48 protein-coding genes, 1 tRNA gene and 2 pseudogenes (1 of these 51 running past the window's edge) are annotated in these 57,671 nt (G+C 61.2%); 21 read left to right on the top strand and 30 right to left on the bottom strand.

The window, feature by feature from the left end:
- The 3 genes from atpD to WN73_RS20320 form a co-directional block, all read left to right on the top strand.
- Positions 1–50: the 3' portion of a F0F1 ATP synthase subunit beta gene (gene atpD / locus WN73_RS20330; RefSeq protein WP_011083272.1), read on the top strand. It extends 1,384 nt beyond the left edge of the window; 50 of the gene's 1,434 nt are visible here — the last part of the coding sequence; its start codon lies off the left edge, out of view; its stop codon occupies positions 48–50.
- 86 nt (positions 51–136) lie between these two features.
- On the top strand, positions 137–544 hold the full coding sequence (locus WN73_RS20325) for a F0F1 ATP synthase subunit epsilon (protein ID WP_271554577.1): 408 nt from the start codon (positions 137–139) through the stop codon (positions 542–544).
- Between the two features lie 162 nt (positions 545–706).
- Positions 707–2,353: an adenylate/guanylate cyclase domain-containing protein gene (locus WN73_RS20320; protein ID WP_271554575.1), complete on the top strand. Its 1,647-nt coding sequence runs from the start codon at positions 707–709 to the stop codon at positions 2,351–2,353.
- Between the two features lie 166 nt (positions 2,354–2,519).
- Here the strand turns inward: WN73_RS20320 and WN73_RS20315 are convergent, their stop codons facing one another.
- The 10 genes from WN73_RS20315 to proB form a co-directional block, all read right to left on the bottom strand.
- Positions 2,520–3,023 (bottom strand): RNA pyrophosphohydrolase, encoded by a 504-nt coding sequence (locus WN73_RS20315; RefSeq protein ID WP_011083269.1) that lies wholly within the window; start codon positions 3,021–3,023, stop codon positions 2,520–2,522.
- 104 nt (positions 3,024–3,127) lie between these two features.
- The gene (locus WN73_RS20310) at positions 3,128–3,631 is read right to left on the bottom strand and encodes an RNA pyrophosphohydrolase (protein ID WP_011083268.1); all 504 of its coding nucleotides are present in this window, start codon (positions 3,629–3,631) and stop codon (positions 3,128–3,130) included.
- A 74-nt stretch (positions 3,632–3,705) separates the two neighbouring features.
- The gene (locus WN73_RS20305) at positions 3,706–4,929 is read right to left on the bottom strand and encodes a divergent polysaccharide deacetylase family protein (protein WP_271554573.1); all 1,224 of its coding nucleotides are present in this window, start codon (positions 4,927–4,929) and stop codon (positions 3,706–3,708) included.
- A gap of 147 nt (positions 4,930–5,076) precedes the next feature.
- Positions 5,077–6,432 (bottom strand): S41 family peptidase, encoded by a 1,356-nt coding sequence (locus tag WN73_RS20300; RefSeq protein WP_011083266.1) that lies wholly within the window; start codon positions 6,430–6,432, stop codon positions 5,077–5,079.
- Positions 6,429–7,778 (bottom strand): murein hydrolase activator EnvC family protein, encoded by a 1,350-nt coding sequence (locus tag WN73_RS20295; RefSeq protein WP_028174859.1) that lies wholly within the window; start codon positions 7,776–7,778, stop codon positions 6,429–6,431. Before WN73_RS20295 ends, WN73_RS20300 begins: the two co-directional genes overlap by 4 nt.
- 33 nt (positions 7,779–7,811) lie before the next feature.
- On the bottom strand, positions 7,812–8,294 hold the full coding sequence (gene rlmH / locus WN73_RS20290) for a 23S rRNA (pseudouridine(1915)-N(3))-methyltransferase RlmH (RefSeq protein WP_028174858.1): 483 nt from the start codon (positions 8,292–8,294) through the stop codon (positions 7,812–7,814).
- A gap of 94 nt (positions 8,295–8,388) precedes the next feature.
- Positions 8,389–8,745 carry a ribosome silencing factor gene (gene rsfS, locus WN73_RS20285; protein ID WP_027523570.1) on the bottom strand — a complete coding sequence of 119 codons (357 nt, stop codon included), beginning with the start codon at positions 8,743–8,745 and terminating at the stop codon, positions 8,389–8,391.
- Positions 8,746–8,941: 196 nt separating this feature from the next.
- Positions 8,942–9,586, bottom strand: a complete 645-nt coding sequence (locus WN73_RS20280) for a nicotinate-nucleotide adenylyltransferase (RefSeq protein WP_038965055.1) — start codon at positions 9,584–9,586, stop codon at positions 8,942–8,944.
- Between the two features lie 23 nt (positions 9,587–9,609).
- Positions 9,610–10,905, bottom strand: a complete 1,296-nt coding sequence (locus tag WN73_RS20275; RefSeq protein ID WP_271554570.1) for a glutamate-5-semialdehyde dehydrogenase — start codon at positions 10,903–10,905, stop codon at positions 9,610–9,612.
- 268 nt (positions 10,906–11,173) lie between these two features.
- Positions 11,174–12,295, bottom strand: coding sequence for a glutamate 5-kinase (gene proB, locus WN73_RS20270; protein ID WP_028174855.1), 1,122 nt, complete (start codon positions 12,293–12,295; stop codon positions 11,174–11,176).
- Between the two features lie 216 nt (positions 12,296–12,511).
- On the opposite strand from proB, the gene WN73_RS20265 reads away from it, so the two are divergent.
- Complete coding sequence (locus WN73_RS20265) at positions 12,512–13,489, top strand: Bug family tripartite tricarboxylate transporter substrate binding protein (RefSeq protein ID WP_271554569.1); 978 nt, start codon at positions 12,512–12,514, stop codon at positions 13,487–13,489.
- Positions 13,490–13,649: 160 nt separating this feature from the next.
- Here the strand turns inward: WN73_RS20265 and WN73_RS20260 are convergent, their stop codons facing one another.
- From WN73_RS20260 to WN73_RS20250, 3 genes are all read right to left on the bottom strand, one after another.
- Positions 13,650–15,281: an alkaline phosphatase family protein gene (locus WN73_RS20260; protein WP_271554567.1), complete on the bottom strand. Its 1,632-nt coding sequence runs from the start codon at positions 15,279–15,281 to the stop codon at positions 13,650–13,652.
- 233 nt (positions 15,282–15,514) lie between these two features.
- Positions 15,515–16,555, bottom strand: a complete 1,041-nt coding sequence (gene obgE, locus WN73_RS20255) for a GTPase ObgE (RefSeq protein ID WP_011083257.1) — start codon at positions 16,553–16,555, stop codon at positions 15,515–15,517.
- Between the two features lie 101 nt (positions 16,556–16,656).
- Positions 16,657–17,136, bottom strand: a complete 480-nt coding sequence (locus tag WN73_RS20250) for a MaoC family dehydratase (protein ID WP_028174852.1) — start codon at positions 17,134–17,136, stop codon at positions 16,657–16,659.
- A 269-nt stretch (positions 17,137–17,405) separates the two neighbouring features.
- Here WN73_RS20250 and WN73_RS20245 point away from each other — a divergent pair, with 269 nt between their 5' ends.
- On the top strand, positions 17,406–18,320 hold the full coding sequence (locus tag WN73_RS20245; RefSeq protein WP_271554564.1) for a DMT family transporter: 915 nt from the start codon (positions 17,406–17,408) through the stop codon (positions 18,318–18,320).
- 175 nt (positions 18,321–18,495) lie between these two features.
- Here WN73_RS20245 and WN73_RS20240 read toward each other — a convergent pair whose 3' ends face one another.
- The 3 genes from WN73_RS20240 to rplU form a co-directional block, all read right to left on the bottom strand.
- Positions 18,496–19,089, bottom strand: coding sequence for a GNAT family N-acetyltransferase (locus WN73_RS20240; protein ID WP_271554562.1), 594 nt, complete (start codon positions 19,087–19,089; stop codon positions 18,496–18,498).
- Positions 19,090–19,216: 127 nt separating this feature from the next.
- Positions 19,217–19,486 (bottom strand): 50S ribosomal protein L27, encoded by a 270-nt coding sequence (gene rpmA, locus WN73_RS20235; RefSeq protein ID WP_011083253.1) that lies wholly within the window; start codon positions 19,484–19,486, stop codon positions 19,217–19,219.
- Between the two features lie 97 nt (positions 19,487–19,583).
- A complete protein-coding gene (gene rplU, locus WN73_RS20230) occupies positions 19,584–19,973 on the bottom strand; it encodes a 50S ribosomal protein L21 (protein WP_060909734.1) in 390 nt (129 codons plus the stop codon).
- A 324-nt stretch (positions 19,974–20,297) separates the two neighbouring features.
- Here rplU and WN73_RS20225 point away from each other — a divergent pair, with 324 nt between their 5' ends.
- Positions 20,298–21,422, top strand: coding sequence for an ROK family protein (locus WN73_RS20225; protein WP_011083251.1), 1,125 nt, complete (start codon positions 20,298–20,300; stop codon positions 21,420–21,422).
- A 174-nt stretch (positions 21,423–21,596) separates the two neighbouring features.
- On the opposite strand, the gene WN73_RS20220 is transcribed toward WN73_RS20225, so the two are convergent.
- Positions 21,597–22,460 (bottom strand): alpha/beta fold hydrolase, encoded by an 864-nt coding sequence (locus WN73_RS20220; protein WP_028174849.1) that lies wholly within the window; start codon positions 22,458–22,460, stop codon positions 21,597–21,599.
- Positions 22,461–22,595: 135 nt separating this feature from the next.
- Here WN73_RS20220 and WN73_RS20215 point away from each other — a divergent pair.
- From WN73_RS20215 to WN73_RS20205, 3 genes are all read left to right on the top strand, one after another.
- Positions 22,596–22,685, top strand: a tRNA-Ser gene (locus WN73_RS20215).
- Positions 22,686–23,054: 369 nt separating this feature from the next.
- Positions 23,055–24,659 (top strand): hypothetical protein, encoded by a 1,605-nt coding sequence (locus WN73_RS20210; protein ID WP_271554558.1) that lies wholly within the window; start codon positions 23,055–23,057, stop codon positions 24,657–24,659.
- 341 nt (positions 24,660–25,000) lie between these two features.
- Positions 25,001–26,599, top strand: a complete 1,599-nt coding sequence (locus WN73_RS20205; protein ID WP_271554557.1) for a trypsin-like peptidase domain-containing protein — start codon at positions 25,001–25,003, stop codon at positions 26,597–26,599.
- Between the two features lie 101 nt (positions 26,600–26,700).
- Here WN73_RS20205 and WN73_RS20200 read toward each other — a convergent pair whose 3' ends face one another.
- Together WN73_RS20200 and WN73_RS20195 are read right to left on the bottom strand one after the other, a co-directional pair.
- Positions 26,701–27,924 carry an argonaute/piwi family protein gene (locus WN73_RS20200; RefSeq protein WP_271554555.1) on the bottom strand — a complete coding sequence of 408 codons (1,224 nt, stop codon included), beginning with the start codon at positions 27,922–27,924 and terminating at the stop codon, positions 26,701–26,703.
- A 194-nt stretch (positions 27,925–28,118) separates the two neighbouring features.
- A complete protein-coding gene (locus tag WN73_RS20195) occupies positions 28,119–29,861 on the bottom strand; it encodes an SIR2 family protein (RefSeq protein WP_271554554.1) in 1,743 nt (580 codons plus the stop codon).
- Between the two features lie 602 nt (positions 29,862–30,463).
- On the opposite strand from WN73_RS20195, the gene WN73_RS20190 reads away from it, so the two are divergent.
- Positions 30,464–32,302, top strand: a complete 1,839-nt coding sequence (locus tag WN73_RS20190) for a type IV secretory system conjugative DNA transfer family protein (protein ID WP_271554552.1) — start codon at positions 30,464–30,466, stop codon at positions 32,300–32,302.
- A gap of 6 nt (positions 32,303–32,308) precedes the next feature.
- On the opposite strand, the gene WN73_RS20185 is transcribed toward WN73_RS20190, so the two are convergent.
- Genes WN73_RS20185 through WN73_RS20175 form a run of 3 tightly spaced genes read right to left on the bottom strand, consistent with a single transcriptional unit; the run spans position 32,309 to position 34,042 of the window.
- Positions 32,309–32,863 carry a hypothetical protein gene (locus WN73_RS20185; RefSeq protein WP_271554550.1) on the bottom strand — a complete coding sequence of 185 codons (555 nt, stop codon included), beginning with the start codon at positions 32,861–32,863 and terminating at the stop codon, positions 32,309–32,311.
- A complete protein-coding gene (locus WN73_RS20180; protein ID WP_271554548.1) occupies positions 32,860–33,579 on the bottom strand; it encodes a hypothetical protein in 720 nt (239 codons plus the stop codon). Before WN73_RS20180 ends, WN73_RS20185 begins: the two co-directional genes overlap by 4 nt.
- Positions 33,580–33,583: 4 nt before the next feature.
- Positions 33,584–34,042 (bottom strand): hypothetical protein, encoded by a 459-nt coding sequence (locus WN73_RS20175; protein ID WP_271554546.1) that lies wholly within the window; start codon positions 34,040–34,042, stop codon positions 33,584–33,586.
- A gap of 242 nt (positions 34,043–34,284) precedes the next feature.
- Between WN73_RS20175 and WN73_RS20170 the strand changes: the two genes are divergently transcribed.
- Together WN73_RS20170 and mobF are read left to right on the top strand one after the other, a co-directional pair.
- Positions 34,285–34,551 (top strand): hypothetical protein, encoded by a 267-nt coding sequence (locus tag WN73_RS20170; protein WP_271554544.1) that lies wholly within the window; start codon positions 34,285–34,287, stop codon positions 34,549–34,551.
- Entirely contained in the window at positions 34,548–37,391 is a 2,844-nt protein-coding gene (mobF, locus tag WN73_RS20165) for a MobF family relaxase (RefSeq protein WP_271554542.1), read from the top strand. The genes WN73_RS20170 and mobF overlap by 4 nt, the downstream gene beginning before the upstream one ends.
- A 328-nt stretch (positions 37,392–37,719) precedes the next feature.
- Here the strand turns inward: mobF and WN73_RS20160 are convergent, their stop codons facing one another.
- From WN73_RS20160 to WN73_RS20155, 3 genes and pseudogenes are all read right to left on the bottom strand, one after another.
- Entirely contained in the window at positions 37,720–38,247 is a 528-nt protein-coding gene (locus WN73_RS20160; protein WP_271554541.1) for a serine hydrolase, read from the bottom strand.
- Complete coding sequence (locus WN73_RS44725; RefSeq protein WP_442870119.1) at positions 38,174–38,584, bottom strand: serine hydrolase domain-containing protein; 411 nt, start codon at positions 38,582–38,584, stop codon at positions 38,174–38,176. The genes WN73_RS20160 and WN73_RS44725 overlap by 74 nt, the downstream gene beginning before the upstream one ends.
- A gap of 338 nt (positions 38,585–38,922) precedes the next feature.
- Positions 38,923–39,807, bottom strand: a pseudogene (locus WN73_RS20155) (IS110 family transposase).
- 196 nt (positions 39,808–40,003) lie between these two features.
- Here WN73_RS20155 and WN73_RS20150 point away from each other — a divergent pair.
- The 3 genes and pseudogenes from WN73_RS20150 (at position 40,004) to WN73_RS20140 (ending at position 43,570) form a co-directional block, all read left to right on the top strand.
- Positions 40,004–41,561: pseudogene (locus WN73_RS20150) on the top strand (ISL3 family transposase).
- A 237-nt stretch (positions 41,562–41,798) separates the two neighbouring features.
- Positions 41,799–41,924: a hypothetical protein gene (locus tag WN73_RS20145; protein ID WP_271554540.1), complete on the top strand. Its 126-nt coding sequence runs from the start codon at positions 41,799–41,801 to the stop codon at positions 41,922–41,924.
- Positions 41,925–42,595: 671 nt separating this feature from the next.
- Entirely contained in the window at positions 42,596–43,570 is a 975-nt protein-coding gene (locus WN73_RS20140) for an ArdC family protein (RefSeq protein WP_271554539.1), read from the top strand.
- 164 nt (positions 43,571–43,734) lie between these two features.
- Here the strand turns inward: WN73_RS20140 and WN73_RS20135 are convergent, their stop codons facing one another.
- The gene (locus WN73_RS20135; protein WP_246776518.1) at positions 43,735–43,905 is read right to left on the bottom strand and encodes a DUF1127 domain-containing protein; all 171 of its coding nucleotides are present in this window, start codon (positions 43,903–43,905) and stop codon (positions 43,735–43,737) included.
- A gap of 232 nt (positions 43,906–44,137) precedes the next feature.
- Here WN73_RS20135 and WN73_RS20130 point away from each other — a divergent pair, with 232 nt between their 5' ends.
- Together WN73_RS20130 and WN73_RS20125 are read left to right on the top strand one after the other, a co-directional pair.
- Positions 44,138–44,665, top strand: coding sequence for a winged helix-turn-helix domain-containing protein (locus WN73_RS20130; protein ID WP_271554537.1), 528 nt, complete (start codon positions 44,138–44,140; stop codon positions 44,663–44,665).
- Positions 44,666–44,723: 58 nt separating this feature from the next.
- Positions 44,724–45,740 carry a tetratricopeptide repeat protein gene (locus WN73_RS20125; RefSeq protein ID WP_271554536.1) on the top strand — a complete coding sequence of 339 codons (1,017 nt, stop codon included), beginning with the start codon at positions 44,724–44,726 and terminating at the stop codon, positions 45,738–45,740.
- Between the two features lie 108 nt (positions 45,741–45,848).
- Here the strand turns inward: WN73_RS20125 and WN73_RS20120 are convergent, their stop codons facing one another.
- The gene (locus WN73_RS20120; RefSeq protein WP_246776337.1) at positions 45,849–46,172 is read right to left on the bottom strand and encodes a hypothetical protein; all 324 of its coding nucleotides are present in this window, start codon (positions 46,170–46,172) and stop codon (positions 45,849–45,851) included.
- Positions 46,173–46,302: 130 nt separating this feature from the next.
- Positions 46,303–47,025: a hypothetical protein gene (locus WN73_RS20115; RefSeq protein WP_271554534.1), complete on the bottom strand. Its 723-nt coding sequence runs from the start codon at positions 47,023–47,025 to the stop codon at positions 46,303–46,305.
- A gap of 157 nt (positions 47,026–47,182) precedes the next feature.
- Here WN73_RS20115 and WN73_RS20110 point away from each other — a divergent pair, with 157 nt between their 5' ends.
- From WN73_RS20110 to WN73_RS20100, 3 genes are all read left to right on the top strand, one after another.
- Positions 47,183–48,742 (top strand): winged helix-turn-helix domain-containing tetratricopeptide repeat protein, encoded by a 1,560-nt coding sequence (locus WN73_RS20110; protein ID WP_271554533.1) that lies wholly within the window; start codon positions 47,183–47,185, stop codon positions 48,740–48,742.
- Between the two features lie 140 nt (positions 48,743–48,882).
- Positions 48,883–50,253, top strand: a complete 1,371-nt coding sequence (locus WN73_RS20105) for an IS1182 family transposase (protein WP_271554532.1) — start codon at positions 48,883–48,885, stop codon at positions 50,251–50,253.
- 280 nt (positions 50,254–50,533) lie between these two features.
- Positions 50,534–52,273 (top strand): adenylate/guanylate cyclase domain-containing protein, encoded by a 1,740-nt coding sequence (locus WN73_RS20100; protein ID WP_271554531.1) that lies wholly within the window; start codon positions 50,534–50,536, stop codon positions 52,271–52,273.
- A gap of 435 nt (positions 52,274–52,708) precedes the next feature.
- On the opposite strand, the gene WN73_RS20095 is transcribed toward WN73_RS20100, so the two are convergent.
- Entirely contained in the window at positions 52,709–54,982 is a 2,274-nt protein-coding gene (locus tag WN73_RS20095) for an alkaline phosphatase D family protein (RefSeq protein ID WP_271554530.1), read from the bottom strand.
- 516 nt (positions 54,983–55,498) lie between these two features.
- A complete protein-coding gene (locus WN73_RS20090; RefSeq protein ID WP_271554595.1) occupies positions 55,499–55,624 on the bottom strand; it encodes a DUF1127 domain-containing protein in 126 nt (41 codons plus the stop codon).
- A 275-nt stretch (positions 55,625–55,899) separates the two neighbouring features.
- Between WN73_RS20090 and WN73_RS20085 the strand changes: the two genes are divergently transcribed.
- The gene (locus tag WN73_RS20085) at positions 55,900–57,450 is read left to right on the top strand and encodes a winged helix-turn-helix domain-containing protein (RefSeq protein WP_271554529.1); all 1,551 of its coding nucleotides are present in this window, start codon (positions 55,900–55,902) and stop codon (positions 57,448–57,450) included.
- The last annotated feature ends 221 nt before the right edge of the window (positions 57,451–57,671 follow it).

Here is a 57,671-nt window from a genome sequence, read left to right as displayed (position 1 = left end):
TCGAAGAGGCGGTCGAGAAGGGCAAGAAGCTCGCCGCTGAAGCGGCCTAAGAAGCGAATGGCGAATGGGGAGTAGCGAATAGTCGCCGCTCCCACTCGCCGCTCGCCATTCGCCACTCGCTATTCGCAGGTTCTCCATGGCCACCTTCCACTTCGATCTCGTCTCGCCGGAAAAGCTCGCATTCTCGGGTGAGGTCGACCAGGTCGACATCCCCGGCGTCGAGGGCGACTTCGGCGTGCTGGCGGGACATGCGCCGGTCGTGGCTGCAATCCGGCCGGGCATCCTCACCGTCACCGCCGCCGGCAAGCACGAGAAGATCATCGTGCTCGGCGGCCTCGCCGAAGTCTCCGAAAAGGGCCTCACCGTGCTCGCCGACGTCGCGACCTCTCTGGACGAGCTCGATCGTGCCCAGTTCGCCGAGACCATCGCGGAGATGGAGGAGGGCCTGAAGGAGCACGAAGGCGGCGAGCTCGATCTGGCCATCGAGCGGCTGGACCACTACAAGAGCATCCAGCAGCAGCTCAGCTCGACGGCTATGCATTAAGCCCCGAGGCATCGCTTCGGGGCTCGAACGCGAAATTCCTGCAAGAAATTCCTGAATAAGTTCAGCGCTCGTCACGGAAGTGGCGGGCGCTGAAACTTTGTTGCACTGCGCAGCCGATAGCGGCATTCTTCGCCCGCGAATTTGTTCCGGGGCGGGTCACAGATGAAACGCAAGATCGCAGCGATTTTCGCAGCCGATATTGCCGGGTATTCGAGGCTGGTCGCGGAAGACGAGGAGGAGACGCTGCGGCGCCTGGCCTCCTACCGCGAAGTCATCGACGATTTCATCGCAAAGGCGAACGGTCGCATCTTCAACACCGCCGGCGATGCCGTGCTCGCGGAATTTCCGAGCGCGGTGGACGCGGTGCGCTGCGCGATCGACATCCAGGAGTCCTTGCGGACCCGCAACATGGCCTATCCGCCGAGCCGGCAGATGTCGTTCCGCATCGGCATCACCATCGGCGACGTGGTCGAGCGCAACGGCGATCTGCTCGGCGACGGCGTCAACATCGCCGCGCGGCTGGAAGGCCTCGCCGAGGTCGGCGGCATCTGCGTTTCCCGTGCCGTGCACGAGCAGGTCGCCAACAAGCTGTCGGTGCAGTTCGCCGATATCGGCGCGCAGGAGGTGAAGAACATCCCGACGCCGGTGCATGCCTACATGGTGGCGATGCGGCGCGAGGACGGCAGCTATTCGAAGCCGCAGTTGAAGAAGCCCGCCTCCAGGCTCGCCGCCGCACCCGTGTGGATGTGGCCGCTGGTGGTGGCAGTCGTCTCGGTCGTTGCCATCGTTGTCACCGGCTTCCTCTACAACACCAAGCTCAAGCAGACGGCGACCGCCGTGGCGACGCCGGCCGCGACACCCAGTGCCGCGCCGAGCGCGACGCCGACCCAGCTCGCAAAGGCGCAGGTAGCGCCGACGGCGCCGCCGAATGCCGGCGCTGCGATGGCTCCGATGCCCGCACCGTCGCTATCCGCCTCGCCGATGACGGGCAAGTTTGCTGCCGACAGCGTGCCCTTCATCAACGAGCGCATCCGCAACTACCTGGCCGGGGACTATTCCGCCGCCGGCGACTACAAGGCCTTCGCGCTCAATATCGGCGGCTTCACCGGTTCAGCGTTGAACCAGCCGAACGAGGAGGCCGCGCGCAACGCCGCGCTCGATCAGTGCCAGAAGCGCGCCGATGCCGCGCAATCGCCGCGGCGCTGCGAGCTCTATGCGGTCGGCAACAATGTCGTCTACACGCATGGCAAGCCGCCGATGCCGCCGTCTCCCTATTTTCGGCATGACGCGATGACCGAGCGAACCTTTGCGTCGAAGGACTTTCCGATGGTGCGCGATCCGCAAAAGGTCCGGCTCGAGAACATGTTCGTGCCGGCGGCGAAATCCCGGTCGGTCGCGCTCGGCCCGGGCGGACAATATTTCATGGTGCTGGGCTCATCATCGCCCGAGGAATCGGCGCGGCGTGCGCTGGAATCGTGCGGCGCGATCGCGGGCGTCGCCTGCATGATCGTCGCGGTGGACGATAATTTCGTCGTGCCGATTCCGACCCTGCTCAGGATCACCGGCTTCTTCCATGCTGCGAGCAATGCCTCGATCGTGGCCGACGCCCGCGACGAGGTCGTGCGCAAGCTCGCGGATGGCATGGGCTGGAATGCCGTCGCCGTCGGCACCGCAGGACGCCCCGGCCTTGGCCTGAAGGCCGCCGACGAGCAGACCGCGGTCAATTCCGCGCTAGCTGATTGCGCCAGGCGCGACAGCGACTGCCACGTCATCGCGATCGGCCCGTTCACGGTCGGGCCGATCAACTAGCGCTTGCTCTGATTGGCCCGACGAACGCACCAACAAAGGTGCGTTCCCTCCCTCCTTGTGGGGGAGGGAACGAGAGAATCGTGCGGCCCGCACGCGCAAATTTCCGTCGAGAATGTCCCAATGATTTCAACCACCATTCTACTGTGCATGGGGTTGTTTTCGCAGTTTAGCTTGCGAAGGGCGCGAACTGCTGCGCCACGGCCCGATAGACCTCGCGGCGGAACGGCACCACGAGATCGGCGACGCGATCGAGCTGCTCCCAGCGCCACGCGTCGAATTCCGCGGGCTGCCCGTTCTGCGGCGTCAGCGGATCGATCTCGTCGTCCTTGCCGGTGAAGCGCAGCGCGAACCATTTCTGGCGCTGGCCGCGAAACTTCGCCAGTCGATGCGTCTGCGGTCCGTCATAGGGCGGGAATTCGTAGGTGAGCCAGTCGGTCTCGCCGAGATAGCTCGCGCTGACGACGTTGGTCTCCTCCCAGAGCTCGCGCATCGCCGCATCGCGCAGGTCCTCGCCCTCGTCGACGCCGCCCTGCGGCATCTGCCAGTCGAGACCCGGCAGGATGATCTCGGGGCCGTCGCCCTTGAAGCGGTGGCCGATCAGCACGCGGCCTTCGGCATTGAACAGCGCGATCCCGACATTGGGACGGTAGGGTTTGTTGTCGTTCGACATGCGGTCACTTCTCTGATCGTCATTCCGGGATGGTCCGAAAGACCATCCCCGGAATTCCGAGATCCCGGGTTCGTGCTTCGCACGCCCCGGAGTGACGGTGCAAACTATTCCTCCGCCAGCGCGGAAAACTCCTTCACCACGCGCTCATAGACCGGGCGCTTGAAGGGGATGATCAGCCCGGGAAGATTCTTCATCGGCTCCCAGCGCCAGCTGACGAACTCGGCCTTGTGGCCGCCGCCGGGGTTTTCGACATTGATCTCGCTGTCCTTGCCGGTGAAGCGCACCGCGAACCATTTCTGGCGCTGGCCGCGGTAGCGGCCCTTCCAGGCGCGGCCTGCGACGGTGCGCGGGATGTCGTAGATCAGCCAGTCCGGAACCTCGCCGAGCCGCTCGACCGAGCGCACGCTGGTCTCCTCATAGAGCTCGCGCTTGGCGGCCGCCCAGGTGTCCTCGCCGGGATCGACGCCGCCTTGCGGCATCTGCCAGACATGGGTGTCGTCGATATGTTCGATGCCACCGGCGCGGCGGCCGATGAACACCAGTCCCTTCGCGTTAATCAGCATCACTCCGACGCAAGTCCGGTAGGGCAGATCCTCGTAACGCGCCATTCCGCCAAACCTCTCGCGTGCTTCCGGCAGGGCATCTCGGCCCCGCGGGACCCGTACCGTACCAATTCGTTGATTTAGCTGGATTTTGATTTCAGCATCGCGGTTGTCAATGGCACCAAAAGGATACCCCGGTCGCCCAATGTCTTGGTCCAGGCGCCGATGCGCTCGATCGAGACGGGGAGGGCGGAGGCGGTGCCGATGGCCGTGCCGCGCTCGCGCGCCGCCGATTCGAGTTTGTTCAGGGCACGGTCGATCTCGGCCGGGGTCGGCACCACGTCGATCGCGATGTCGCCCTTGCCGAACGGCATCGCCTGGCTCGCTGCGGCCTGGGGCGCGACGCTGCGGGGCGAGGAACCGTCGTCGAAGAAGCCGAGGCCGCGCTTGGCCGCCTCGCGGGTGATCGGCTGCATCGCCGCGTCCGTCGCCACGAAGCGGGCGCCCATGAAATTAGTGATGCCGGCATAGCCCTGCATCCGGCTCAGGTGCCAGTACAGGCGGTCCATGTTCTGGTCGGCGCTGAGCGAGGTCAGCAGCGTCTGCGGGCCCGGATCGTTGTCAGGGAAGTCGTAGGGCTCCATCGGGATCTGGAGGAAAATCTCGTGGCGCTGGGCGCGGGCCCGCTCGGCGAGTTTTCCTGGATCGGAGCCATAGGGCGTGAAGGCCAGCGTCACCGCGGCCGGCAGCTTCATGATCGCGTCGGTGGTCTTGGCGGCGCCGACGCCGAGCCCGCCGATCACGATCGCGACGACCGGCATCTTGGCGGCCTTGGCGCGGTCGGCATCGGCCGCGTAGACGTTGAACGGCTTCGATCCGTCGGCGACCACCGGGATCATGCCGTAGCGCGACTTCTCCAGCAGCTTCGGGTCGATTCCGGCCATGACCGGCGGCGGTGCGGACGCCGCCTCGCCCTTGTCGGCGGCCTCGCCGGCGCCGATCACCACGTCGTGGCGCGCGCCGGTGGAGCCGTCGATCATGGTGACGGTCTTCTGCTCGCCGGGAGCGGCCTGCTTCGGCGCCTCCCTGGTCTCGTGCTTGCTCCCTTGCTTGCTGTCCTGGCCGTGGCCGGAGGCGGCCGGCTTCTCGTCCGTGGCTTTGGGCTCGCGGATCGCGATCCGGGTCATCGGCTCGCCGCCGAGCGGATCCTTGTTGAAGATGGCGAAGCCGGCAAAGGCGACGAGGAACAGGCCGAGCAGCATGGCGAGCGCCTGCATGGCCGTGAACGGCAGCCGCAGCCGGCGTTTTCGGCGCGGCTTGTCCTGTCCGAGCGGGGCGCTCAGATCATCGGCCGTTTCAGTCATGCGCGATCCCGAATCACTGCTGCCGACGATACCACGCTAAGGTCAAGCGGCGGCAGGCCGGGATAGGCCGGGGATGCCAGGAGATCCAAGCAAAAAGGGCGGCTCCGGGAGCCGCCCTTTGCGTTGGATCGCGCGGGTCGCGCCGACTCAGTTCGCCGCTTTGGGCTTGTCGGTCGCGGCCTTGTCGGTACCCGGCGTGGGCGCCGCGGAGGCGCTGTTCTTGATGCCGTGGAGCAGGTCGTCGGCGAGCTTCAGCGCCTTGTCGTCCTTGGCGTCCGGCGGGACGTAGGACTGCGAGCCGGTCTTCTCGTCGCCGTCGTTCTTCAGATGGCCGCGCAGCGAAGCCTCGCCCTTGGTGTCGGTGCGCGACTTCAGCTCGTCCGGCACGTCCTGCAGCACTTCGATGTCGGGCACGATGCCCTTGGCCTGGATCGACTTGCCCGACGGCGTGTAGTAGCGCGCCGTGGTCAGGCGCAGCGCGCCGTTGCCCGAGCCGAGCGGGATGATGGTCTGCACCGAGCCCTTGCCGAACGAGCGCGTGCCGACGATGGTCGCGCGCTTGTGGTCCTGCAGCGCGCCGGCGACGATTTCGGACGCCGAGGCCGAGCCGCCATTGACCAGAACGATGACCGGCTTGCCCTTGGTGAGGTCGCCGGCATGCGCGGTGCGGCGCTGGGTCTCCTCGGCATTGCGGCCGCGGGTCGACACGATCTCGCCCTTCTCCAGGAACGAGTCGGAGACGGTGACCGCTTCCTCGAGCAGGCCGCCCGGATTGTTGCGCAGGTCGATGATGTAGCCCTTCAGCTTGTCGCCGATCTGATTCGAGAGGTTGGCGACCTCGCGCTTCAGGCCTTCGGTGGTCTGCTCGTTGAAGGTGGTGATGCGGATATAGGCGATGTCGTCGGCCTCGATGCGGGCGCGCACCGAGCGGACGCGGATGTTGTCGCGCACCAAGGTGACGTCGAGCGGATTGTCCTGGCCCTTGCGGATGATCTTGAGCTTGATCTTGGTGTTGACCGGACCGCGCATCTTCTCGACCGCCTGGTTCAGGGTCAGGCCCTGCACCGCTTCGTCGTCGAGATTGGTGATGATGTCGTTGGCCATGATGCCGGCGCGCGAGGCCGGTGTGTCGTCGATCGGCGAGACGACCTTGATCAGGCCGTCTTCCATCGTGACCTCGATGCCGAGGCCTCCGAACTCACCGCGGGTCTGCACCTGCATGTCGCGGAAGCTCTTGGCGTCCATGTAGCTCGAATGCGGATCGAGGCCGGTGAGCATGCCGCTGATGGCGGATTCGATCAGCTTGGTGTCGTCGGGCTTCTCGACATAGTCGGAGCGCACGCGCTCGAAGACGTCGCCGAACAGATTGAGCTGGCGATAGGTGTCCGCGGTGGCGGCCCGCGCGCTGGAGCCCATGAAGACCGCGCGCGGCTGGGTCACGAACAGCGTCAGCGCCGCACCGGTGGCCGCGCTGAGGAGGATAACTGAAGTCTTGCGCATCATCCGCGAACCTTCTCGCCTTCATTTGCGGCCCACCATGGGCCTGGATCGATTGGAGTGCCGTCTTTGCGGAACTCGACATACAGCACAGGTTGACTCGCGTTCGTGGCGAGAATGGAGGCGACTTGAGAGGTCGACCCCATGGTCGCGACCGGCTCCCCCGTGAGCACAAACTGTCCGATGTTGACCGAAATGCGCTCCATCCCGGCGATCAGGACATGATACCCGCCCCCGGCGTTGAGGATCAAGAGTTGTCCATAACTGCGGAACGGGCCGGCATAGACCACCCAGCCATCACACGGCGTCGTGACCTGGGAGCCCGGCTTGGTGGCCAGCGAAATGCCCTTCTGGACCCCGCCGACCCCATCGGAACCGCCAAAGTCCCTGATCTTGTTACCGTTAACCGGAAGCGGCAGCAGGCCCTTGGCCGAAGCGAAGGCGATCGCGGGGCTGGTCCGGGACCGGTCCTTGAAAGCGCCAGGGCCGGACTTGGCGCCGGCGGCCGCTTTTGCCTCCGCCTGCCTGGCGGCCTCGGCTGCCTTCTCCGCCGCCTTGGCGGCGCTTTGCAGGTCCTGCTCCATCTTGGCGATCAGGCCCTGGAGATCGCCGACCTGCCTTGAAAGCATGATGGCGCGCGAGTTCTCGGCATCGAGGTCCTTTTCGCGCGCGGCCTGCTGGCGCTGCCGTTCGTCGACCAATGCGGCGAGCCGGCTCTGGTCGTTGCGGACCCTGTCGCGATCGGAGGCGAGCTGGTCGCGTTCGGTGGCGATGTTCTTGCGCAGAGCCACGAGCTCGCCGAGCTCGCTCGCGATCTTTTCGGCGCGGCCGCGCAGTTCCGGCACGACGGCGCCGAGCAGCATCGCCGTGCGCAGCGATTGCAGCGCGTCCTCCGGCCGCACCAGCAGCGCGGGCGGCGTACGCCGGCCGGCGCGCTGCAAGGCCGCCAGTACCTCGACGATGTCGGCGCGGCGCGAATCAAGCGAGGTGCGCATCGCCTGCTCGCGGCCGTTGAGCGTCTTCAGCCGCGCTTCGGCTTCGTCGATCTTGGTCTCGACGGAGCGCACATTGGCGGCGGTGTCGATCAGCTGCTGGTTGAGCTGGGTGCGGTCCTGGCCGAGCGAGGTGATCTCGGCCTTGAGCTTGGCCTGCGCCTCCTCCGCGCTCTTCTGCCTGGCGCGCGCGGCCTCCAGCTCCTGCTCGCGCTGCTTGATCGCATCGGGCGAGACGGCTGCGGTCTGCGGTGCCGGCGTCTGAGCTTGCGCGAGGCTTGCGCCCAAGACACTTGCGTCCAAGACACTTGCGCCTGAGACGCTCGCGATCAGCAGCAGGTTGAGGACAGGCGCTCGCATCGCTTTAGGCAAAGGTGCTCGTTGTGGCGCGGATCACGCGCGGTGATAGGGGTGGCCGGCCAGGATGGTGGCGGCCCGATAAAGCTGTTCCAGAAGCATGACGCGGACCATTTGGTGCGGCCAGGTCGCAGAGCCGAACGCGATCGCGAGCTTGGCCTTACGGCGCAATTCGGGCGAAAGTCCGTCCGCCCCTCCGATCACGAAGATAGTATGACCGGCACCCTCGTCGCGCCAGCGCCCGAGATGCCGTGCGAATACGGTGGAATCGAGATTCTGGCCGCGTTCGTCCAGCGCCACCAGGATCGACTTGTCCGGGATATGCGCGCCGATCGCCGCAGCCTCTTCGGCCATCCGCGTCGCGGCGTCGCGCGCGCGGCTCTCGGGAATTTCGTGGATCGACAACTCGCGGAATCCGAGCTTGCGGCCGGCCTCGTCGAACCGCTCGAAATAGCGGTCGGCAAGCTCCCGTTCGGGGCCCTGCTTCAGCCGGCCCACCGCAATGACAGCAACACGCATGTGTTCAGAGTCGTGTTTTCGAGGCCGCGCGCATCTCGCGCGCACACGACGCTAGCATGCGCGTCAGCCGATTCGAAATCGGCTCTTTGAGCCTCTAGATCGCCTTCGCCGCCCCTGGGCCTTGCGTGTACAATCTCTCGAGATTGTAGAACTCGCGGACCTCGGGTCTGAACACGTGCACGATCACATCGCCGGAATCGATCAGCACCCAGTCGCAATTGGGCAAGCCCTCGACGTGGATGTTCTTGATGCCGGTTTCCTTGAGGCTCTTCGTGACGTTTTCCGCGATCGCGCCGACGTGCCGGTTGGCCCGGCCCGTGGTGACGATCATGTAGTCGGAGTACGCCGATTTGCCGCGAAGGTCGATGGTGACCGTCTCTTCCGCCTTCATGTCCTCGAGGCGGGAGAGGATCAGGCTCAGCGTCTTGTCGGCGTCGGGTTGCGCCTTCAAGGCCGCAGCTTTGGTCGATGTTTTACGCGTAGGCTTAGCAACCTTGGGTAAAACAGACTTGGACAATACAGATGTGGCCAGGGACCATTCCTTTCACTGTATCGCGAGAGCCGAATCCGACCCTCGCGGGTTACACTACATCATGTGGGGTTAAGGGTTTCAATATGCCAGAGAGCCCCGATCCGCACAGTCTGTCTCACTTCGTACCTTTCCAGCTCCCGTCCGGGTTCCGCAGGCCCGTCGAGGACAGGTTCAGCTTCAGTCCGGTGAGGAAGACCCAGGCCGGCGCCGGCCGATCCGCCAGCAACGCCGCCTCGTTCTCGGGGAGGCGGTAGCGCGATAGTGCCTTGGCGGCAGGAGAGGCGAGGGCACGAAAACTCTGCGGCGGGCGATCGATGACCGCGATCGGCACCTGGCCGGCGATGCGCCGCCAGTCCTGCCAACGGTGGAATTGAGCGAGGTTGTCGGCGCCCATGATCCAGACAAAGCGCAGGCCGCGGAGACGGCGGCGCAAGGTGTTGATCGTGTCGATAGTGTAGCGCGTGCGAATGACGGATTCGAGACAGCTCACCTCGATCCTGGGATCGTTGGCGACGTCGCGCGCGGCCTGCATGCGCGCGCCGAGTTCATGCAGCGTGCCGTTCTCCTTCAGCGGGTTGCCGGGCGTGACCAGCCACCAGACGCGATCGAGTTGCAATCGCTTGAGCGCGAACTGACTGATCGCGCGATGGGCCTGATGCGGCGGATTGAAGGAGCCGCCGAGCAGGCCGACGCGCATGCCCGGGGTCGAGGGCGGGATCGCTTGCGCCACGAAACGCGGCACGACGAAATTGTTGCTCAATTGCCCGCGCCTCGCGACGTTATCTACGGCCGCGTCTGCCCGGTGCCGTGAACGCGATATTTGAAGCTCGTCAACTGCTCGGCGCCGACAGGTCCCCGGGCGTGAAAGCGGCCGGTGGCGATGCCGATCTCGGCACCGAAGCCGAACTCGCCGCCATCGGCAAACTGCGTCGAGGCGTTGTGCAGCACGATGGCGGAATCGACCTCGCTCAGGAATTTCTTCGCAGCGGCCTCGTTCTCGCTCACGATCGCATCGGTGTGATGCGAGCCGTGGTTCTGGATATGCGCGATCGCGCCGTCGACGCCGTCCACCACCTTCGCCGCGATGATCGCGTCGAGATATTCGGTGTCCCAATCGTCGTCGTTCGCAGGCTTTACGCGCGCGTCTGTCTTCTGCACGACGTCGTCGCCGCGCACTTCGCAGCCGGCCTCGATCAGCATCTCGATCAGCGGCTTCAGGCTCGTCGCAGCAGCCGCGCGATCGACCAGCAGCGTCTCGGCTGCGCCGCAGACGCCGGTGCGCCGCATCTTGGCGTTGAGCACGATCGACTTCGCCATGGCGAGGTCGGCGCTGGCATCGACATAGACGTGGTTGACGCCTTCGAGATGCGCGAACACCGGCACGCGCGCCTCCTGCTCGACGCGCGCGACGAGGCTCTTGCCTCCGCGCGGCACGATGACGTCGATCGCGCCGTTCAACCCCGACAGCATCATGCCGACCGCCGCACGGTCGCGCGTCGGCACCAGCGTGATCGCAGCCTCGGGGAGGCCCGCTTCGCGCAGGCCCTGCACCAGGCATTCGTGGATGGCGCGGCAGGAGCGGAAACTGTCGGAGCCGCCGCGCAGGATCACGGCATTGCCGGACTTCAGGCACAGCACGCCGGCATCCGCTGCGACGTTCGGCCGGCTTTCGAAGATCACGCCGACGACGCCGAGCGGCACGCGCACGCGCTCGATGGTCATGCCGTTCGGCCGCTGCCAGCTCTCGGTGACGATTCCGACCGGATCGGCGATGCCGCGCACGATGCCGATACCCTCGGCCATGCTCTCCACACGCGCCGGTGTCAGCGTCAGGCGGTCGATGAAGGACGCGGTCATGTTGCTGGAGGCGCGAGCCTCAGCGACGTCCTCGGCATTGGCGGCGAGAATCGGAGCCGCGTTCGCGCGGATCGCCCGCTCCATGGCCTCCAGCGCCCGGTTCTTCTGCTCCGGCGGCGCCAGCGCCAGCACGCGCGCGGCAGCGCGGGCTTGGGCGGCGAGATCGGACATCAGCGCCTGGAGATCGGCATTGCCGTCAACGGCTTTGAGGGGGGCGGCCATGGGGTTTCAACCTTCTGCTAAGACGGTGTCCTAGCACGGAAATCCCGCTTTTGCGAAGGGCGGGGAGGGTATGGCAGGTCTCCCCGGCCGCGCGACGGCTGGGTCATTGGCCCAGCCCCGACGTTGTGGCGGGCTTGTCCATGTTTTCCTTGGGCGTCATTCCGGGGCGATGCGGAGCATTGAACTATGGTGCGCGGTTGCGCACCTGAGAATCTCGAGATTCCGGGTCTGGTCCTTCGGACCATCCCGGAATGACGGAGCAACGGGTTTACCCGCCCACCACCAGATCGTCACGGTGGATCATCTCCGCGCGGCCGCTGATGCCGAGGATGGTCATCACATCAGGGGAGGAGCGGCCCTTGATGCGTTCGGCGTCGTCGGCGTCATAGGCGATCAGGCCGCGGCCGATCTCGCTCGTATCGGGGCCGCGCACGATCACGGCATCGCCGCGGGCGAACTGGCCCTCGACCTTGATCACGCCGGCCGGCAGCAGGCTGGCGCCGGCACGCAGCGCCGTCACCGCGCCGGCGTCGATCGTCAGCGTGCCCTTCGGCTCCAGCGTGCCCGCGATCCAGCGCTTGCGCGAGGTAATGGGATTGGCCGGCGTCAGGAACCAGGTGCAGCGGCCGCCATCGGCGATCGCCCGGAGCGGATGCTCGATCTTGCCGGAGGCGATCAGCATATGCGTGCCGCCGGTGGTCGCGATCTTGGCCGCCTCGACCTTGGTGCGCATGCCGCCGCGCGAGAGCTCGGACTCGGCGTCGCCCGCCACCGCCTCGATCTCCGAGGAGATGCTGTCGACGACGGGAATGAGCTTTGCGTTCGGGTTGTTCTTCGGCGGCGCGTCGTAGAGCCCGTCGATATCGGAGAGCAGCACCAGGAGATCGGCGCTCGCCATGGTCGCGACGCGCGCGGCGAGGCGGTCGTTGTCGCCGTAGCGGATCTCGGTGGTGGCGACCGTGTCGTTCTCGTTGATCACGGGGATGGCGCGCCACTCCAGGAGCTTGCCGATGGTGGAGCGGGCATTGAGATAGCGGCGGCGCTCCTCGGTATCCTGGAGCGTCACGAGAATCTGCCCGGCGTCGATGCCGTGGGCCCCTAGCACCTCCGACCAGATCCGCGCCAGCGCGATCTGTCCGACGGCCGCGGCGGCCTGGCTCTCCTCCAGCTTCAGCGGGCCGCGCGGCAGCTTGAGCCGGCTGCGGCCGAGCGCGATCGAGCCCGAGGAGACGACGAGGACGTCGCGTCCCTCCTTGTGCAGCTTGGCCATGTCGTCGGCGAGCGCGGCGAGCCAGGACGTCCGCACCTCGCCCTTGTCGGAATCGACCAGCAGCGCGGAGCCGACCTTGACGACGATGCGGCGGAATTGACTGAGTTCGGGGCTGGCCATGTGTGTATGTGTTGGCGCGTGTGACGAATTGCTCGGGTCCGGGAACGGCGGAGCAAACAAGCGGCTCCGATAAGGCCTGCTTTTGCAGCAGGACGATGGCCGGCGCAAGGCGGCTGGCCCGGTAAACGGCGCAACGTGGCTTGGTCTTCGGCCTTGTCTTGAGCGCGGGGGCGGTTCTAATGCCGGCAACCAATGACGGGCTGGAAGGGGAAACGTATGGATCGCCGCAAATTCATGGCCGGATGTCTTGGAGGAGGTCTTGGGCTGCCGCTGCTGGCACAGGCGGGCGGGGCGCAAGCGCAGGCGGGGCTTTCAAAAATCATCTTTCCGTTCGCGGCGGGCGCCGGCGGCGACACGCTGTGCCGGCTGATCGCGCAGGAGATGGCGCCGGTGCTGCAAAGGACCATCGTGGTCGAGAACCGCACTGGCGGCGACGGCCTGATCGGCATCAAGGCGGTGAAGGGTGCGAACTCCGATGGCAGCATGGTGCTGGTGACGACGGGCCCCACCATGTATCTGCTGCCGATGGTGGAGACGACGCCGAGCTTCGACACGGCCAAGGATTTCATGCCGGTGTCGCTGCTGGCGCGGTTCGAATTCGCCGTCGTGATCGGCCCGGCGATCGATGCTGCCGATTTCAAGTCATTCGTGGCCTGGCTGAAGGCGCATCCGGACAAGACGTCGTTCGGGGTGCCGAGCAACGGCACCATTCCGCATTTCATGGGCTCCAAGCTCGAGAAGGATCTCGGCATTCCCCTGACCCGCGTGCCCTATCGCGGCAGCGCGCCGATCCTCAACGATCTCATCGGCGGCCATCTGTCGTTCGGCATCGTGACATTGGCCGATGCGCTGCCGCAGCACCGCGCCAAGGGCGTGAAGGTCATCGCGGTCTCGAGCGCGGAACGGTCGCCCTTCGCGCCGGAGGTGCCGACGCTGAAGGAGAGCGGCATCGCTCTCGTTGCGGATGCCTGGTACGGCATGTGGCTTCCCGCCGGCAGCCCGCCGGAATTCGCCAGCAAGCTCGGCGCCGCCGCGAGCGCCGCCCTCGCCAAGCCCGAGGTGAAGGAGAAGCTCACTGCGATCGGCCTGATCCCGGTCGGCAGCAGCCCGGATGAGCTGACCAAGGAGCTCGCCGCCAACACGGCGTTCTGGCAGCCGATCGTGAAGGCGACGGGATACAAGATCGAGAATTGAATTCTTCTCCCTCTCCCCGCTTGCGGGGAGAGGGTCGGGGTGAGGGGGAGTCTCCGCGGGGACGGTGGCAGTTGGACTCGCGGAGAGTCCCCCTCACCCGGATCGCATCTGACGATGCGATCCGGCCTCTCCCCGCAAGCGGGGAGAGGCGAAGACAGACTCAAAGCTTCGCGCGCTGCGCGATGCCGTCCTTGATCGCTGCAAGCTCGGCCTCGTCCCAGATGCCGATCAAAACACCGCCCTTCACCTGGAGCTGGTTGTCGGCATAAGCCGCGATCTTCTCGCGCGGCGTGGTGATGTGGTCGTTGGGATGCAGCGCCCAGTCGAACAGCTCGGCCTGCAACCGCGCGATGATGCCGGCGCAATCAGGATCATCGCCGCGATCCAAAAACTCTTCCGGATCGGTCTCGAGATCGTACAGCATCGGACGGAAGCCCGAGGCGTGGATGTATTTCCAGCGGCCGTCGAACACCATGAACAGGCGGCAGCGTTCGATCGGCTGGTTCAGCTTCAGCCGCACGTCCTGCATGGCGTAGTCGTATTCGGAGAACGCGACCTTGCGCCATTCCGGCTTTTCGCCGCGCAGCAGCGGCAGCAACGAGCGTCCTTCGAGAATGTGGCCCGGCACCTTGCCGCCGAAATAATCGACGAAGGTCGGCGCAAGATCGATGCCCTCCACCAGCGCGTCGCTGCGCGTGCCGCGCGTGGCGTCGGCTTCCCGGGAGGGATCGATGATGATCAGCGGAATCTTTGCCGACTGCTCGTGGAACAGATCCTTCTCGCCCATCCAGTGATCGCCGAGATAGTCGCCATGATCGGAGGTGAACACGATCATGGTGGTGTCCAGCAGGCCGCGCTCTTCCAGGAATTTCATCAGCGCGCCCATCTGGTCGTCGATCTGCGTGATCAGGCCCATATAGGTCGGGATCACCTTCTCGCGAGCGTCGTCGCGCGCCATGTTGTGGGAGTAGCGCATGTCCATATAGGCGCCGAACACCGGATGCGGGTTCTGCCGCTCGCGCTCGGAGCGGATCACCGGGATCATGTCGTCCGTCGAATACATGCTGGCGTAAGGCTCGGGCGCGATGTAGGGCCAGTGCGGCTTGATGTAGGACAGATGCAGGCACCACGGCTTGCCGTCGGTCTCGGCCTCGCTGATGAAATCCATCGCGCGCCGCGTCATGTAGGGCGTCTCGGAATGCTCCTCCGGCACGCGCGCAGCCTTGTCGGCATGCACCAGCAGCCAGCCGTTCTGCAACGAGCCGTCCTCCGCCGCGCCTGAATTGGCCCAATGCTCCCAGGGATTTGTAGCCTCGAATCCCTGCTGGCGCAGATACTCGTCGTATTTCGGGCGCGGCCTTCCGGTCGGATGCAGGCCGTCGTCGCGTTCATAGGGCTCGAACCCGCATTCGGCGACGTGCACGCCGATCATCGATTCCGGCGGGATGCCGAGCGCCTTCATGCCTTCGAGGTCGGGCGCCATGTGGGTCTTGCCGACCAGCACATTGCGCACGCCGATTTTCTTGAGGTGATCGCCGAGCGTGGGCTCGCCGACGCGCAGCGGCCAGCCGTTCCAGTGCGAGCCGTGCGAGCGCATGTAGCGGCCGGTGTAGAACGACATCCGCGAGGGCCCGCAGATCGGCGACTGCACGTAGGCCTTGCTGAAGAGCACGCCGCGCTTCGCCATGGCGTCGATGTTGGGCGTCTTCAGCGTGGGATGGCCGGTGCAGCCGAGATAGTCATAGCGAAGCTGGTCGCACATGATCCAGAGAACGTTCTTCGCGCGCGCCATGCGTCATCCCTGCCGTTTCTTGCTTGTTTAATGCTGCGATATTAGAGCGCCGGTGACAACCTGCCAGTGATGCGGGTGCCCGCAGCCTACACTCCAATGTCGTCCCGGCGAAGGCCGGGACCCATACTCCTCAGAAGATGTTATGGCGCGAGATGGCAATGACCAATCTTCGCCAAATCGCATTCGGTGGTTATGGGTCCCGGCTTTCGCCGGGACAACCCAGGGGAGATAGTTTAAGCCGACCAGGGCTCGGCTTCGGCGGCGCTCTTCGCCTTGGCGGACACCGGGGCCTCGCCGATCACTGCGACAAGCGCGCGCAACGCTTCCTTGACGCCCTCTCCGGTCGCGGCGGAGAGCAGCAGCGGCGTCTTCTTGGCGGCGCGCTTCAGCCGGTCCTTCTGCTTCTTGAGCTCGTCCGGCTCGACCGCGTCGATCTTGTTCAGCGCGACGATCTCGATCTTGTCGGTGAGCAGGCCGCCATATGCATCGAGCTCTGTGCGCACGGTCTTGTAGGCCTTGCCGGCGTGCTCGCAGGTCGCATCAACGAGATGCAGCAGCACGCGGCAGCGCTCGACATGGCCGAGGAAGCGGTCGCCGAGGCCCGCGCCTTCATGCGCGCCCTCGATCAGACCGGGAATGTCGGCCAGCACGAATTCGCGGCCGTCGGCATTCACGACGCCGAGCTGCGGATGCAGCGTGGTGAAGGGATAGTCGGCGATCTTCGGCTTGGCCGCGCTGACCTTGGAGAGGAAGGTCGACTTGCCAGCATTGGGGAGGCCGACGAGGCCCGCATCCGCGATCAGTTTCAGCCGCAGCCAGATCCAGCGCTCCTCGCCGGGCTGGCCGGGATTGGCGTTGCGCGGCGCGCGGTTGGTCGAGGATTTGAAATGCGCGTTGCCGAAGCCGCCATTGCCGCCCTCGGCGAGCACGAATTTCTCGCCGACATTGGTGAAGTCGTGGATTAGCGTCTCGCGGTCTTCATCGAAGATCTGCGTGCCCATCGGCACCTTCAGCACGATGTTCTTGCCGTTGGCGCCGTGACGGTCCGAGCCTGCGCCATTCTCGCCCTTCTGGGCCTTGAAATGCTGCTGGTAGCGGTAGTCGATCAGCGTGTTGAGCCCGTCCGCGACCTCGATGATGACGTTGCCGCCGCGGCCGCCATTGCCGCCGGAGGGGCCGCCGAATTCGATGAACTTCTCGCGGCGGAACGCCACGCAGCCGTTCCCACCGTCACCGGAGCGGATATAGACCTTTGCTTCGTCGAGGAATTTCATGGGCCATAGGTAGGCCAGCCGGTCCCCCGCGGCAACCCGGACTTACCCGCAAACCGGCCGAAATTCCGCGAATTTCGCCCCTTGCTTAACCCAAGACGACTTCAGTGGGGCCGTCGCCGGATCAGGAATTTCTGAATGCCCTCCAGCACCAGCTCCGTGCGCTGGTTGAACACGGTGCTTTTGAGCGTCACCACGCCGGTCGAGCGTCCCGGCGCGAGTTCGGTGACCTCGAGCGCGGGATAGATGGTGTCGTCGGCGAACACGGGTTTGAGGAACCGGCTCGATTGCTCGAGGAAGCCGACGAGGGAGTCCTCGACCATGAACGGAAACAGGCCCGCGCCGGGCGCGGTGTGGATCAAGGTCTGGAAGCCGTGGGCGAGCAGATGCGGCATGCCGCGGCTGCGGCAATATTCCACGTCGTAATGCACGGGGTGGGTGTCGCCGCTCGCGGTCTGGAACGCCGCGAACACCGCCGAGGTCTGGGTCCGGCTCGGCAGCACGAAGCGTTCGCCGACGACGAAATCCTCAAACCAGCGTTGCGTGGGGATCATGCGGTGCCGGGCCGGATCGAAGTCGGTCATGTCAAAGCTCTCTTTGTCGATGAGGCGCCTATCGCTACCGCGACGCGAAGAGTGCGACAATCCGTTCAATTCGGCGGTGGCGGGCTTGTCCCAGTCGCTCACGTCATTAAAACGACCGCAAGCGACGCTAATCGCGGGTTTTCCGTGCTCTCTCCGCCCGTCATTGCGAGGAGCGAAGCGACGAAGCAATCCAGACTGCCGCGGTGGAGACAGTCTGGATTGCTTCGCTTCGCTCGCAATGACGACCTCTCACACTCCGACTCGTTTCAATGCCCTTCTTCAAGAACCTCTCCGCCTATGACGACCGCTCCGCGCGCCTCGCCGGCATTGCGCTGATGGCGCTGTCGATCTTCATGTTTTCGTTCGGCGACGCCATGGGCAAGTTCCTGGTGGGGACCTATTCGGTGGGGCAGCTGCTGTTCCTGCGCGCCTGCGCGGCGCTGTTGCTGCTGTCGCCGCTGATCTGGCGGCAGCGTCGCCAGTTCCTGCATCTGGAGCGGCCGCGCTTGCAGCTGTTCCGCGTCGTGCTCTCGACGCTGGAAGTGGCGGCCTTCTTCCTTGCGACGGTCTATCTGCCGCTCGCCGACGTCATCACGTACTACCTCGCCGGCCCCATCTTCGTCACCGCGATGTCGGCGATCTTCCTGGGCGAGAAGGTGGGTTGGCGGCGCTGGACGGCGATTTTGATCGGTTTCTGCGGCGTCGTGATCGCGCTGCGGCCGTCGGCGCAGACCGTCAGCCTGCCGGCGCTGATCGCGCTCGGCGGCAGCCTGTCCTTTGCAACCCTGATGCTGATCACCCGCAGCCTGCGCAAGACCCCCGACATCGTGATGGCGTCCTCGCAATTCGTCGGCACGTTTTCGCTGGGTGCGGTGCTGTCGGCATTCCATTGGGTGCCGCCGACATCAGGCAGCCTCGTCATCTTCGCCCTGGCCGGATGCATCTCGGTGACGGCGCTGTTCTGCGTCAACCGGTCCCTCAAGCTCGCGCCGGCCAGCGTCGTCGTGCCCTATCAATATTCGATGATCGTCTGGGCCGTGATCTTCGGCTTCGTCGTGTTCGGCGACGTGCCGTCGATAGCAACGATCGTCGGCGCCGCCATCATCATCGGCGCCGGGTTCTATATCTACTTGCGTGAGCGCGATCTGGGGCGCCCGAGCAACGAGGTAAATCCGCCGGCGTAGCCACAACGCCGTCCCGGGGCGCGCGCAGCGCGAGCCCGGGACCCATACCCACAGGGAGTGGTTTGACGAAGACTCGGAGTGGGCGCTTCGCCTCGCACTTCTTCCTGGGATTATGGGTCCCGGGCTCGCGACTTCGTCGGCGCCCCGGGACGACAGCGGTGATTGAGGACGCGCCCTACCTCACCCGTCTTGCGCTGCTCCAGCTCTTCAGCGACGCCCACACCCCGCGCGACAGGCGGAAGCAATCGACGGGCGTGGACGAGCCCAGCGCCAGGAAGCGGTGCAGCTGGACGCCGCTCCACTGGAAGCCGCACTTCTCCAGCACCTTGCGCGAGGCGGGGTTGGTGACACGCGCGCCGGCATGGAGGTGGTCGTCCTCGAACTCCTCGAAGAAGAAGTCGATCGCGCCGCGCGCGGCCTCGGTGGCGAAGCCCTGGCCCCAATGCTCGACGCCGAGCCAGTAGCCGAGCTCGGCATTGTCGGGCTTCGAGCAGTCGATCCCGACCATGCCGACCGGCCCGCTGTCGTGCTCGATCAGGAACACGGTCTCGCTGCCGATCTCGGCGGTGGCGCGGACGAATTCGATGGCGTCGTCCTGCGAATAGGGATGCGGCAGGCGGCGCGTGTTCTCGGCGACGCGGCGATCATTGGCGAGCCGGGCGATGGTCCTGACGTCGGCGAGGGTCGGCCGCCGCAAGGTCAGCCGTTCGGTGGCGACGACGCTCGGTCTCGCCTCCCGCAAGGTGGTGCTCGAAAAATCCTGCAACATGTCCGGCTCCGTCGAAGTCACTAAGACAAAACGAAAGGGGAGGCCGGTTTCCCGCCTCCCCTGGAGCCTATTTGTGGACTCCGCCGGTTTGGTCAGGACCCGGCGGACTCCAAATTTGATCCACCGTCTATTCAGCCGCCTCTGCGATCGGGAGTACCGATACGAATGTGCGGCCGTTGGCTTTGGCTTGGAACGTGACGCGACCCTCGATCTTGGCGAACAAAGTGTGGTCCGTGCCCATGCCGACATTAAGGCCGGGATGCCAGGTGGTGCCGCGCTGACGCGCAATGATGTTGCCGGGAATCACAACTTCCCCGCCGAACGCCTTGATGCCGAGGCGCTTGCCCTTTGAATCGCGACCGTTGCGCGATGAACCGCCTGCTTTTTTGTGAGCCATGGCTCGTCTCCGAAATCCTGAGTAGTTCTAGATCAATTCCTTGACGGAATCATTTCATAATTTCTCACGCATCAATTCGTGAATTGGCGTGATCAATTTATGCGGCGGCGTCTTCCTTGGCCGCTTCCTTGGCGACCTTCTCCTTCTTCGGACGCGGCCCCTTGGTGGGCTTGGCGTTGTCCGTCAGGATCTCGCTGACGCGCAGCACCGTGATCTCGTCGCGGTAGCCGCGCTTGCGGCGCGAATTCTTGCGGCGGCGCTTCTTGAACGCGATGACCTTGGGGCCGCGCTTGTGGTCGAGCACCTCGACCGCAACGGACGCGCCGGCCACCGTGGGCAGACCCAGGATCGGCGTGTCGCCGCCGACCACCAGAACTTCATTCAGCTGCACGATCGAGCCGACTTCGCCTTCGATCTTGCCTACTTCCAGGACATCATCCGGAGCGACGCGGTACTGCCGGCCGCCGGTTTTGATGACTGCGAACATCGTTGTTTTCCTTCGTGTTCAATCCCGGCCTCGCGACAGTCTGTCGGGGCCGGCTTTTTGTCAGTCGCTATGGGTTTATGCGAGTTTTGTGCGGGTGGGAGCTATCCCTTTGAAAACCCACGCAAAAACAAGCGGCGCGAGAAACGCCCCGCGCCGGGTGTGGGACTTATAGCCGCCGGACGCCGCAAGTCAAGGAAAACCGCTGAAAAAGGCCCGGATTTGAAGGATTTGGCCGCCCGCCCGTCCGCCGATTCTGCCCCGGCGTTGCAACCAACGGGTTCCCGCGCCGTTGTCCCCCAGATTTCGCAAGCGGGCAAGGGTCCCATGGCAACGGACGAACTGGTCGCGACGACGGGCATTGCGCAGCACGGCGCGAGCCGCCTGCCGTCGGTGGACGTCGACAGTTTCAACATCGAGATCAAGGACGAGGACGGTTTTCTCGGCGACCGCGCCAGCAAGGGCGCGTTCCGCGAGATCCTCGACCGCTGGCGCAAGCCGCTGCGCAAGACCGGCGAGGACCCGTTCGGCAAGGAACCCTCGGACCAGATCAGCAAGAAGACGCTGGATGCGATCCTGATCGGCGACGACACCGAGGCCTCGGCGCTGGTCCACAGCGCGATCGAGGATTTCGCCCAGCAGCTCGCCTATGTCACGCGCCGCTTCCTCAAGACCAAGGCCTGGGCCAAGACCGAGCGCATCATGGTCGGCGGCGGATTTCGTGATTCCAGGCTCGGCGAGCTCGCGATCGCGCGCACCGAGATCATCCTGAAATCCGAGGACTTCAAGATCGACATGCAGCCGATCCGCCATCATCCCGATGAAGCCGGCCTGATCGGTGCGCTGCATCTGGCGCCGTCATGGATCTTCGAGGCTCATGACAGCATCCTCGCCGTCGATATCGGCGGTACGAATATCCGCTGTGGCCTGGTGGAAACGAGCTGGAAAAAGGCAAAAGACCTGTCGAAGGCCAAGGTCGTGAAATCCGAGCTATGGCGTCATGCCGACGACGAGCCGACGCGCGAAGGCGCGGTGAAGCGGCTCACCAAGATGCTGAAGGGGCTGATCGCCGAGGCCGAGACCGAAGGCTTCAAGCTCGCGCCCTTCATCGGCATCGCCTGTCCCGGTGTGATCGACGCCGACGGCTCGATCGAGAAGGGCGCGCAGAACCTGCCGGGCAATTGGGAGAGCAGCAAGTTCAACCTGCCGGCGAGCCTGATCGAGGGCATTCCCGAGATCGGCGAGCACGACACCGCGATCCTGATGCACAATGACGGCGTGGTTCAGGGCCTCTCCGAGGTGCCGTTCATGCAGGATGTCGAGCGCTGGGGCGTGCTCACCATCGGCACGGGCCTCGGCAATGCGCGCTTCACCAACCGCCGCAAGGACAATGGGAAAGACCGTGATTCTACCGAGAATGGGAAGAAAAAGGCCAAGTCTGACAAGGAGTAACCTTGACTGGTTAGGTTAAGGGACGGATTGCGTTGCGGTGCATGGGGCACCCGCTACGGTCGAATCTGTCGCCTCACCTGGCCGGCGAAGCCGCCCTTCCCGGTCAGTATTGCAATGAGCGGCACGGGACCGCCAGTGTTTACCGCGTCTGGCGGTCCCACCCCTTATCCGGACTCAACTCCAGCCGACGCGCTGAAAGAACGCCGCGATCTCCGCGGCCGCGTGGTCGGGATTTTCCCGATGCGGGAAGTGGCCGGCGCCGGGAAACATCGCGAGATCGAGCGCGCTGAACGTCTCGCCGAGCCGGTCGGTCCACGCATAGGGAAACAGCGGATCGTGCTCGGCCCAGCGGACGCAGGTCGGCACGTCGATCGGCGGAAGCTGTGGAGCTTCGCCCTTCATCATCGCGACGCGCCCGGCATGCGAGGCGCGATAATGCGCAAAGCCGCCGGCAAGGTTGCCCACCCTAGAGAAATTGTCGACGAAGGCGTCGAGGACGTCGTCGAAGGCGTCTTTTCGATGCGCCCAGCCCTTCAGGAAGTGACTGATATAGAGCCGGCAGCTCTCGCGGCTCGCGCCGACGAGCCGCACGGCCATCTCCATCTGGTGGAAGGACTGGTACCAGATGTGGTTGAGCCGGTCGGGCGCCGCCATGCGCGGTCCGATGCCGGGATAGACGAAATCGAAGAAGAAGAGACCGGCGAGCCGGCCCGGTGCCTGCCGCGCCAGGGGCTGCATCACGGCGCCGCCGACATCGTGGCCGACCACGGCGAATCGCTCGATGCCGAGCCCCTCCATCAGCGCAAGCATGTCGGCGGCATGGCCGTCCGGCCCGTAAGGCCCGTCAGGCTTGTCGCTGTCGCCAAAGCCGCGCAGGTCGGGCGCGATCAGCATGAAGCGATCGGCCAGCCGGGCCATCACCGGCTCCCAGGTCAGCCAGAATTCCGGCCAACCATGCAGCAAAAGCAGCGGTTTGCCCTTTCCAGCGCGAACCAGGTGGAAATTGGCGCCATTGGCCTTGATCGTCAGATGCTCCATCGCGGTTCCTCCCGGGCGAAGGATGGGGGTTGAAAGAGGCAGCGGATTTTCCCCTTTCGCGCCTTGTCTGGCCCGCCATCCTCGCCTATTAACGCCCCCAACCACAGGGGCCCTGCTCCTTACTTGGCGCCTTCAGGAGAGGTGGCAGAGTGGTTGAATGCACCGCACTCGAAATGCGGCATAGGTGCAAGCCTATCGGGGGTTCGAATCCCTCCCTCTCCGCCAGGTCACTCGCATCCGACCGCCACTTTCCAACGCCGAAAACCTCGAAAAGCAACGCTTCCGGCCTGCCCAGGTGTGCCAGTGTCGAAGCGTGTATCCCGCAATGTAGTCCACGAAGTAGTCCAACAGAAAAGGGCGTCCACGGGCCCGGCGCGCTGGCCGAGAGGGCCCGGCCGGGCGCCAACCTATCTGGTGCGCCGGCTTTCCACGTATTTCTTCCAGATTAGGCCCCCCGCAAACCTTGCAGCCAGACTGCCGTCATGCGCTCCTATTCGGGTGCGACTTGGGGTGCTTCCGCATCGTGAGGCGCAGCGGCGGGCGTCTTGGCTGGGCGCGCTGGCGCAGACCGGTTTCAGCCAGTGGAGAGGCGGGGTGAGTACTGACATCGGGGGAGAGATCCCGTGCAGCGACGTCGGGTTTCCGAAGGGCAACAGCCCTGAGGAATTCCTAGCGAACATGCTCGCCTTCTTGGAGGCGGCGGCGGCTAAAATCGCCAATCCCCCGCCGTGGCCGGATTTCTCGCCGGACGCGCTTCGCGATATCGCCTCGATCCAGGAGGCGGTGCTAATCCAAAGAGAGGTCAGCAAGGGAGGAGCAGGAAATCCAACGGTCGTGGCCCGAGCCGACCTGCTGCGCCAAGACGTCTGGAATCGTTGGCGGGCTGGCGCAGGAATCGCCCCTGGCGGCGAGCCGCTCTCAAACGTGCTCGGCAAGCTCACCGAAGTCGCCGACCGGCAACTTGCCATTCTGGAGCAGACCTCGGCGACGTCGACCAGCCGCAGGCCGCGTGACTTCAGGCCGGTGAAGCCCGAGCCGGCGCCGACGGTCGCTGCGCCTAACGTCGAAACCTCGACCGCGCCCAAGTTCAGTGAGCTAGAAGACGAATATTTCGAGCTGCGAAAGGCCGGAGGAGCGTCTGACAGTGCCATCAGCACTGGCCGGATGCGTGCAGCAACTTTCAAAGCCCTTGTCGGAGATCGACCGATCGATTGCTATTTGCCGATCGACCTGCAGAATTTTGTCAACGAGCTTCAGTATGTTCCGGTTGAGCTTTCGCGTGAAGGCGCAAATACCGAAGAGCTGCGGCAGATGGGCATCCATGCAGCAATCGAAAAGAACAAGGTTGAAAGCTGCTACGAGCCTCTGGCCCTGAAAACCATCCAAGACGGATACGTTCAGACGGTGCGAGCTATCATTAACGGCGCCGTTGGCTTGCACCGACTTCGCAATCCATTCGAGGGCTATCGGGTGCGTTGGCCGGACAACGCCAAACCTTCAGTGAAGCGCGAAGCGCTTGACTATGAAAAAGTTGACAAGGTCTTCCGACTGGGTGTGGAGAGCGGCTATCTGGATGACGCGATGCTGGGGCCCCTGTGCCTCCTCTCGTCGCGCCGAATCGGAATCCTTCCGTTCATCCGGGGCAGCGATATTGACCGGAAGCATGGTGTCGACATCGTGCGCGTCAACGGCATCGTTTATGACAAAGAAAAAGGAATGTACAAGCGCGTCGGCTTTAAAACAGAGGCCAGTTTGCGCTTCTTCGTGCTGCATGATTTTTTCCGCCGTATCGGCTTCGTCGAGTGGGCGGCCGCGCAGGGCGACAATTTCATCTTCCGCTTGCTCGCAACCACGACCGATCCCGGTGACGTTGCTTCGAAGCGCGTAAATCGTCTCCTCAAGAAGGCCGGCGCTATCGGTATGAATATCGAAGTGGCCCACTCCTTGAGGCATGGCGCCAAAGAGATGTTCATCGAGGAGGATCTCGATGACGAGGCCACCAGGTTGCAGATGGGCCACGAGGCAAACGACGTTCACGGCAACTACGGCCAGCAGTCCGCGCTGCGCCGCAAGCAGTGCCAGGAGCTGGCCAATTTCGAACTGCCGAGGGAAATCGACTGGTCGATGTTCGAGGGTCTGGATTTCGAAGCCATGGCATCCGAGCAGCGCAAGATCGGACGTCCGAGGTCTCGAATTTGACTATAGTCGGAGCTGCCGCGACCGCGTTCTCTTTATATCGTTGGTCGACATAGGCAATAGTAACCAGAGCCCCCTTTCGCCTAGGACCTTTGCTGATGAAGCTAAGACCAAGCTGAAGTTCGGAGGCTTCGATCTGCAAGGTTGGCGACCTTAGGCAAAATATCCATGTGAATTTCTCAACGAGGATGTGGCGTCAGCGGGATGCGCTGCTATTCATGATCTACGAGGTCTCCCCTCGCATACGCGCTGTCGTAACTGCGGCGTAAGAGCGAAAGTCTAATCAAGGATCGTGCGCGCCACGTTGCTTGCTGAATGCCTGGCGTGATTGGAAGGGAGACCTCGTGCCCAGCCTCGCATCTCTCTTCGGCGCTCCGATCCGGATCACCGTTCCAAACGAGCTTACGAGCGAAGCCGAACTGCTGAAGCATCTTGCTTTATCGGCAGCCGAACTCAAGAGGATCTGGTGGTTTCGCGGCCGCATGTATCAGAAGTTCGAGATTTCGAAAGGCGAAGGAAAGAAGCGCGTCATAAGCGCGCCGGACCGTCGACTGAAGATGCTGCAGACAAAAGTCGCGTCCTCGCTGGCATCGATATACAGGCCAAGAAATCCCGTTCATGGTTTCGTGGGCGGCCGTTCGGTCAAGACGAACGCTACGGCTCATCTCCGGAGCAAGTTCGTGATGAACTTGGACATAGAAGGCTTCTTTTCGGCCATTACGGAAGGACGCGTATCCGGTCTTATGAGTGCGCTCGGCATCGATGGTCGGGTCGCCGAGATCCTGGCGCGGATCTGCTGCAACGAGGGTGTCCTGCCGCAAGGCGCGCCTAGTAGTCCGGTGATTTCTAACATGATCTGCTTCCGGATGGATAAGGAATTGCAGATAATCGCAAAGGAAAGCCGCTGCATCTACACTAGATATGCTGATGACATCACTTTCTCCAGCTACCAGCCGTTGACCTTGCTGTTCGAAGGATCTCCGCCGCCGGCCGGGAATTTTTCGCCCGATCTGCTCAAAGATCGGCTTCGCGGAGCCTTCCGATCCAACGGCTTCGCGATCAATGCGCAGAAGGTCCACTATGCCGACAAGCATTCGCGCCGAACGGTGACCGGCCTGAAGATCAACGAGCTCGTCAACGTCGATCGAAAATTTGTGCGAAACATCCGCGCGGCGTTGTTCGTGACGGAAACACAGGGCGCTGCGGTTGCTCAGAAGATTCTCAAGGACAAGTATGGTCGTGAAGCGATCTTCGCGTCGCATCTTCGCGGACGAATATCCTGGGTGGGGCACATCAAAGGACCTTCGGACCCGGTTTTCCGCAGTCTGGCCTCGCGCTACAACAAACTCTTCCCCTCCGAGAAACTGGAGATTCTGCCCACAATTTTCGAGATCAGGGAGCGTGCTGTGTGGGTGGTCGAGCATTGGGGAGATGATGCAGCGGAAGGCAGCGCGCAGGGCACGGCTTTCTTCTTGAAATCGGTGGGTCTCGTTACGGCCTATCATTGCGTGGAGGGGGCGACCGAGATCGCGGTCTATCACCCCAGCAAGCCTTCAAATAAATTCAAGGTGGCCGTTGCCAAGAAAGACGCCCATCGCGACTTGGCCCTTCTCGCTCACGAAATACAAGCCACGGAGTACTACGAATTCGATATGTCGAAACGCCGGCTCAAGGTTGGCGACAACACGACGGCGATTGGATTTCCGAGCTTCGGCCCAGGCGACAAGATCAACGTCCGATCCGGATCTATAACGTCGTTGCCCACAAAGAGTGCCGTTCCGATGATTGAGGTAACGCAAAAGCTCTCGCAAGGCATGTCCGGTGGTCCGTTGCTCGATGAGGACGGCGCCGTCGCCGGTATCAATCATAAGGGCGGACCAGGGGAGCCCAGAGATTTCGCCGTGCACGTCAACGCGCTGACCGATTGGCTGAGCGAGTCCTAGGTCGATCCGGCGAGATCTCCGGACCGTGCCTTCAACGGTGCACGCTTCTTGAGCTCACTCACACATCCGGCGATGCCAGACGACTGACATCGGCGATTTCGCTACATGAAGAAGCGAAACTGATAAGGTGTCGAACCTAGGCCATCCATGCGCTTGACGACGCGCGCGAGCACTTTAGCGTAAGCCATCGTTACGGGCAGCATGTCGTACAGCGCGTCGTTGTTCCAATCCATCTTCGCGAGAGCGAGAGCCGAACGGGCAGTCTCGTCCCAACTACCATGACCCGCGTGGCGGATCAGACGGATCGGTCGCGGCGTGCTACGACCTCCTTGGTAGTATGAGCGTTCGGCAACGCCCTTCACGTCGCCGTGCATCCAAAGCAGGCACTCTCGATCTCCGAGCGGGATCAACGTGCCGCGTTCAACCGGATAGCCGAAAGGCTTTCCTTTGGCGCCGCTCTGCCGGTCGCGTTCGATCCTGACGCCCCGCCAGCCGACGTCCTCCACGACCTGCACGAGATCGACCGCTTCGCACAGATGCAGCGCTTCCATGCAGCCGTCGATCTCGTCCTTCTTGAACTCCGTCGTCTTGTGCACCGTGACGCGCCGAGGCGTGCGGCCCGAATGTCTTCGCCGATAGAGGTCCAACGATCTGCTCATCACACGGAACATCTCGGTTCGGGACATGAACGGATTCTCCCGCTGAACGTCGATTTCGTGGGCATCGTATGCGACGAACTCTAGGCCGGCGCCTTCCGCGTCGAAGACCTGACTGCAGCACGTGACGAAGCGCGGCCGGTCGGATTCGGTCGGACGCACAGCGTAAGAGAGACCGATATAGGCGGCCTCAGGATCCGTGTCAGCGAGCTTCCAGGGGACGCCTCCCGCCTTCGCGTAAATAGCAAGTCCGATGCGCCACATGACGCTTGCGCGGTCCGGATAAGCGAGCGCCCGGTCTTCGCGCACCAATTGGATCGGAATCCGTCGCGCGGCGGTCGCAGCCTTGAGGTGGTCGTGGAGGTCGAAATCGTCGCCGGCGGACCCCACGAAGCCCGCGGCCCAGCTTTGCGGGATGTAGATGAAGACAATGTCGAACGCGTCCCGACGCGCCTCGAGAGATTGGATGGCGCGAATCAGCCGATCCGCCAGCACAACGTGGGGCCTGGCCGAGTCCTTCATCTCGAACTCCAGCCGATCGTCCAACTCGAGGTGGCAATCCTTAACGGCGCCTCGCATATCGAGATTGAACGCCTTGCGGAAGCCGGGCCAGGCCGGAAGGTAGTCCTTGCGTTCGGTCGCCTTGAACTCGGCGGCGAGTTCTTTCATGAAGCCGTAGAGTCGCGCCCCCTGCCGCGCCGGCGCGATCGTCGCGATCCGAATGGGATCGGGGACTAGGCCTGACGAATAGGGACCAAATCGCAACAGCCCGCGCAGGGGATGCAGGTCGACGTCGGATGTTCGCTCGGGATGGAATGCGAGCTCGGCTTCCGGGATGAAAAGGTGAGGCGATATCTCGCTCGTCATGGGCAAGCTCTTCCTGAATAAGCCGTCGTATCGCCGAGCCTGAAGGCCGCATCCACGCCCGCGCTGATGCCGAGGGCCAGGATATCGCGCGCCGGGCACGCGAACAGCGTCGACCAGAACGAGACAAGGGCATTGAGCGCGGGGTTGTAGCGCCTCACTGTGCGCTCGCGGGCAAAATCGGTCGCCGCGGTTCTGTTCCCCTGCGTTATGCCTTCGAACACGGTGCGCGGCTCAAGCAGAAGCCAGAGCCGCTCGTCCGCCCAATCCAGCCGGATGCCCAGGCCCTCCCGCCACCTCAATTCGGGATGCTTCGGTACGGTTCCGCCGAGGCTTCCCGTCAGCCTCTTCAGCGGCGCCCACTTCGCGTCGTCGATCGATGACGGTGTCAGAAAATCGCCGCTCCGGCGACGATCGGCGGTCATCTCGTGCGCTCGGGTCAGCGCGTGGGTCAGAGCTTCGCGCAGAAGGCCGCGCTCCTGGCTTTCGTAGCGCAGTCGGCGGACTTCGATCGCGTGCAGGTCGAAGCTTTCAATGTCGTAGGCCGAAAGCACGGCTCGCACGTCGGCGTCGGAGCCGAAAGCGAGTACTCCGGCTCGTGACCGGGTCGCGAGCACCGGCAGGTCTGCGGCTTCGATCGCCGACCTGACTTCCGCCACGCCGCCGATGCCGCATACGACGCGGCGACAAACGGTCGGCGTTTCGATCAATTCGAGTGCATTGAGCCGGACCACTGGAAAACCGCGCTTGCCGGTCGGACGCGGTGCGGGCGACCAGATTCGTCGCTCCAAAGCGAGTTCGTCCAAGGCCTTGGTGTCCAGATCCTCCGCTAGGCGAACGAGGTCGCGCAAGACTTCGTCGAAATTCTCGATCGGCACCAGCCCGCCGTCGACGCCTTTGCGGGCGGCGGCCGCCAAGAGCCGTTGGACGCGCGGCAACGGCGGATCCTCGCCGCGATGGAGCCAGAAAAGACCTGCCGGAAAAGGGGGGTCCCGTTCGAGAGCCGTCTCCAGCGTGTCCATGATGGAGTCGTCTCGGCCGCTGTAGCCCGCGACGATAAGGCCCCACCGGCCGCAACTTTCGATCAACAACGCCCTGAGCTTCGCATCCTGTTCGCGCAGTTCGTCTCCGGTGTTCTTCAGCCTGCGCGATCGAAAGTCGCCGTGCAGTTTGACTTCGACGGGCCAACGCCCTTCGTCGATGACTTGGCGTCCAATACTTCCGGTCTCGATCGCCACCGTCGTCAACTGACCCGTTCCGCCGTAGACCTTCGCGCAGCCGTCGGCGATCAACGGGTCGAAATTGGTCGTCCACATGAGGCGAGCGCGTCCGCCCCTCATCATTGTCGCAAGAGCGATGTGTCCGTAGGACGGCTTCGCGCCGCTGACCTTCGACGCAATGTAGGTTCGACGGTCCGCCTCGCTCGGATAGACGGCTTCGAAGAGAGCCGCATACTCGTCGGGAGCGCCGGGCGGCGGCAGATTCCCGATGCCATCGATGAATGACTGCAGTTCACGCCGGACGGCCGGGTTGGCGAGGTCGGCGACCATTTTCGGGGAGACGCGTCGCTGACTTATGTAGAGCTGCTGCTTGAACTCCCAGATCATGTCCCACGCCGTGGGAATGCCGGCGGCCGCCGATCCACCTGCTCCGAGCAACCACATCAGATTTCCGCGCCGTTGCGAGAAGCGGCGCGCAAAATCATCCGCAGCTACGACGGGAAAGACCGAATCGGCTGACATCCCAACATTGTAGTCTTGGAAATTGCGCTGTGCGACTTAAGGGGACGCTTCTTGACCTCCTGCCCACCGGAATATTCAGCCGATCTCGCCGCCGGCACCGGGCAGTCTCTGAGAAATTAGGTGAGGTGCCAGCTTCAGGCACTGCGAACACCTAACAACGTTAGCTCAGAGCAATGAGGTCCACACGAGATCTGGAGAGGTCCTTTGGCGCTCATATCAGGTGCCGCAAGCGAGCGGCCACCTCTTAAGGCACGGTACAAGAGCTCGCGTAAGTCTAGTGATACCCGGGGCGCCCAGCTTCTGACCACTCCGCGATAAGCGATCCAATGCGCCCACGCGCGTCTCGGAATTGCCGGAGTAGCTCGGCGCATTGCTCTTGAGTCTTTTTGAGAGTCGGATTGCCGCGAGCCTCTACTTTCCAGAAGTGTACGAGGATGGTCTCAGCGAACTTTGAGCGTCGGCTATCGTCGCTGTCAACGGGCAAACTCCTGAAGTCGCGAGGAGTGGCCGCTTTCAAGTCTGTAAGCAATAACTCTCTGGCTTCCTCCAGCGTATTCGCCATAGCCAATTGTCTTTCGAACTCTTCTGGGGTGATAACCGGCATGCTTAAGGCCTCCACGTTGTCGAGCAACCTAGAGCACAATCGTACTAATACCGCTTGCTTCAGTTACCTAAAAAGCAAGCCAATTCTTCGCGCGATCGTAAGAGTTCGCCTGGTTTATAGTGACAGCAACAAGAAGCACGTTCTCTCAATGACTCCGACATATCCCAGAATTTTGCTCACGCTCATCATTGTTTGTTTTGCCCTCGCGATCGGCTATCCAGCCGCTTTTGTTGCGCAGCATGGTTGGCTGGCAGTGAGCTGGCCGCCAGAACTCGCTGGCGTTTCGCCCGCCGCCTGGGCACTTCATTTTTTCGATCGCTTTTTCAACTTTCCGATGATCTTCGGCACTTATCTGGACATGGCGCGGGGCCAGTTACCCGCGTTCAGTGGTGGCGGGGTTGTGCAGTTCTATGCCATCTGGGGCGTGACGGCCTTCATCGCCACGCTTCTTCTGCTCAGCGGCAAGCCTGCCTCGCTCCGCGACTATTCAGGAGTCTATGGCGATGCCAGGTGGGCGTCGGACAGAGCTGTTGGTAAAATGAGTAAGGGGTTAGAGGTCGGAATCGACCCCGTCACCGGCAAAGCCGTACGGATCCAGGTGGAGGGAAACCTTCTCACAATCGCGCCACCTCGAACGGGGAAGACGGGCGGCTTCATTATTCCAAACCTAACATGTCCAGAACCTGATGCTTGGGCAGGGCCAGCGGTCGTGATTGATCCAAAAGGCGATGCTTACAGAGCCGTGAAGCGCCGCCGCGAATCAATGGGGCGGATTGTGCGCTGCATTGATCCTCTCAATATGGCCGGTGGCGCGGACCGATGGAACCCACTTCTACTCGTCGATCCATCAAACATCCTCTATCTTCAAAGTATGGCTCTGTCTCTATTGCCTCCATCTAAGGAGCCTAGTGACAACAGTTATTTCCAAAGCCGAGCAAGCGACCTGATCGTTGCTGCGATCCTGGCAACGCTGCGGAATGGAAAAGCTGATCCGGTCGGAGCTGCCCTGCTTCTAATGAACCCTGACGACATGCTGAAGGCGGTCCGCCACGCAACGGATCACTCATCTCGGGCTGCGGCCTCGATACTTGAGATGGATCCAAAATCCCGCGACAGCCTTATTTCGACCGCTCAGCAAGCCACACAGTGGTTACGCGACGGCCGTATGCAAGATGTGGTTCAAGCTCATACTTTTCAATTAGCGGACCTTGCTGCCGGTAATGTCGATCTTTTCATCGTACTACCAGCCGGGGAGGAGAAAGCAATTCTGGCGCCTTATGTTCGCTGGCTGCTCGCCGATCTGTTTGCGTCTGTGCGCAACAATCGACCGACTGAACGCATAATCGCGTTCATCGACGAGGCGTTTGTGCTCGGCCGATTTGACGCCATCTTAAACGGTGTAGGAGAATTGCCGGGTTACGGATTATCAATTTGGACCTTTTGGCAGTCTCGATCCCAACTCGTTGATACATACAATGACAACGGTGCGGATACCATGATTGCTACCGCAGAAATGCTCAACATCTTCAACCTTCCAGCGTCTCTGCCAAAAGAAAATGAGTACTGGTCGAACGCAATTGGCACCTACACCGGGATCAAGATCACAACGACGCCCGACTCCGCGACAGGAAAGCCGGTTCAGACGAAAACGACCGAAGCATTGCGACTTGTGCCCGCCTCTGAACTTCCCAAATTGCTTCAAAAGAACCAGATCGTGTTCTTGAATAGCCTGTCGCACACTCCGGATCGGGTAAAGCTAAAGCGTACAGTTGCTCATAGGGACCGGCGTTTTGCATCGATCGTCGATTTTCAGCCGCCCGTCGGCAAGAGCGGCTGATCGCCTCTATCGATCATTTGCAACATTGACTTTGGCGGTCGCGTACCCTTCTTGCGCATACCACTTCCGGACGACAAAGGATCCATCGTAGCGCTTCAATAGCACCAGACTTTCGCCGGCCGGGACCGTGCGCCTGAGGATTTCACCGTTTGGCATCTGCCAGTCCACAGTCATCGGACTCGAGATGACGATAAGCTGGCCTGTGTTGCTCCAGGCCGCGAATAAAACGTATCCTACTGGTACGACAATGGTGGCGACGTAGAATCCTCTCAGGAGGTCTGAGACAGATTGCGTCCCCCGACGAAGCAGAGCCGCAGGCCGCCAGGCGAAGACCTGCCACTTCGGTCCGTAACCGTTGCTCAAAATCGACTTCCGAAGTTCGTTCTTTTCGTTTGGAAGCAAATCAGCATCATCAAACGCGTTGAGCCTGTGCGCCTTCGACTGCTTCAAGAGTTCTGCCAATCGGCGTTTACTTACTACTTCGAGCTGCCGCTCAATATCTCCTACCCGTTTCGCGGCAGACCTGTATTTCTTATTCAGTGCTTGATTGTTGGCACTCATCCAATCAACCATTCTGCGGCGGGCCTCACGGCCTCCATGGCCTCTTTCCGAAATCGTTCAAGATCCTTCTGAATGCGTAAGGCAGGGCCAATTCCATGTCTTGCACGCAGCTTGCCGGCATCGAGCTTGCCGATCATGAGGAGACCGCCGGCCTGGAGGTACTCGTCGGCCCCGTCTTCCAGAGATTGGTGCTCAAACGACGTCGCCGTGGCGCCGTTGCTGAATTTGTTGAGCCAGGTTGCATCGACACCGCCGTGCAGGCGGTTCTCGATCATGAAGCGTGCTTTCGTCCAGGGCTTTGCAACTGACAGCAGTTTCGGGGCCTCCGCAAGCGCGCCTGGCTCGTTGGTTACGACAACGCAGATGCCAAAATCGAGACCTTCATCGCTGAGGCTAGGAGCGATGTCGGACAACATCGTAAGGAAGGTCATTGAGGTATTCGCGCCGACATCAACGACGGTCGACGTCTTGGTCTGCGCAATTGCGTCAATGACGGCGTCGAACTCTGCCCGCGATGCCTTGCCGCCGGATCGTTCGATATCCTCTCGCGTGGCCCTCATCTTGAAGAAGCTGACACGGTCGCCAAGCTCAAGCATGCGACGGCTCGCGTCAATTTCGAACACCGGTGCGCCGTCGACCGCCTCCGCGAGAGCACGGGCAAAGACCGTCTTACCAACACCGCCCTTTTCCTGGATGATCAGCAAAATTCGGGGCATTTATTCATTCCTTCTTCAATACGGTTTGGAGTTTTTCCAGAGCCGCGCGCCTCAGGTCTTCTTCTGTCGCGAGCTGGGCGACGTTGCGCGTGTCTGCGGGGCTAACGAAGTCCGGGGAGAGGGTCAGGCGTTTCACGGCAGGGTGCTCGACCGTGTCGCTTCTGTCGCGGGGGCCGGCCTTCAGGGTTTTCTTGCGCTGCTGTGCCTCAATCTGGGTGACAAGCGCCGTCAGACGGTGAGTGGTTAGAGGGATGCGATCCTTTCCCTGAACCACGCCCTGCTCGGCGAGAGCCTGGGCGATCACAGCCCAGGGCACGCCGTCTTTACGAAGTTGATGGATGGTCGGAAGGGCTTCGCGGACCGCTCTTGATGTGCCGGTGGTTTCCCGGGCGACAGACGACGTGCCGCGCGCCTTCTGTAGGCGCAGCGCGTCGTGGCGGAGCTTTTTGGAATTCAGGGGCATTGACGCCCCTACGATAGGTCGTAAGGGGCCGTACTAGCCAGTGCTAGTCATGCTAGTAGTTACTAGTCACTTTGCTAGTTCATTACCATTGAAGTTGGTTTGCACACCACACGCACTAAAGTTGCCATCCACTAACCACGATGGAATAGGGGAGCGAATCGAGGGTTGATGCGCAGCCCATCTCATGCGACGGCGCAGGGCAGCGGTCAAGTTGCCATCATTGCGAATTGCTGGGAGAGCGCATGCAGACCTACAGGGTGCAGATCGAGCCGAAGCTTTCCGAGCGGCTTGAACAGGCCGCTCGGGCAGCGAAAATTGGGCCGGCCGAACTGATTGCGCAATGTGTTGAGCAGCACCTCGATATCGCTCTTCGCTATGTCGCGCTCCTCGATCGCCTCGACACGGTCGACCAGGGGCTCTTGGACCTGGCAGGCCTTGTCGGCGAGGCCTCCGCTGGCAGGAGCGTCGAGGTGTCCAGTATCTGCCGGTATTCGCCTCCGAAAGTATGACCGCCTCGCTACATACATTGGGAGCGGGCCGCGACGCCGGTTTGTACTACGTCAACGATCCCAATCGCGAGGCCCGCCCGAGGAATCGAGACGAATACTATATTCGGGATGGCGGCGGCGTTTGGTGGACAACAGGCGAAACGATCGTTCGGCACGGTGCGGCGATCGACAAGGAAACCTTTCGAGATCTTTGCGCGGGAATTGATCCGCGCACCGGCGAGCGACTCGTCCGCGGTGCTGGACCGAAGCATCGTGCCGGATGGGACATCACGTTTTCTGCCCCGAAATCTCTCTCCATTTTGTGGATGGCTGGGGACGAACAGCAGCGTGCTACCTTGCACGCCTTGCACCGTGCTGCGGTTGAGGATGCTCTCAGATTCTTAGTGGATGAACGACTTGTGGAGGTCCGCTTAGGTGCGGGCGGATATCTCCGCGAACCTGCCGCCGGCGTTATCGTCGGTCGTTTCGATCATTTCACCTCGCGTGAGGGTGACGGAGCCATTCATACGCATGCCGTTTTGCTAAACACAGCTCGATCCGACGCAAAATATCGTACCCTTGAGCCTGAAAAATTGTTCGAGCACCAGCTCGTCCTTGGCGCGGCGTTCAGGGCCTCGTTGGCCCACCGTTTAGCCGCTATTGGGTTTCCGCTGCGTGAAGCTGGACGCAATCAATTCGAGATTGCCGGCATCCCACAAAGTGTAATCGAGACCTTCTCGAAGCGATCGCGGCAGATAGAGGAGCTTGTTGGACGGGACGCGACCGGCGCACAAAAGGAATTGGCCGCGTTGGCGACGCGCGGGTCAAAAGATGAAGTCCCGGTAGGTGAGATCCTGGAGGCTCGCTGGAAAGAAGAGCTCGCGCAAACTGGCACCGATCCATGGGAGGCGGTGCGCAACTTCGTGCCTAGCCAAGAGGTCGAACCGGCACTAGAGCGCGATTTCGATCCTCCAGAAATCGAGGGATCGGGTCCGGTTGCGGTTGCCGCCTCGAAGCTCTTCCGGCACCAGAGTGTAATCACCCGCAAGGAGTTGGTGCATGGAGCGCTCATCGAGGCGGCCATTCGCGCGATCAGCATAGATCAGGTTTGGGCAGAGCTGCGGTCGCACGAGGAACGTGGAATTTTTCGTAAGCTTTCGGGCGAAGGACGAGCTGAGTACTGGACCACGCCAGCTATCGCTGCCGCAGAAGCAAGCCTGTTGCGATCCGCGGATCGCCTCAATGAGCAGGACTGGTTTCAACGGGATGCGCTTGAGGCGGCGCTCGCAAACGCGCCCTACCTGTCCCAAGAACAAGCCGATGCTATTAGGTTTGCCGCCAATCGCGATGGAGTGACTATATGCGAGGCACCGGCTGGCACCGGGAAAACGGTGATGACGAAAGCGTTTGTCGATGCTGCCCGGCGCTCCGGCCTCAAGATTTTGGGATTGACGCCCACTTGGGTGGCGGCCGACGAGCTTTCAAAATCTTGCGGTATCGAAGCATGCGCTATCGCTAAGTGGCGATACGACCACGAGCGCAAAGTCGGATCTGAGATCGGTGCCAATACACTGATTGTCATCGATGAGACCGGCTTGGCCGGCGTGCGGGATCTAGAGACGGTCTTAAGGGTGGCTCATGATGCACACGCGAAGATTGTGTGTCTCGGAGATCGGCGTCAGCTTCAGGCCGTGCCAGGAGGCAGCGCGCTGAAAGCGATTTCCGATGTGATTGCGCGTGGTGCAGTTTTATCGCAAGTGCGTCGACAAACGGTGGACTGGCAGCGCGCGGCATCGATGGTGATGGCCAGAGGTGATTCGGACGCGGGTCTGCGTGCCTACGCGCAGCATCGGAAGCTCGAAGTTGTGTCTGGCGAAGCCAAGGCGCAAGCTCGGGTGATCGAAATGTGGAGCAGCTATCGCCATGCGCATGGTGATGATGTTTTGATCGTAACACGCCGGAATTCTGATGCAGCAGCTCTCAATAGAGCGGCGCGCGCTGTCCTCCGTTCTGAAGGCCGTCTAGTTGGTGAGGATTTACCTCTCCCTGCCGTTGGCCGTGACAAGAAGGTTGGCACGATTGATCTTGCCCAAGGTGACCTCATACGGTTCAGTGAAAATCTTCCCCGATTCCGCATTCGCAACGGAACCCGTGGTACAATCGAGCGCGTGGCGCGAGACAATTCTGATGTGAAGGTCGCCGTTCGGCTCGACGACGGGCGCACGATCGAAACGGAATGGGGATCTCTGGCTCGCGAGCGCGCCGAAGGCCCACCTAGGCCGCCGCGTATTTCGCTGGCCTATGCAGGCACGGCGTATTCAGTGCAAGGCCGAACGTCCGCTGCCGCCGTGCTGTACGTGGCGAAGCCGACGGACGCAAGGGAGGTTTATGTCGGACTTACGCGACATAGGATCGATGCTTACGTTGTCGCCGAGCGCGATCGGCTTGAGGCTGCTGTAGCGAAGCACTATCTCGACCCGCGCATGGTCCCAGGGGAGGCTGCAATTCGTGAGCGGCTTTTCCACGAAGCCACATGTTACGCCGAAAAAGTGAACGTTGTAGATTTCGTCGACGATCGCGTTGAATTCGCACGGACCGGACAACTTCGACTGCGACCGGAGGTGGGGACACTCAATGTCGGTCGAGTTGCACGGGCAGCACGCCGGATGTTGGAGGCCTCGCGCGAATTGTCAGCTGGCAGCGCTCTCAGCATTCCCGTTTGGCGGTTGATCGACGGGGCGCGTCACATCAGGCAAGATATTGCGCAACGCGTACGCCAGATTATTCAGGCGATCAAGGACGGCATAGATCTCAGAGCCCAAGACCGCGCGGCAACTCGCGAACTGGACCGCGGGCGCTGACGTGATCCTACTTGACTGGGCTAGTCCTAAGCCGGGCGCGGTCTTGCCAGGTGATCTTGCCGATGTGGGCGCCGTTCCACCCGGCTTGTTTCGCCGTATCATTAACGAGGAAGGGGTTGGTTGCCTCGACCAAGTGCTTAGCCGTTAGGGGGCCGGCCTCTATTCAATTTCATATGTCCTCTTGTGGCACGCAGTTGCCTTCCGCGTGATGGTTGCCGCATCTTGCTATATGGATAGACCGAACCAGCGGAACGATAGGCCGGACACCCGTTTTTGAACCGTCGGGACATTGGATCAGCACCCGAAGCCATACGCACAACAATGGGTCTTAATCGGCGCGCTTGAACAATTCGGTCTTATTACCAGTGACAACCGTCAGTTCGGATGGTCTTCCGCTCTCATCGCCGGAAAATCGTAGCCGCAAGTTAAGCGCTCTCGCGACAAATTCCCCGGTGACTGCAGGATACGCCGCAAGCGCCCGTTGATCGGCAAACTCGATGAGATGGTGGTGTCGCTGCTGCCTCACGCCTATCGTGCGGTTCACGCTCTCATAGGTTCCGGCATACGGGAGGTCAGGTACAACCTCGCTGATCTGCGGAACATCTTGGAGCACTGGCCAGCCATACTCACGTCCTACTGCAGCCACGATCTCGCTCCGCAACACAGAGCCTTGATTGGAATTCAGCATCACAACCACGCCTTTGCCAATGGCCGGCAGCATCAGCATTGTGGCTACGTAACCATGATCCCAGCCGTGATGGAAGAACCGAAAGTGCTGCTCTTTACCTGCGCAAAACCAACCAAGTCCCACAAATTCCTGCCCGATCTCCTGGTCCGGCAACTGAGGACGAAGCATGCTTTCTCACCGTTTCGGGCGCGAGGCCGAGTTTGGAAACATCGCCGAGTAAAGACCGCATCATCTCAACGCCCAGCGCCGTAAGATCGGCGGCCGTGGTCCAGGGCCCCGCGGCTGCCATTTCGGGATAAACGTGGTAGCCACCTTCTATTTCGGTGCCGTTCAAGGGGTGGCCTCTCGCCGCTCGTTTGGCAAAAGGAGGCGGCAGAGGCTGTTCGAAGCTGCTATCCGTCAATCCAACCGGCTCCAAGACGAGCTTCCGCATCAGCTCGGGAAACGGCGTTCCCGTCACGTCGACGACAAGTTGCTGCGCAATCGTCGTCCCGCCGCCTGTCATTCGGCCCTTTAATTGCGGTGTGATGTCAAGTGGTGTCTCCTTTCTTGAAGGCGGTAGCGCTCGGCCTGTGGGAGCTCGCCATTGCGTAGACAGGGCGAGCGCGGGTGATGACGATGCCAGTCCGAGGTTTGGCGTCGTTGGGCCTGATGCCATCGCTGGGTCATGGTCCTTTCCGAGGTCGCGTAGCGCCTCATGATGATGTCCGGGGCGGACGCCTCAACGTCTGCAGCGGGGTACGGTCAAGCCGCCACCAGCCGAATGAACGAGGTCGTCACAACCCACCGTCCCAGCGGGACATCGCCAGTCCGGCGGACCGGACCAGGAGCTAATAAATAGGATCAGGCTTCCTTCGCCTGACCCCAATTGAACGGTGTGCCATCGACCCAGACGCAGTGGAGGATCACGGCGATCTTGCGCGCGATGGCGACCTTTTGCCTTTCTCATGCCAATTCGGTTGGCAAGCTTTATTCCCCAAGCCTTGAGAGAAGACCATTTTTTGGTGCGATAAAGCAGCACCGTCGCCGCCTCGAACAGGTAAGTCCGGAGCAGACGGTCGTCCCATCGGGATATCTTGCCGTTGATGTCCGTTTCGCCAGATTGGCTGCGCCGCGGTGTAAGACCCAGATAGGCGCCGACGCTTGATGCCGATCGGAAGCGCGATGGATCATCGATCGTATGCCGGAACGTCAAGGCAGTCACCACGCCAACACCAGGAACGGTCATTAGGCGACGCGTCGTCTCATCCGACTCGCACGGGGGAACAGCAAGCCGTATTCTTTGATGAGACTGCGGACCTGGTTCTCGATATCTCGACGAATGGCCACGAGCCGGGATCTCGCCACGAGTATCGCACGGATCTTCTGACTTTCCTCACTCTTGACCTTGACTTCTCGATACCAGCCAACCTGTACCAGTTCGGCCAGACCTCGAGCATCGTTCTGATCGCTTTTGTTCATGCGCACTGACAAAGCCGCGTGCGCATGTCGAGCGTCGATACAGACCACTGGAAGATCAACCCTACGAAGCTCGTGCCACAGCCAACTCGCCATCGCCCCGGTCTCAAATCCGATGCGCTCGGCGTGTGGAGCTCGCCTGCGAAGCAGTGTCGTGAGCGCCCCGGGGTCGGACTTGGCCTTTCCCTCGAACAAGACCTGACCCACCTCGTCGACCACGCATACTGACGTTTCTTTCTGCGAGACATCCAGCCCAACATATTGCTTCATAGCCCCTCCGATTCGTAAGATTGCGGAAGGCTTGAAGATAGCGGACCTTTCGAGCCGCGGGCGCCGACCGCAATTACGTCATCGTCTGCAATATTGACCCCCTAAGCCGGGGGATCGGCGTCCAAAATTGGCTCTGACTCACTTTTGATGCAGTTTGGGGTCTGCCTAGCGCTTTGATTGAAGGAGAACCAGCGCCATGCAGCAGGCACTCCAGCGCTCCAGTCTGGTGCCGAGTGGGTTTGTTGTAGAGAGTGCGTTTTACGATGGTGATAAGGCCGTCATTGCGGTCCGGGCGTCCAGAAGCGTTGGCCTGTGTCCATCCTGCGGAACGGTTTCCCGACGTATCCATAGCCGCTATCGGCGACGCGTAAGCGATCTGCCGCTCTCAGGGCGGATCGTACAGCTCCTGGTGATCGCCCGACGCTTCCGCTGCGACGCCGTCCTGTGCGGGCGCCAAGTCTTCACTGAGCGCTTCGCCGAAGGGGGCCTGGCTCCTTCGGCGCGACGCACAGCGAGGCTGGATTCTATCGTCCATCACCTCGGTCTGGCGTTGGGCGGACGACCGGCAGCAGGCTTCGCAAAACGGCTGATGCTGCCGGTGAGCAAGGATACGCTCCTGCGCGTGGCCCGACGCCGTACCCGCCCGCCGGCTGATCCGCTCAGGGTTATTGGCATTGATGATTGGGCTTGGCGGCGCAACCACCGATACGCCAGCATCGTCTGCAATCTGGAAAGGCGCCGGGTAGTCACGCTGCTGCCGGACCGTGAGCCGGCAACTGCCCAAGCCTGGCTCGCTGCTCATCCCACGATCGCGATCGTAGCGCGTGATCGCGGTGGAGGATATGGTGAAGCTGCGGCAAAGGCCCTGCCGCACGCGGTACAGGTCGCAGATCGCTGGCATCTGATGGAGAACGCCAGTCGGGCTTTCCTCGACGCCGTTCGCAAATCGATGCGCCAGATCCGCAGCGCAATCGGGGCGACGACAATCAATCCCAAACTGCTCACCGCGGCCGAGCGCCTACAATACGAGGGCTATCTCCGCCGCGAAGAGACCAACGCAAGCATCTTGGTCCTGTCGAAAGGCGGAACGCCGATCAAGCAGATCGTGCGCCAGACCGGCCATAGCAGGAAGCTGGTGCGACAGGTGATCCGGGGCGAACGCCACGATGTCTTCCGGACCCGGCAGAGTTCACTCGATCAGCATCTGCCATGGCTCGACGACCAATGGGAGGCCGGTTGCCGAAACGGCGCTGAACTTTGGCGCCGTTTAAAAGCACGCGGCTTCCGAGGCTCCCTTCGCGTTGTGGGTGAATGGACGACACGGAGACGGCGGTCCGAAAAGGTTGATGTCGAAAGTCTTCATCGGATCCCATCGGCCAGAACAATCGCTCGCCTCATGACGGTCGGACGGGATACGCTTTCGAAAGCAGAGACGATCACTGTCGCCGCCGTCGAGGCTGGCGTTCCCACCCTTGTCGAAGCTCGAGAGATCGTAGCCCAATTCCACCTGATGATCCGGCGCGGAGCGGCCGCCGAGCTGTCGCCATGGATCGAACGCGCTCGCGGCCAGTCTCGTTGCCTCATTCGCCCGCGGCGTTACGATTGATGAAGCGGCGGTTCGTGCGGCAATTACATCGCCCTGGTCCAACGGACAGACTGAAGGTCAGATCACCCGCCTCAAACTCGTCAGACGGCAAATGTACGGCCGCGGCAAACTCGATCTGCTTCAGGCCAGACTAATCGGCGCAGAATAGAGTGGGGCTGCATCAAAATTGCGTCAGAGCCAAATGTGAACGCCGATTGACACTCGACGTTCTCGATCGCGACGAGGTCGTCGCCGCGGTGGAGGAGCTCGAACGGCGCGGCGACGCCGTCGACGAACTCAGGCGCCTTCTCGATCGAGGTCGGCCTTCCTGGAGTTCTTCGCCCCGGAATGCGGCCGATCCCGACCTGCCGCCGATGCCGCCAAGAAACGGCTGCAGGATGGGGCCATGGACGGCAGCGACATGCGCTTCGAGGGCTACCGCGTTGAGACCAGAGAGCACGCCGGCGAGTACCCCGACACGATGCCGCAGTTCATCGAAGTCACCGACGCTGAGGTCCGCAGGGCGGCGTAAGTCCCGCTCAGCCGCGACGGCAAGGTCGTGGAGAGTTCAGCGGTCGTGGACAAGCAGTGCGAAGACAGCGACTGACTTAGGCGCGGCCTGATCTTCCCGCGGGCGACAACGCGCACCGTCCGGCGGAGTGGTTGACCACTGCAGTTTCAGAGCCTGCTCGGCCCGTGCGCTCATCCAAGTCTAAACCTCGCCGTTACCATTCAGGATCACCGGGATCGCCTTCGAACGGATGGCGCCGGCCTCGGCGTTCGGCTGCCGTGGTCGCGCGACGCGACACATCGCGGAGAGGAGTCGATGGCGATCTTTGTCGATTGCGGCCGGATCTAACTCGCGTTGAGTATTCCAACGCGTTCGCATTCTGGGATGTGCGCCAAGTGAACCGTTCGCCGCCAATGCTACCCGTTTCGAGACATCGGGCACGAGATGTTGGGCCTCTAATGATGGACGGTATCGCCGGGAGTTAGAGGGCCTGCGGCCCCGATCGCTTCCCGCAACGGCTGGTCGGGCTATTTTCCCCGCCGCCATGCGGCTCCTCGCGGAAGTCAAAATAGCCATCCCGTCGCCGTCCTGCGCTGCGCTCCAGCCTCCGGTGCAGATCGATCGCCTCCCGGCGCAATCACCGCCATCGAGGCCGCAATCACGCAGGCCCGACGGTAAACGAAGAGACGATCATGGCGACCAATCGGCCACACCAAGCCCAATCATCCAGGCATGCCAGAGCTACTTCAACCAGCGCAAACTCCAGTAAGAAGCGGCGCGTAGACATCTATCAGCGCGTCACCGACAAAATCATCCGCGACCTTGAGCAGGGCACGCGCAGTTGGACTAAGCCTTGGACCCCGTCGTCAAGGCAGGCCGCATCAGCCCGCCCTCTGCGCCACGACGGCACACCATATCGAGGCGTCAATGTTCTCATCCTGTGGTCCGAAGCAATCACCCACGGCTACTCGTCGGCAACTTGGATGACGTATCGCCAGGCCCAGGCGCTGGGTGCTCAAGTCCGTAAAGGTGAGCAGGGCGCGACCGTCGTCTATGCCAAAGCCATTGAACGCGCCGAGGACGATCCTGTAACAGGCGAAGAGGCCATCCACCGTATTCCGCTGCTCCGTGCGTACACGGTCTTCAACATCGAGCAGATAGAAGGCCTTCCCGCGCAGCCCGCGGCGGTCCCGGCCCGCGAACCCATGTCAACGAGGATCGACAGTGTCGATGCCTTTATCACCGCCACCACAGCCAAGATCGTCCACAAAGGCAACCGTGCCTGCTATCTTCCGTCAGCCGACCGTATCGAAATGCCGCCTTATCGTCAGTTCATCGATACGCCTACGTCGAGCGCGGCCGAAGGCTACTATGCGACGTTGCTTCACGAACTCATCCATTGGACGTCGCCAAAGCATCGCTGCGACCGTGATTTGGGCAAACGCTTCGGAGACAACGCTTACGCGCGCGAAGAACTCGTCGCTGAGATCGGGACTGCGTTCCTTTGCGCTGATCTTGGCATTGCGCTGGAACCGAGGCCAGACCATGCCTGCTATCTCGCCAGCTGGTTGGCTGTGCTCAAATCCGACAAGCGGGCAATCTTTACCGCCGCTGCCTCGGCGCAGAAAGCAGTCGATTGGCTTGCCGGCAAGAGCCACCCCGACTAGGGCGCATAAATTCGCGGATGTCCGGTTTTGAGAGCGAAGCAGAACTATTTCGCTCGTTCAGAGCACTACCAGTGTGACCCATACCGGAAGTCGGTGTCTGGGCCGCGACGCGGCTCGCGTCGGCCTGTTTCCGAGGGACTGTCCATCGCTGCCGTCGGTCGACATCATTCGGCCGATGGTATACCTCGCGGGTTCGTAGTTCGGTTTGAGGTCACGTAATCGATCTCGGAATACGTAATGCCCATATCCATCAGCTCCCGATCACTCAGGTTGCAAAGATCGCGCCGCAGCCGCTCCCATTTTCGCCATTCCTTAAAGGCGGTCCAACAATTCATGAACGCACCCACGTTGCCTCGCTGCGCTACGGTCGTCTGGACCAAGCCCGTTGCCTGGTAAATCGTGCTCATTTGCAGCATCCTCGGGTGCCTTGTTTCCACCCAGATAAGCTGCCAAGATTTGGCCCAACACGCTTGACGTGCTGCTTACATTTTCCTTATGGGCAGCTTATTCTTTACCTCCGAATTGTTGCCGCCTTTAACCGGCGACCGCCTAGAGGGATTTCGCATCTTGCGCTATCTCTTCGAAGATCTTGAACTAGATTCCGGCCGCCGCGAGCTATACCGCGACACAAACGTCGTTGCCCTGGCGCCACAGACCTTTGACCTGCTCGACTATCTCATTCGCAACCGCGAGCGCGTAGTTGGCAAGGACGAGCTCATCACCGCCATTTGCAAGGGACGGTTCGTGTCCGATGCCGCGCTGACGACCCGGCTAAATGCAGCTCGATCCGCGATTGGCGATTCCGGAGAGCGCCAGCGTCTGATCAAGACGCTGCCGAGGAAGGGCTATCGCTTTATCGGTACGGTGCAGGAAGCCGACAGAGCCCCCACGGTGGCAGTAAACGAATTCCAAAGGGAGACCGCCAAACCTGCCCTCACACTTCCCGACAAGCCGTCGCTCGCCGTTCTCCCATTCACCAACCTGAGCTCGGATCCAGAGCAGGAGTATTTCGCCGATGGCATGGTCGAGGACATCATCACCGGCCTTTCACGGTCCAAAATCGCTGTTCGTCATCGCGCGACAATCTACTTTTAGCTATAAGAGCAAGCCTATCGACATTAGGCAGGTCGGGCGCGAGCTAGGCGTTCGGTACGTGCTCGAAGGCAGCGTGCGCAGATCCGGCGACCGGGTTCGCATTTCCGGAAAGTTGATCGAGGCCACGACGGGTGCCCACCTCTGGGCGGACCGCTTCGACAGCCAACTCAGTGATATCTTCGATCTGCAGGACCAAGTGACGGGTAGCGTGATTGGCGCACTCGTTCCTCAATTGGAGCGGGCCGAGATAGAGCGCGCAAAACGCAAGCCAACCGAAAATCTTCAGGCCTACGATTACTATCTTCGTGCACTCTCAAGCTTCTATCAATTCACTCGCGAACAAAACATTGAAGCCCTCAGACTGACTCGGCTTGCCGTCGAGATCGATCCCGGGTTGGCCGCAGCATACGCGCTGGGCGCTTATTGCTGCCTGCAACGAAAGGTCTTCGGCTGGACGGTCGATGCGGATCAGGAACGCGATGAGACCCGACGGCTGGCGAGGCGCGCAATTGAGCTCGATAAGGAAGATCCAACTGTCCTTGTGAGGGTCGGGCAGGCTATTGCCGGCGTACTGTATGAGCTCGACGAGGGCACGACCCTTGTTTTCCAGGCGCATGAGCTCAATTCAAATTTGGCTGTTGCACGATATAGTATCGGCTGGGAACACATACGGCGCGGCAATGTTGAGGAGGGGCTCAAACAGTTCCATGCCGGCGTGCGTTTAAGCCCTATGGATCCGTTTCTTTTTCTGATGCAGACCGGAATAGCGTTTGCTCATTTTTTGACAGATCGATACGAAGACGGTTCATCATGGGCCAAGTTGGCTGTGCTGCACCGGCCCAACTATCTCAACGCACAGTTTATTCTAGCGGCTTGCCACGCAATGTCTGGCAGGGTCGAGGAAGCCGGAGTGATCGGTGCACGCCTAATAGAAGCGAGGCCGGCTGTGCGCCTCTCTACGCTCGTTCCCAAGCTCGCTAGATTTTACCAGCCGAAACCTCTCGAAAAAATAACGATAGCTTGCCGCATCATGGGTCTCCCCCCTAATTGCATGCGGCTGTTCGGGAAGTGCTGATCTCATTGCAATTCCTCTGAATTGCAAAGCCACGAGTTCACTGGCTCAAGCACGGTCATTCAGAACGCCGCGACCCGGACTCCCTGCATGGAATTCCGGCGTACGTTCTCAGATCATGCTGCCGGGCAGAAAGCAGCGAACGCGCGGATGGCCATCGATGTAGTGCTTCCATACCATAGTCGGACCGGCGCGGTTCGGTTGCTTTAGGACGGCGCCCTCAGGAACCACGACCCACTCACCTTCGATGCGGACGCGGTAATGGCCACGGTCGGATTCCCAATCGGCGTCGAAGACGATGTATCCATCGGCATCCGTACAGCACTGCCCAAACTCGCTGTGCAAGCTCTCGAACCATGGCTTCAGCGGCGACTTGGCGTAGCGCCCGTCATCACGGGCGAGCACCGGTGTCGCCAACGCAATCAGGCCAAGCATCAGCGCTGCATGTATTCTCGCGGACATTCGTTCCTCTCTACGAGGCTGCAAGCGCACTATGCGCCGATCTGCTTCCTCACCCTGCGATATGCGGAAAATGGAAGTCCGACAAAATCGCTTTTACTTCTGGCTATGGAGCAAATGCCGCTGCCTGTGGAGGGCCGGGTGTACCAGGGCGAACGAATACAAAACGCGACCTCACCGGCAGGTCCAAACCGTCTTGGCCGTCCTGCCCGATCAGAATGAGGCCCGCTCCACCATTCGCCACTGTTAGGATGACCGGTTCACCAGCCCATGTCCTGATCGGCTCCATCGCCAGGATAAGGAATTCGCCGATCGGCTGGTCCAGATACTGAAGTCTTAGCTGCGCTGCGATTTCGGCGGGCGCAAGCAGAAGGCCCAGCAATTGTGCGCGCGCATAGACGTCCCGCAGCGCTGCCGTTTTGCCCTCAAAGCCAAGTTCGGCTGGCGACACGGCAACAAGCTCGACCTCGGCTTTCTTCCCGCTGAGGGTAAAGGCCGGTCTTCCGATAATCTCGTCAGCCGAGCTCCCAACACCGCAGCCCAGTGCACTCATCGCGCCCCGAAGAGCGGCCAAATCCCTAAAGGTCCCGACAGTAATCCTCTTCCAGAAAGGAACCTCGGCGGCGGAGCTGAATGACGTCCGGGTGTCGCGGGCTGGCGGAGCCCCCTTGAGCGCCAAGTGATTGCGCAGGACATCCTGCGCAGAGCATTGGGCTTCAGCAGCGTTGGCGCAGGCGATGACAAGCGCACCGCAGACAAGTAGAGTGGCACTCCGTTGTGCAAATGCAGCGGCCCGTCGCATTCTCCTGGACTCGTAGGTCGCACTCATCGTCGCCTCCGCTACGTTTCTCGCCGCCTAGACTGCCAAAGCGCGGTTCGGTAGGCTTTACGAGCGGCTTACATTTTCCTTATCGGCGGCTTATTCTCTTCATTCCGACTGGCGCAGGGGCGCAGCGTCGCTCCGAGACTGGCAACGGGGAAGGAAGTTGCGCTATCTGTTTGAGGAGTACGTCTTCCACACCGATCGGCGCGAGCTGCATCGCGAGGGGGAGCTCGTCCCTGTCGCACCACAGGTGTTCGATCTGCTTGATTACCTGATCCGCAACAGGGAGCGAGTTGTCAGCAAGGACGACATCATCAAAGTCATTTGGAATGGGCGCAGCGTATCCGACGCAGCGCTGACAACTCGCCTGAATGCCGCCCGGACTGCAATCGGCGATTCCGGCGAGGAACAGCGCTTCATAAAAACACTACCGCGCAAGGGCTTCCGTTTCGTCGGAGCAGTCCGGGAAGTGAAGGAACCGGCAGGCGCAGCAGTCGCCGACGATCAAGTAGAACTTCAAAAACCCGATCTTGCACTCCCCGACAAGCCTTCCATCGCCGTGCTGCCGTTTGAGAACATGAGCGGCGATCCCGAGCAGGAATATTTTGCGGAGGGCATGGTGGAAGAAATCATCACCGCGCTGTCGCGGTTTAAGTCTCTGTTCGTTATCGCACGTCACTCGAGTTTCACCTTCAAAGGCAAAGCCGTCGATATCAAGGAAGTCGGGCGTCGGCTCGGTGTGCGCTATGTCCTCGAGGGGTCTGTGCGGAAGGCGTCGGGAAAAGTTCGCATCGCAGGGCAGCTGATCGATGCAGCTACAGGCGCGCATCTATGGGCGGACAGGTTTGAGCGTGACCTTACCGACGTCTTTGCTCTCCAGGACGAAGTAACCGTCGCTGTTGTCTCGGCTGTTCAACCAAAGATGCTTCAAACAGAGATTGAAATGGCGACACGGAGGCGACCAGAGAACCTCACCGCCTATGACTTGTTTCTCCGATCCATGCAACAGTATTACCTGACGAGCCGCGAAAGTTTGGCCGAGGCGATCAGGCTGGCTCACCGCGCTCTGGAGCTAGAACCAAGGTTCGGGTCTGCAGCGGCTCTGGCAGGCGACTGCCATGCGAGCAACGTCGCGTTAGGCTATGCCAACGATCCTCAGTTCGACTGCAAGGAAGCAGTTCGGCTCGCTCATTTGGCATTGAGGATCGATGATGGTGATCCAGACACCTTGTCAAGGGTTGCCGTAATCTCGGCGGGCATGGTCGGCGACAGTGAATCCGAGATCGAAATGGCTGACAGGGCCGTGCTGCTCAACCCAAATTCATGGCGCACTTGGAACAACAGAGGCTGGGTCTATACAATGGTCGGCCTGCCGGAGGAAGCGATACAAAGCTTTGAACGTGCCATTCGCATGAGCCCGGTAGATCCGCTGCTGCACATGACGTTTCTTGGCATTGCGCATGCCCTCATGGGACTTCGGCGTTTTGAGGAGGCAATCGTCGCATTGAAGAAAGTCGTGCGTCTAAATCCCTCCTTTATGCCAGCTCACCGCGGCCTCGCTTCCGCCTTCGCCCATCTCGGACGCGACGCTGAGGCGCACGTCGCGGCGGCGCGTGTGCTTGAGATCGATCCCGCCTTTACAATATCGGCGCATATCGCCCGGGTCCCCAAAAGCTCAAAGCTGATTATTGAGGGTCTGCGAAAAGCGGGGTTACCAGAATGAACCGTGAGCACGCGCTGGCGAGACGGGCCTCGCTGCGATGCGCGAGTCAGCTAATGGCCGATTTTGTTGCAAAAGTCGGTTGAGACAAGTCACGAAGCGTGATTCCGTTGTGTTGACGCGAATCTCGGCGAGGTCGATCCATGATGGGCCGTCTGAATAGTGACCAAGGTCAACTGTTCTACGAGTTTCGTCTTGGCGACGCTATTCCTGAAGATCATCTGGTGCGGAAGATCGATGCTGCTCTCGATCTATCCTGGCTTCGCGGTGAACTAGCATCTCACTATTCGTCGCTGGGGCGCCCGTCGATTGATCCGGAACTGATGATCCGGATGCTGGTCGTGGGGTATGTCTTTGCGATCCGCTCGGAACGGCTGATCTGCCGTGAAGTGCAGGTGAACCTCGCCTATCGCTGGTTCTGCAAGCTCGGTATCGAGGACGCCGTCCCGGATCATTCGGCGTTCTCGCGGGCCCGCAACGAGCGCTTCCGCGGTGGAGATGTTCTCCGCCGCGTGTTCGAACGGGTTGTCGAGACATGCATTGCCGCCGGTCTGGTTGGTGGCGAAGGATTTGCAGTCGATGCGAGCCTGATTGCGGCCGACGCGAACAAGCAGCGCTCGATCGCAGGTCAGGACTGGCGCAGGGATCGCGATCCGGCCAGGTCTAGCCGCGCGGTGAAGGAGTATTTGGCAACCCTCGACGATCCGGCGTGGGGCGCCGCCAGCGATGTCGTCCCGAAGTTTGTCTCGCCATCCGATCCGGCAGCGCAGTGGACCGGCGCTCACAAGGGGCCGGCATTCTTCGCGTACTCCGACAACTATCTCATCGACGTGAAGTTCGGCGTCATCGTTGATGTCGAGGCCTCCCGCGCCATTCGCCAGGCCGAGGTCGGTGCAGCAAAGACCATGATCGAACGGACCGAGGAACGCTTCGGTCTCAAGCCAGAGCGACTTGTCGGGGATACCGCTTACGGAGCGGCTCCGATGCTGAACTGGCTGGTCGAGGAGAAGGGCATCGCGCCGCATATCCCTGTGTTCGATAAGTCGAAGCGCGATGATGGCACCTTCTCGCGGAGCGACTTTCGATATGATCCGACCGGCGACGTTTACCACTGCCCGGGTGGTAAGCGGCTTGGGACGAGCGGTACCGTGCACGAGGGCAAGACCCTTCTGTATCGTGCAAGCAAGCTCGACTGCGATGTATGCCCCCTCAAACCGCAGTGCTGCCCAAAGGAACCATCACGCAAGATCCCGCGCGATATCCATGAGCATGCCCGAGACGTTGCCCGGTCGATCGCTGGCACCGAGGGCTTCGAGTTCTCCCGGCATCAGCGCAAGAAGATCGAGATGAACTTCGCACGCTTGAAGCGCATCCTGAAGCTTGGTCGGCTCCGATTGCGGGGCCCGCAAGGTGCCCAGGATGAGTTTGTTCTAGCCGCCATCGCCCAGAATCTGAGGCGGTTTGCATCGCTGGTCGCACGACCCCCACCGGCTCAGGCTCTGCGCAGCGCGTAGCGTAGCGTCGAAGTTGCGTAAAATGCGTCAGGGCCAGCGCTTCAGAGCGCGGCTCAACGAAGGGCCCAGCCAAATCCATTGCAGCCGACTTTTGCAACAAAATCGGCCCTAACCCGACATGGGCGCGAGGGCGATGGAAAGGAATGCAGCCCGTGCGCTAGGCTCGGCAATATGCCACTTGAGGTAATCGACCTCCCGCGATTACCGCTCACAGGTGGTCAGCAAAACTGCTAGGCTCCCGCCCTAGTGGCTTATTTAGTCTGGCCGTTTGGAGGGCGCTGTGACCGAGCAGCGGGTTCAAAGGCGACTGGCGGCGATCTTGGCCGCTGACGTGGTCGGCTACTCTGCGTTGATGCAGCGCGCTGAGGAAGCTACGTATGCCGAGTTCGAGCGGCTGAAGTGCGAGGTAATCGAGCCTGGCCTCGCTCGCCACGGCGGGCGGCTGATTAAGACCACGGGTGACGGCGCGTTGGCCGAATTCGCAAGTCCGTCGGCTGCAGTGCAGTGCGCAGTGGAGATACAGGAAGGCATCGCGTCAGGCCGGAGCTCTCTTAACCTACGCATCGGGATCAATCTCGGGGAGGTTATCGTCGGGGCTGACGGCGATCTTTTTGGCGACGGCATCAACATTGCTGTCAGGCTGGAGGGGGGCGCCGATCCTGGCGGCATCCTGATTTCCGAGAAGGTGTACAGCGAGATCGAGGGCAAGCTGGACGTTGGCTTCGAGGACCGGGGCGAACAGCAGTTCAAGAACATCAGCAAGCCGGTTCGCGCCTACGCTGTCCGCGCGGACAGAGTAGGCGCACTGAGGGAGGAGCTAAGTGCCGTTCCTCGGCTGCCCGACAAGCCTTCCATAGCGGTACTTCCGTTTCAGAACATGAGCGGCGATCCTGACCAGGAGTACTTTGCCGATGGGATGGTGGAAGAGATCATCACGGAGCTTTCACGGTTCAAAAACCTGTTTGTCATCTCCAGAAACTCGTCATTCACGTACAAGGGCACGGCCGTGGACATCAAGAAGGTCGGAAGCGAGCTTGGTGTGCGTTACGTGCTCGAAGGCAGTGTTCGGAAGTCCGGTCAACGGCTCCGAATAACGGGGCAATTGATCGACGCAAAGACAGGCACTCATTTGTGGGCTGACAAGTTCGAGGGGCAGCTTCTAGACGCATTTGACTTGCAGGATAAAATCGCGGTCAGCGTAGTCGGTGCAATTGCCCCTCGGCTGCTCGACGCGGAAATTGAACGCGCCAAGCGCAAGCCGCCTGAAAGCTGGGATGCCTATGACTACTATTTGCGCGGTCTAGCACTGTATGCGCAGCATACAGCCGAAGCGAGTGAAGAAGCTTTACCGCTGTTCCGCAGAGCAATCCAACTCAATCCAGAATTTGGGCTGGCGCATATGAGGGTCGCTTCGTGCTTGTTTTGGCGGCCGCAACATGGAGGTTTGCCGCTTACAAATGATGAGCGGGCCGAAGTCTTGCAGCTCAATGATCGTGCTCTTGCTCTGGAGCCAAAGAACGCGTTCGTTTTGTCATGGGCCGCTCTGTTCATCACCTACCTGGCTGGAGATATCAAGCGCGGCTCCGAGTATGCGGATCGTGCATTGGCGATCAATCCCAACCTGTCGAGTGCCTGGAATGTCCGCGGATGGATCAGTCTGAGCATCGCAGAAGTCGCCGAAGTAGAACGTGGTCTAGAGGCTTTCAATCGCGCCATCAGGCTTAACCCCTTTGACGATTGGACCGTCTTCATCTCGATGAGAGGCAGGGTTTGCGCGCTGTGGGGGCTTGGACGCGACGAGGAAGCTGTAGAAGAGACTAAGAAGCTGTTAGCCCGCGCTCCAAACGATTTGTACGCTTGGCTCTTCCGGTGGATCATCGAGGGAGATCCTACTATTCGAGTTCAATTTCCAAAGTTGCGCAGCTCCGATCTGAAGAGGATATTCGTCGAGCCTACTCGCAATTTCATGCACAGAGCGAGATTGGAAGAAGCGATAGACCGTCTTGGATTGCCGGAATAGGACCTTCCCGGTGTGAAATCGAGCAAGAAGAACTCTTTTCCGCGGCAACGGCCGCGCATGTTCCGCCGGGCCGGCGCGTGCAGCTGTGTCTTTTCGCTTCCATCGTTTTATTTTTACATCCGCTCCGCCTATACCCGGTGCAGCGGGTCGCTCTATGCGGCCTTTTAAGGGGCGAAGGGACCTCGACCAAGCGCGCGACTGCTAACAACTGCTTTTGGCCCCGTGGCTGACTTGCACGGTTCGGGGATGTCAGCTTCATTAGGAAGTGGCCCGACCAAGGTCATTTGGATACGAAGGGCCGCCTCTGACCCGAACCCGACATGAAGCTGTTGATCGAGGCGCTTCGGAAAGCCGGATTGCCAGAGTAAGCCCGCCTTCGCTTGTTGCCTGCAGGTGACCTATCCCTGCAAGCAGCAACGCGGGATATATCTCAATTCATACGAAGTGGAAGGTGTTCGCATGGTTGGCAATCAGCTCCGCGGAGGTGACGCCGGCAAGTGTGATCGTGTCGTGTTCACCGACTGTGATGATCGTCCCTTGCGGTCCGTCCCGAATAACGCCCTGAAGAGCTGCCCAGTCGGCAAATGCCGACTTGCTGAACTCGATCACATCGTGGTCGGCGCCCGCAGCCACGAAACCGACGATGACGTCGGATCCAGGGTTCTTGGAGAAGACAAAGGTATCGTTGCCGGATCCGCCTAAAAGAAGGTCGTTACCCGTACCGCCGTCGATCCTATCGCTGCCGTTCTGGCCATAAAGGATGTCGTTACCCCCGCGGCCGAAAATGCGGTCGTCTCCCTCACCGCCGTAGATGATGTCGTTGCCTTTTCCACCATCCAGATAATCGTTGCCGCCATTGCCCTCGATCACGTCGTTGCCACCGGCACCGATGATGACGTCGGCCCCTTTAGTTCCGCGCAGTGCGTCGCTCTTGTCCGTGCCGATAATCGAGCTTGAAGTCGGCGTCACCTCGAATTGGCTGACGATGGTCGGATCCTGCGCCAGGACCTGATCCGGGTTGGCGGCGAGGTCCTGGGCACTGAAGTACGGCATACCCCAGGTTGTCACGAGCAAGTGTCCTGCAAGATCTATGTTGAAGTCGGTCCAGCCGAAGTCGTGTCCGACGAAATAATCACCCTTCAAAAGCGTAGCATGGATCGCGCCGCCGCTCTCGAGGCCGATCGGATCGTAGCCCAGCTTGATCATATATCCATTGATGATCGATTTAACGAAGTCGTCCTTGTCATTGGGGATGCTGTCAGTATCCGGCGCGTTCGGCAAGCTATTGTAAAGTGCGAGCTGCTGCGGGGTAATCAAGCCGAGCTGAAGAGCGATCTGAGGCAGCAACGGTGCAAACGACGTGGCTCCCAAAGCAGTGGTGGCGACCTCAAACGCGCTGCTCGCAACCTGCGGACCACCGAGCGTCTCCTGATAGGTCAGATTGTTGACCGAGGTCCAGTGCATGTCAGAGGATACGAACACCACGTTCTCGATGTGATTGTCATCGATAAACTTCAAGAGCCTGCCGCGCTCGGCCGCATACCCTTCGTAACGATCGCCAGCACCGAGGGTCGGACCGAAGTTCTGGATCGGCTCCCCCAACATAACAAATTTCCAGGTGATGCCGTTGTCGCGCGCGTCAAGAAGGTCTTGCTCAAGGCGCTCTAACTGGACATCACCGAGAAGGGTGCGGCTTGGATCGAGCGAGGCTGTGAGGAATTGCGCAACCTGGGTTGGGTCAATTGGATTTGTCGGCGCCGGCAGCTCAGCATCGCGGAAACTGCGCTCATCGGTCAGAATGACCGCCGCATCGGAACCATAGGTGTTGTAGCGATAGAGATCGGGCGCGCCGTCAAAGCGGTCCTCGCCAGTACCACTATATATTCGGGTCTTGATCGCGTTGTACTCGTTGAATGCCTGCAGACCGTTCGAATACAGCGGCGTTTCATTGATGAAATCACCCGGCTGACCGATGAACTGCGGATCCGTGCTAGGTGGCGCGCCGCCGGCAAAATCATTGACGACCTCATGATCATCGATCGTGGCCAGGATCGGCACATGGGCTTGCAAGTCGGCCAGATAGTCGTGGCCGAAATGGCTACTGTAGACCTGGTCATGCTTGAGCCGAAATTCATTCAGCGCGCTGGCCGCCGGCGGTAGGTCGGCGTAGACCGTGTCTCCGAGCTTCACCACCAGATCTAGGTTCGCCGCTGCAGCATTCTTGATCGGGGCGAATGGTGCGAGTTCACCTTGTTGGTCGGCGACGATCGCGAAGTGGAATCCATTGTGGGTGCCAAGTGCGCTGGCGGTCGTAAAGCTGCCTTCGATTATATCGCCGGACGAATCGATCACACGATAGAAGTAGTGTTGACCTGATTTGAGATGGTCGAATTCAACCTTCACCGGCACCAGTGGGTCGGCCACGGTGACCCGCGCGCCTTGCGCATGATGAAAGGAAGGATCCGTCGAGATCTGGAAGATCAGACGCCCAATCTCGACCGCTCGGGTCCAAAGGACTGCTGAGCTCTGAGTGACGTCGCCCGACGAGACGCCATCTGGAAACGCTGTTGTGCTCGGCGCTCCTGGTGGCTCAGCCTGTATTGCGCACTGGTGGCTGCCGAAACTGAACGCATCAAGTGCTGCGCTCCAGCTTGAGAAATCAGGAGTAACGAAATCAATGTCATCGGGACGCTTGCAAAGAGTCTTCATCGTAAGACCTCATAAGCTGTCAGCAGATCCACATCGTTGATTGTCGCGCGTCTCCGTCAGTTCTGATCTCGGCTGGCACGCCTGGATGAGCGCTACACACTGCCCGCGACCCATCGTAGATGCATTGCATTCTCCTCTGATCAGGAGTGCTACGGTGGTAATTTACGACCTTTGATGCCGATCGGGCAACTCAATTGTGATCGTAGACAAAAGCGTGGTGGCAACTTCAAGTTCGGACGGCGGTATCGCTGCGGCGAATAGTCCCCAGACGTACCGGGTGGGTCCGACGATGTCCGTTATTCGACCAGAAGTCGCGCTATCGGGCCGCCACGGCAGATTTTGGCCGATCGCGTCAATTTGCGCATTGCAGCGCGATGTCCGGTGTCGGGGGTAGTCGGGAAGTGCTGTTGAGAGGACTGCGGGTCTGAGTGTGACCCATACCGGAAGTCGGCATCTGCGCCACAACCCGGCTGGCCGTTCCCAATTCCGACCGTCCACCGCTGCCAGACATCGACATCATACGGCGGATCGGAAGCCTCGCGGGTCGGCATCTCGGTTCGTGGCGACGTAGTCGACCTCACCACGCGAAATCCCGATATCCATTAGCTCCCGATCACTTAGGTTGCAAAGGTCGCTCCGCAGCCGCTCCCATTTCCGCCAGTCTTGATACGCGTCCCAAAAACTCTTGAAGGTCTGGAATCTCGTCGCTGTGATGTGGTCGTCTGGGCAAGCCCGCTGTACGGTAAATCACGCTCATTGCAGCATCCCTGGGTGCATTGTTTCCACCCAGACAAGGTGCCAAGAGCCCGGCGAGTTCGCTTGACGTGCTGCTTACATTTTCCTTACCGGGAGCTTATTCTTTGTGTTCCAAGTGTTGCTAGGGCCCGATGATCGGAACAGCCTAAGGGATTGGCAGCTTGCGCTATCTTTTCGAGGAGTACGCATTCGACACCGACCGGCGCGAACTTCATCGCGGGGCACAGGTCGTTGCTATCGCCCCACAGGTGTTCGACCTCCTCGAATACCTGATCCGAAACAGGGAGCGCGTCGTCAGCAAGGACGAGCTCATAAACGCGGTTTGGAACGGTCGCATTGTGTCCGATGCTGCGCTTACGACCCGCCTGAACGCTGTCCGCGTTGCGATCGGCGATACCGGTGAGGAGCAGCGCATCATCAAGACGCTTCAGCGCAAGGGCTTCCGTTTCGTCGCACAGGTGCAAGAAGCGCGAAAAGTTGCGGCCCCAAATCCGCGCGATGCGCCCGAGACCCGTCTTGCGCTTCCCCACAAGCCCTCCATCGCCGTGCTGCCATTTGAGAACATGAGTGGCGACCCAGAACAGGATTACTTTGCTGACGGCATGGTGGAAGACATCATCACCGCACTATCTCGTTTCAAGGCATTGTTCGTCATCGCCCGCAACTCGAGTTTTACATATAAGGGGCGCTCCATCGACGTAAAGCAAATCGGGCGTGAGCTGGGGGTGCGCTACGTGTTGGAAGGTAGCATCCGCAAATCAGCGAAGCGGGTGCGCATCACCGGCCAGCTGGTCGATACAAGCACCGGTGCACATATTTGGGCGGATCGCTTCGACGCGGCATTAGAGGACATCTTCGATCTTCAGGACAAATTGTCCACTTTGATCGTGGGCGCCATCTCGCCAAAGCTGGAAGAGGCTGAGATCGAGCGGGCAAAGCGCAAGCCGACCGAAAGTCTTCACGCGTACGACTACTACTTGCGCGGAATGGCAAGCCTCCATCACGGGAGCAAGAAATCCCTTGCCGAAGCCTTGGCGCTCTTCAAAAAGGCGAGCCAAATTGACCCTGCCTTTGCAGCAGCCTATGCGATGGCCGCATGGTGCTACGATATCCTTTCGCCTTGGACGGCCCACGAGGATGAGGCGCGCGAAGCAGTGCGCTTGGCGCGGCTTGCGGCAAGATTGGGCACGGATGATGCGACAGCACTCAGTGCCTCGGGTTTCGTGCTGGCTTCGATTGCCGGCGACTTCGACGCGGGTGTGGCCTTGACCAGTCGGGCTCTTGTGCTCAATCCAAACCTTGTGACCGCTTGGTTTCTCGGTGGTTGGGTGCGAATGATTAATGGCGAACCCGACGTGGCGATCGAACACTTCGCACACGCCGAGCGCCTCAGTCCATTTGATCCACTCATCTGGGCCGTGCATGGCGGCATCGCCGGCGCCCATTTCTTTGCGGGCCGCTACGATCTGGCACTGTCGGCTGCTGAACGTTGTTTGCGCGATATGCCTAATCATCTTTGGGCACTCGCCATTGTCGCAGCAAGTAGCGCCCTAACTGGAGCCATGGATCGGGCGAGAGAGGCTATAGCGCGCGGTCTTGAAATCAGCCCGGGACTGTCCATTTCCGAAGTGGAGAAAAGGATGCGGCGACGTCGCTCGGAAGATATTGCGAGAATGAGAGAGGGCTTTAGAAAGGCTGGCTTGCCGGAGTGACCGCGCCAACCTCCGCAACTCGGGCAAAAGTAAAACTAAGTCGAGTAAGCATTTCCGCTTATGGCCGATACTGTTGAAAAAGTCGAAAGTAGAGAGACAGCAAAAATCTCGCTCGGATCAGCTCTAGTCGAGTCTTGGCAATAAAGGCCGTTGCCACGAGACTAGCACTACTTTGGCAGAATGTGTTTTCGCCGCTGTTTTTCAAGGATTTGCTTTCGGCA

The sequence above is a fragment of the Bradyrhizobium sp. CCBAU 45394 genome, assembly GCF_028128655.1.
GTDB lineage: Bacteria > Pseudomonadota > Alphaproteobacteria > Rhizobiales > Xanthobacteraceae > Bradyrhizobium > Bradyrhizobium diazoefficiens.
The sequence above is the reverse complement of the archived record's forward strand: the minus strand, read 5'-3'. Positions and strand labels throughout refer to the sequence as shown.

Coding starts and splice junctions, on each gene's coding strand:
- WN73_RS20325 (WP_271554577.1), top strand. CDS start 137: ATGGCCACCTTCCACTTCGATCTCGTCTCGCCGGAAAAGCTCGCATTC.
- WN73_RS20320 (WP_271554575.1), top strand. CDS start 707: ATGAAACGCAAGATCGCAGCGATTTTCGCAGCCGATATTGCCGGGTAT.
- WN73_RS20315 (WP_011083269.1), bottom strand. CDS start 3,023: ATGTCGAACGACAACAAACCCTACCGTCCCAATGTCGGGATCGCGCTG.
- WN73_RS20310 (WP_011083268.1), bottom strand. CDS start 3,631: ATGGCGCGTTACGAGGATCTGCCCTACCGGACTTGCGTCGGAGTGATG.
- WN73_RS20305 (WP_271554573.1), bottom strand. CDS start 4,929: ATGACTGAAACGGCCGATGATCTGAGCGCCCCGCTCGGACAGGACAAG.
- WN73_RS20300 (WP_011083266.1), bottom strand. CDS start 6,432: ATGATGCGCAAGACTTCAGTTATCCTCCTCAGCGCGGCCACCGGTGCG.
- WN73_RS20295 (WP_028174859.1), bottom strand. CDS start 7,778: ATGCGAGCGCCTGTCCTCAACCTGCTGCTGATCGCGAGCGTCTCAGGC.
- rlmH (WP_028174858.1), bottom strand. CDS start 8,294: ATGCGTGTTGCTGTCATTGCGGTGGGCCGGCTGAAGCAGGGCCCCGAA.
- WN73_RS20275 (WP_271554570.1), bottom strand. CDS start 10,905: ATGGCCGCCCCCCTCAAAGCCGTTGACGGCAATGCCGATCTCCAGGCG.
- proB (WP_028174855.1), bottom strand. CDS start 12,295: ATGGCCAGCCCCGAACTCAGTCAATTCCGCCGCATCGTCGTCAAGGTC.
- WN73_RS20265 (WP_271554569.1), top strand. CDS start 12,512: ATGGATCGCCGCAAATTCATGGCCGGATGTCTTGGAGGAGGTCTTGGG.
- WN73_RS20260 (WP_271554567.1), bottom strand. CDS start 15,281: ATGGCGCGCGCGAAGAACGTTCTCTGGATCATGTGCGACCAGCTTCGC.
- obgE (WP_011083257.1), bottom strand. CDS start 16,555: ATGAAATTCCTCGACGAAGCAAAGGTCTATATCCGCTCCGGTGACGGT.
- WN73_RS20250 (WP_028174852.1), bottom strand. CDS start 17,136: ATGACCGACTTCGATCCGGCCCGGCACCGCATGATCCCCACGCAACGC.
- WN73_RS20245 (WP_271554564.1), top strand. CDS start 17,406: ATGCCCTTCTTCAAGAACCTCTCCGCCTATGACGACCGCTCCGCGCGC.
- WN73_RS20240 (WP_271554562.1), bottom strand. CDS start 19,089: ATGTTGCAGGATTTTTCGAGCACCACCTTGCGGGAGGCGAGACCGAGC.
- rpmA (WP_011083253.1), bottom strand. CDS start 19,486: ATGGCTCACAAAAAAGCAGGCGGTTCATCGCGCAACGGTCGCGATTCA.
- rplU (WP_060909734.1), bottom strand. CDS start 19,973: ATGTTCGCAGTCATCAAAACCGGCGGCCGGCAGTACCGCGTCGCTCCG.
- WN73_RS20225 (WP_011083251.1), top strand. CDS start 20,298: ATGGCAACGGACGAACTGGTCGCGACGACGGGCATTGCGCAGCACGGC.
- WN73_RS20220 (WP_028174849.1), bottom strand. CDS start 22,460: ATGGAGCATCTGACGATCAAGGCCAATGGCGCCAATTTCCACCTGGTT.
- WN73_RS20200 (WP_271554555.1), bottom strand. CDS start 27,924: ATGAAAGAACTCGCCGCCGAGTTCAAGGCGACCGAACGCAAGGACTAC.
- WN73_RS20195 (WP_271554554.1), bottom strand. CDS start 29,861: ATGTCAGCCGATTCGGTCTTTCCCGTCGTAGCTGCGGATGATTTTGCG.
- WN73_RS20190 (WP_271554552.1), top strand. CDS start 30,464: ATGCTTAAGGCCTCCACGTTGTCGAGCAACCTAGAGCACAATCGTACT.
- WN73_RS20185 (WP_271554550.1), bottom strand. CDS start 32,863: ATGAGTGCCAACAATCAAGCACTGAATAAGAAATACAGGTCTGCCGCG.
- WN73_RS20180 (WP_271554548.1), bottom strand. CDS start 33,579: ATGCCCCGAATTTTGCTGATCATCCAGGAAAAGGGCGGTGTTGGTAAG.
- WN73_RS20175 (WP_271554546.1), bottom strand. CDS start 34,042: ATGCCCCTGAATTCCAAAAAGCTCCGCCACGACGCGCTGCGCCTACAG.
- WN73_RS20170 (WP_271554544.1), top strand. CDS start 34,285: ATGCAGACCTACAGGGTGCAGATCGAGCCGAAGCTTTCCGAGCGGCTT.
- mobF (WP_271554542.1), top strand. CDS start 34,548: ATGACCGCCTCGCTACATACATTGGGAGCGGGCCGCGACGCCGGTTTG.
- WN73_RS20160 (WP_271554541.1), bottom strand. CDS start 38,247: ATGCTTCGTCCTCAGTTGCCGGACCAGGAGATCGGGCAGGAATTTGTG.
- WN73_RS44725 (WP_442870119.1), bottom strand. CDS start 38,584: ATGACAGGCGGCGGGACGACGATTGCGCAGCAACTTGTCGTCGACGTG.
- WN73_RS20145 (WP_271554540.1), top strand. CDS start 41,799: ATGGACGGCAGCGACATGCGCTTCGAGGGCTACCGCGTTGAGACCAGA.
- WN73_RS20140 (WP_271554539.1), top strand. CDS start 42,596: ATGGCGACCAATCGGCCACACCAAGCCCAATCATCCAGGCATGCCAGA.
- WN73_RS20135 (WP_246776518.1), bottom strand. CDS start 43,905: ATGAATTGTTGGACCGCCTTTAAGGAATGGCGAAAATGGGAGCGGCTG.
- WN73_RS20120 (WP_246776337.1), bottom strand. CDS start 46,172: ATGCTTGGCCTGATTGCGTTGGCGACACCGGTGCTCGCCCGTGATGAC.
- WN73_RS20115 (WP_271554534.1), bottom strand. CDS start 47,025: ATGAGTGCGACCTACGAGTCCAGGAGAATGCGACGGGCCGCTGCATTT.
- WN73_RS20105 (WP_271554532.1), top strand. CDS start 48,883: ATGATGGGCCGTCTGAATAGTGACCAAGGTCAACTGTTCTACGAGTTT.
- WN73_RS20095 (WP_271554530.1), bottom strand. CDS start 54,982: ATGAAGACTCTTTGCAAGCGTCCCGATGACATTGATTTCGTTACTCCT.